Consider the following 57,671-nt stretch of genomic DNA (forward strand, 5'->3'; position numbering starts at 1 on the left):
CTGTCTATTGGCTCGAATTGAGGGAGGTAGTTTGGCTTGCTTGCGATTCTCAAACCGCTTTTGACGATGACACCGCTCAGAGTAGGGTAACTTTCGGTTAATCCGTCTCCCTCTCCTTGACCTACGCATAACCCGCCGTAACTCCATCCGTTCTTTGACCGTTTTGAACGGCAAGACTAGATGCCCCATCCAGAGAGTAAAACGGCTTGATTGAACCCCAATACCTGAATAGCCTTTGCCAGGATCTATACCTATGGCTATCGGCTGAGTATCCTCCTCTGTTTCAACACCTCGGCTTCGCTCGGTGTTGACCCTGAATTTCGACAGGCTCAATTGCCGCGAAGCCGAAGGGTCAAAGGTTAGCTGAATAGCAAAGCAGTCTAAGTCGTTGTGTACGATTTTGGCTTTACTTTCTTTTAACCAACGTCTAGCACGGCTAGGCTTGGTTGGTATTAAGGGCTTGCCTGACTTTGATAAAACTGGTACTCGTAACATGGAGATAATCCTCACGAGTGAGTGTATAGTCCCTTCCCGCATCTAAACCAAGATGTCCTAACTGAATAGCGACTCGACAAAAAGTCTTAAAGATAACTTGGACTAGGGAAGTATCCAAGAGTTTGTACTAGGTTTAGACTCTGTGCGGTATTCAACGGTTTAAATTGCCGTTTGTCCGGCAATCCCTACGCTCTACGTCAGTAGCGTAGGGTTGTTGAACTAAAGATAGAATTTGGCGTAATCTTGACTTAATTTATTTTCAGAATCTGGGCAGAATACTTATCCTTAGACGTAAGACATTGATGTCACCCCCCATAAGATAGAAACTCTATTTTGGGAATCAAAGGGTCTTGTACAATCCCGACCCCATGAAATCCCCAGCGTTGGAGTAATCCTTTTAACTGGGTTCCGGAAACCGACTCAACGGCAAAGCGATCGCTCAGATCAGCCGCATGGCTATTCAGATAGCTGAGAGCTTCAAACCGTTCGCGAAACATCAATAAGTAACCTGCCCCCATCTCACGATCCCTAGCATTAGGCTGGGCGACGAGATAGCGACCATCAACTCTGGAAAGAATTAAGTAATAGATTTGGCTAAACATTGGTCATTGGTCATTGGTCATTGGTCATTGGTCATTGGTCATTGGTCATTGGTCATTGGTCATTGGTCATTGGTCATTGGTCATTGGTCATTGGTCATTGGTCATTGGTCATTGGTCATTCCTTCTGTAGAGGCGGGTTTCACGACTATCCTTTTTTTCTCCACCCAGATGGGGCTAAACCCGCCCCTAAACCTACCCCTAATTGATAGGTTTGACTTCCGATTCAATTATTTGAGATTTTCGAGGCGAATGCGCGGGTCAACAAATTTGAGTAGCAAATCAGCCAGTAAGTTACCGACAATCAGCATCACCGCCGCCATCATCAAGGCTGCCATCACCAGATAGGTATCTTTAGCCGTGACCGCTTGTAATGTCAATCGCCCTAAACCGGGCCAATTAAAGAAAAATTCAGCAATAAATGCACCACTTAACAAGCTAGCAAATTCAAAACCCAGGATAGTGATTAGGGGATTAATGGCATTCCGTAAGGCATGGACATAGATGACTCGATTTTCCGGAAGTCCCTTGGCACGGGCTGTTTGGATATAATCTTGCCGCAAAACATCCAACATTGCCCCGCGTGTAATCCGTTGAAGTCCAGCAAAACTGGTGATCGAGAGGGCAAGGGTGGGTAAAATCATGTGCCATCCAATATCCAGGACTTTACCAATGGGAGACAAATCGGCATGATTAATACTGGTCATGCCACCCACCGGAAACAGCGGTGAGGTGTATTGGGCGATAATCAGCAGCACCAAAGCAGTAATAAAGCTAGGAAAGCCTTGACCGGTATAGCTAATCACCTGTAAAGCGCGATCGCTAAAGCGGCTTTGCTTGACAGCGGCAATAATTCCTAGCGGAATCGCGATCGCCCAAGTGATGATAATCGAAGAAATAGCAAGCAATAATGTGGCAGGGATACGTTCCCAGAGTAGGGATGATACGGAACGATTAGGATAAAGAACACTTTCACCAAAGTCTCCTTTAGTAAATACTCTCCATAGCCAAAGCCCATACTGTACATGGGCAGGTTTATCCCAGCCAAATTGTACTCTGAGTTGCTCAATGCTTTCCGGCGTTCTTTTCGGATCTAACCGATAAGTGTCCAAAATATTTCCCGGAGTCAATTGCATAATGGCAAAACTGAGCGCTGATGCCAGCAATAAGGTCAATAAAGCTTGCAGGAGACGTTTGACGATGTAGAGAAACGTCTCACTGGTGACAATCCGTAGAAACCCCGTCCATGCCTCATCTAAGCCCTGACGAGTTGAAGAATCCTGTGTTGAAGAAGTCATGGGTGTTTTGTTTGAATTGAAGAACGGAACCAATCACCAATCACTACTGCCTAATACTCAACCAAGTTAACAATCGGTACATCAGGCAGCTTTTGACGCCCCTGTAAATCCCTTAGTTCGATGATAAAACTAAAGCCCACCAGTTCACAGCCAATCGTTTGCACCAGCTTGGCAGTCGCGGCAGCAGTGCCTCCAGTAGCGATTAAATCATCGGCAATCAGAATACGGCAACCGGAATCAAAGGCATCTTGATGAACTTCTAAGCGATCCATACCATATTCGAGTTCATACTCAATGGTATGGACAGCGGCGGGAAGTTTACCGGGTTTACGCACAGGGATAAACCCAGCGCCGAGTTGATAAGCGAGAGGAGGACCAAAAATAAAGCCACGGGATTCGATACCAACCACATAATCTGGTGTGAGTCCTGCCTGTTTACAGGTTTGAGCCAAGAGGTCAATCGTGTAGCGTAGTCCCTCTGGGTGGCGCAGCAGGGGGGTGATATCCCGAAATACGATTCCAGGTTTGGGAAAATCCGGGATATCCCGAATCAGCGACTTTAAATCCATAGGTAGATAAGCTTCTTGAGCAAAGGGTTTAACAATTGAATCAAGGCAGGAGACCGATTGTGAATTATTGTGCCATGATCGCATCGGAAAGGGTGGGTCAGTGAGTTGCCATTGGCTACCAGCCAAATCGTACACTAGAAGTTCAGAGGTTGAACGATGAGGAGATAAGCTATTCCGGACACTGTCTAGCCAATACCCATAATTCTGGGCGGCGATCCAATCCAGCCACCATTCAATGATGACAATTGCTCAATTTTGGTCAACGGCACAAATGCTGAGATAAAAAAGTCAGGTATTCCACATAATCTCTAATTTAATTGGAAATTATTTCTGTATAGAAGACAAGTTCAACTACAATCGCTACTTAGATTCAGTCAGGAACCCCACAGCTACAAGCTGGGGGCTTGGAATTTAGCCCATACCTGACCAGAAGACCAGAGTAATCTGGTAGCCGTTATGGGGAAGCGTTAAAGTTCCGACCTACGGGTGCGTGCCAGCCTGTAGCTCTCGAAATCCAGCATTAAACAGGTGTACAAGGGTTAAGCCAGTGTGTTGGATAAAGTACCGCCCAATAACCACTTCGAGGCAAACTTTACCCTGGAAACAGGAGATAATCAACTCATGTTTGTTCTAGTTGTAGACAAAAACAGAAAACCTCTCAACCCATGTCATCCGGCACGGGCAAGGAAGTTTCTCAAAGAAGGAAAAGCCGTCGTACTGCGACGCTATCCATTTACCATCATGCTCAAAAATGTGGAGGAGGATTGTGATAATCAACAAGAGTATCGACTCAAGTTAGATCCTGGTAGCAGGACAACGGGTATTTCTATCCTCAAGGACAACACAATAATTTGGGCAGCCGAATTAAATCATCGCGGCTACTCAATTAAACAGTCCCTAGAGTCTCGCCGCGCCCTACGGCGAGGGAGACGGAATCGACATACCCGTTATCGTAAGCCCCGATTCAACAATCGTAATCGCGCCTATGGTTGGCTGGCTCCTAGTCTCCAGCATCGAGTAGACACCACAGGTCATGGTACTCGGAAGGTGTGTCGCACTGACAAGTACGGCTTTCCTGTACGTTATGTCCCTAGGAGCAAATTTGTTCATGGTTTTCAGACTGGTGATATCGTCAAAGCGATTGTCACTAAAGGCAAAAAGATAGGAACTTACATGGGTCGTATTGCTGTACGAACTACAGGTAGTTTCAACATTGCAACACCCAATGGCTTAGTCCAAGGCATTAGCCACAAATATTGCAGTCGTGTACAAGGGAAGGATGGATACCAATACACTTTCTCTCGGAAGTCCTGTCGGACTGCTGTTTATGTAAGGGGACGAATTCCTCCCCATACATAAATGACAGGGGTTTCCATTCGTTCCCTTACCAACCCCAATTTTCAATGATTCTTTCTGTAAGCGTAATGCCGACAAACAGTCCTGATGCCCCATCTCATCCCGTTATTTTAGATAATTTACCCGATCCTGGTATCTCAGATCGGGGATGCCCGTCGCGAAGTCGGCAGCAGATTGACCTGATTTTACTTGCCATTGAAGCGCTGGAACTGGGGGGGTCTGAGGCGATGCTGCTCGTCGCTAAACAGCTAGAACTACAGGATATTATCAACAATCGTGTGGTTCTTTGGCGTCTACGCTGCACTAATCCCTTACGACGCTCTCACACGCGCCGCCCGCTGAACCTAGAAGAAGCGAAAGCCTTGGTAATTATCGCCAGTTATTTGGCTCGCCGGATGACGGTTGTAATTCGCCAACTGCTTCTGGCTTACGAACAACTGAGTCAAAAGCAGGTTCCCATCGAACAACATTTTCGCTTGTCCTCCTATCTAGAGCGGTTCCGGGCGCATTTCCGCAGCCGGATGAACCCACGACGGGCAAAAGTTTCTATCTACAATACCGATGAAAAGTTAAATGAGCTAGCATTGTCGCTGTTAGCGCAGTTGCTGTTTTGTACAGGAACCTCTGGTATGCAGCGATTTTGGATCAGTTTGTTTGATGGAGAAGTTGGATGAACGATCTGATGAAATGGTCGCTCCGTAGATGTCAACTATCGGCATTGGCTATAATATTGGGTTCCATAAGGAAAAAACGATGACAATTCGACGCCAGTACAGTTTGCCCAACTGTACGCTGATCCTAGAGGGATTAAGTGATACAACCACAGGGGGAGATCAGCTTGATACTCGCCCACTGATGACGATTCTGGTTAATGCAGAATGCCGTTTTATGGGTCAGCCGCAACCCATTAGCGGCGGACGAGATTTTTTTGAGAACCTAGTTCAGTCGGTCAGTCGGTATGCTCAAGAATTTTTGAGTCATGTCCCTCACCCCCAACTTGATGGCGCTAAACCGCCTTTAGTGCAGTTACAATCACTTCCGGATAAAAACTTGCACCGTTTAAAGGTGGGACAACCCGCCGAGGCACTTTCGGGTGTTCCTGCTGATGCCCATAGCGCATCTGGGACGGCTGGGGGAGGGATGGATGGTCAAAACCCTGTACAACTGGATTTAACCACGGTACAGTTATTTGATTTAGTTGAGGCGATCGATCAGTTCCAGGCGGATCAGCGCACGTTGCCCGAGCTAACTGTACCCTTACAAGCGATTTCCCGACGGTATCGCCAAGCTGACAAATCCGTCGCCCAAAGAAGCGCACCTGCTGCGATCGGGGTGACGAGTTTAGCGGTAGTGGGGTTGGCATTGTTCTTTGTACCCGTTCCAGAAGTGCGTCCGCCCAAGCCAGCTTCTGAGTCGGAGGTTTCGGAAACAACCTCCCCAACTCCAGATAGCCCCGATCAGGTGACGCCAACTCCCACCTCAAGTCCCCCTTCGGCGGCTGAACTGGAAGACGAATTAACCGACACTCAAGAGATTACGAATCCCACGGAGTTGAGTTATTTGAAGCGTTATCTGTACAGAGAACTTGATCAAGAATGGGATAACCGGGAAGGGTTAAGTCAGAATTTAGAGTATCAGGTTACGGTTGGCGGAGACGGAGATATTATTGGGTATAAGCCGATTGAGGATACGCCTATTGATAGTGCAGAAAACACGCCTTTACCGGAGTTGAGCTATATTCCTACAGAAGGCGGTACAGCAACTCGCGAAACCTTTGCTTTATTCCGGGTGGTATTTACCCCAGGTGGTGTGTTGCAAGTCAGCCCTTGGCAAGGCTATCAGGAAGAACCTGGTTTAGGACCAGAAATCACCGATCGCAGGTTACTCAGAGGATTAAATAATCAACTCTACAACACGTTAGACGAACGGTGGGAAGGAACATCGTTATCACGAAGACCATTAAATTACCGAGTGGCTGTCACCGAAGATGGCACGATCGCGGACTACGAACCGACCAATCAACCCGCTTGGGATTATGTAGCGGAAACACCGTTGGCAGAATTAGCTGACCCAGAAGCGGCTGGTATTGGCAGTGGGGAAACCGGATTTGTTCCCGACCAACCCTTAGCTCAGTTTCAGGTGGTGTTTAAGCCGAATGGTGTGCTGGAAGTTAGTCCCTTACGGGGATTCTGATGAGATGAGGGAGTAGTTCATAAGAATCAAGCTGGGCGGTTTAAACCGCAGCTACACAGACCAAACCCGCCTTCGCGGGTTATAACAATTATAATTTTCTACTATCTCCCATATCTCCATTTGACTTCCCATGATTGGAGACGTTCCAGCGGAACGTCTCTACTGCTAACGGCTATTACTACACTGATGCTCTAGTCTTATCCCGGTTTTCTGTTCCCTGGTTCTTTTTCCCTGTTCTTACCCTGGCTCCTTTTTTACGATTCTTATCCCCAAAACTATCATGAAGCAACGTATAGAAACAGGGAATAATAAATAACGTTAATCCCGTTGCTAGTGATAATCCCGAAAACACAACCACACCTAACGGTTGTAAAAACTCTGACCCTTTGCCAATGCCTAATGCTAAAGGAAACAAGCCTAAAACTGTGGTAATTGTGGTCATCAAAATTGGTCGCAAACGTTGCGGTGCGGCTTGCAAAATGGCGGTTTTGCGGTCAACTTTTTCCCGGTAATAAATTTGATTGGCAAACTCCACCATCACGATCGCGTTATTCACCACAATCCCTACCAGCAGTACCGCCCCCACCAGAACCGTTGCGCCCATGGCGGTTTGGGTGACATAGAGTCCCAAAATTCCCCCGGCTAAGGCGAGGGGTACAGTCAGCATAATCACCAAGGGGTCAATTAGGGAATTATACTGCACCGCCATCACCACAAACACCATAAACGCGGCTAATCCTCCCAGCATTTTCAGGGAATTTTGGAGTTGCTGATTGGTTTCACTGGCGGAACTGGGTAAAATAGAAACCCCCTCCGGTAAATCTAATTCAGCTAATACCGCATTGGTTTCCGCTAACGCCTCACTCAGCGTTGCACCTTCATTTAGTGTCCCTGCAATTAAGAACACCTGGCGCTGATTAATCCGCTGAATTTCACCTGGCGCTTGTCCTTGATCAATTGCGGCGACATCCCCCAATTTTATTTGGCGATTATTATTGGTAAATAGGGGTAACTCTTTGATCTGAGACACACGCTGAATCGCCGCTTGATCAAGCTGTACCCGCACATCCACCAAGCGATCGCCCCGTTGTAACTGTGTCGATACCGAACCTGCGATCGCGGTTTGGATGGTATCCCCAATTTCCTGTGCAGTTAAACCCAATTGGGCGACTCGTTCCCAGTCGGGACGAATCTGAATTTCGGGTTGGCGATCATCTGCATCGGGGCGAAATCGGGCTAAGGTTGCGCGTTCATCTAACGCTTTTAAGACTTGACGCCCACCTGCTTCTAATTGCTGTGTATTGGTTCCTTGTAAGCCAATATCTAAATCCGCCCCACGAACGGGTGAATTACTTAAAATAATCCCCCGCACTTCACCCGGGCTGAGGCGCAGACGAGTTTGGACTAAATTTAATGTCTGCAATTCCTGATTGACTCGTCCAATAAATGTCTCGACATTACTATCTGATTTCAGCGCAATTGTACTCGTCCCTCGTAACAGGTTTTCTGAGGTATTTCCACCAAACAAAAACCCGCCGGATGTAGTAAACGCATACTCAGTTTCTGGCTGCGCCAAGAGAATATCATCCACCGCCATCATCACTTGGCGATTTTGTTCTAGAGTAGTTCCTGGTGGAAATTGGGCAAACATCCGGGCTTGTCCGGTATCAATTCGGGGCAGAATTTCTTGGGGAATTTGACTGGCTAAGGCTAAACTTCCGCCGCCTAGAATTAAAACAGCCAGGGCGATGACTAAAATACGATACCGCAGCACCCGCGCTAGAAACCCTTGGTAACTCCGAGTTGCGGCTGCAAAGCGACGATTAAAGGCTTGCAATAGCCAAAATCGATTTAAACCACTGGATCGAGGAATGGCTAATAGGCGAGAAGACAGCATGGGGACGACTGTCAACGCCACAACTAACGACGCAGCGACAGCAAAACTAATCGTTAAAATTAATTCACTAAACAGGAGGGAGAAAAAGCCACCAATGAGTAAAAAAGGTAGAACAGCGACTAAGTTGGTACTGGTGGAGGCTATCAGCGCTGATTCGACATCTTGAGAACATTGTTCAGCTTGAGAAATGATGGATTGAGACGGGGTGGGTTGAGTTCCGTTATCGGTTTTCTCCGCAACCTTATCGGTTAAAGCTGTTCCTACACCTGGATTATCAGACACACCCACCGCGATCGTTTCTAGCATAACGATCGCATTATCCACGACAATCCCTACACCTAACGCCAATCCCCCTAAACTAAACACATTTAGGGATAAGCCAAATAATTTCATTAAAATCACAGCGGCTAGGGTGGCGAGAGGAATGGCGATGACAATAATTAAAGTTTGCCGCAATGAACCCAAGAACAACAAAACGGCAAACGCGGCTAATGTTGCTCCCACTAACCCCGCACTGGTTACATTGGCAATAGAATTTTGGATAAAAATAGATTCATCCAACGTCGCTACTAATTCAATATCCTCTGTAATTAAACCGGATTGCCGTAGCTGTTCAATGCGTTTTTTCACTCCATTGACCACTTCAATCGTATTCGCATCCGGTTGTTTCTGAATACTAACTTTAACTGCTGGTTCTCCATTCAGAAAGACAAATACCCGTCTATCTTCCGTCCCATCAATTACCTCAGCAAAATCGCGCAGATAGACCCGACGAGACAGATTGGTGGCGTCGGTATCGTCTATTTCAAAGGACAAATTCCGCAGTTCTGCCGCATCCTGGAAACGTCCCATCGTTCGCGTCAAAGGTTCCGACTCTTCCCCCCGTAGTCGTCCCCCGGCTACATCTTGATTCCGTTCATCTAGGGCATCAAGGACATCGGTTAATCCTAATCCTAATCGCTGTAAACGATTCGGATCAATCAGCACTCGAACCTCTTCGCTCACTCCGCCAGACACATCCACCGAGGCGACGCCAGGAACCACACTTAGTTCACGGCTAAGTTCTTCATCGGCAAAAACGCGCAAATCTACGTCTTTTAGGGATGAAGATTTTAGGGCTAATTCATAAACGGGTAATTGAGACGGGTCAAACTTAAATAAACGCGGTTCTTCGATAATTTCGGGTAAATTTGATTGAGCGCGATTATACGCCGCTGTTGCATCATTTAGCGCCTGGTCAATATCACCGCCGGGTCGAAAAAACAGGTCTAAACTAATTCGTCCCTCGCGAGTTTGGGAGAAGACTTGGATAACGCCCTCCGTCGCACTTAATCCTTGTTCCAAGGGTTTAGTAATTTCCTCAACCGCCACCTCTGGGGAGATACCGGGCGCTCCTAAACGTAAGCCAATCCGGGGATAGGTAATCGAGGGTAATAAATCGACCTGAATCTGGAGAATAAAGAATATCCCCAGCACAATAACGGCTAGGGTTAAGACGAGGGTACCGATATGGCGGCGAATCGCGATCGCACTAATACTGAGTTTGTCATTTGTCATTTGTCAAAACACTGATTTCACGGATTTATTTGAGAGATTGGGGTGGGGAGGTGAGAGGGGAATGACACTGATTTCACGGATTTATTTGAGAGGTTGGGGGTGGAAAGGTGAGAGGGTGTTGACAGGGATTTTACTCAAAGGATGGTTTTCTTTCATTTATTATTAATCGTATCTGGTTAAGTTATGACTCCCTGCTTTCGATACTTAGTCAGCACAAGTTGTTGATAGTTACTGGTTGGTTGATGAGGAGAAACCTCTAGGTGATCGACCGACTCAAACCATTGTCGCCATGCTTTTTTTACATCACTGTTGGGTTTATCTGTAGCCGTGCTGTGTTGTTGCTTGTACCTCAAAAAGTCAATAAAGTCGCTGACTTCCTGTAAAAGTGGCTCCGGCAATTGTTGCAATTTGGCAATGGTGGTTTCGCGAATCGTCATCAGAATTCCCTCGTCCAAAAATTCCCCGTGCTAGTCTTTGACCATTACATTATAGGAGTAGCAACCGTTATTCTGGAGGCGTCAAGCAGCAGCCGTCGGTCAGAATTGGAGGACTTATGGCAGGATTTCAAGGAAATGGGCGAGAGGTTGCCTAGGGTCATCCTATGCCCCTACTGCTACAATCAAAGCAATCTTGAACAATCTTGGTTGTCAGGAACCCCACGCCTAAAGGCGGGGGCTTGATTCAAGCCCATACCTGACCAGCCTAAGTTCTTAGCGAACTACGTTAACGGCAAGTGCCAAACGTCCTACCTTGGGGTGCGTGCCAGCCCTGAGCTGCTAGAATCTCAGCATTAAACAGGTGTATAGGGTTAAGCCAGTGTGTTGAGAAAGTGCCGACCGTTAACATTGGCGAGGCAAACATTACCCCGGAAACGGGAGGGGCATAAGCCCAATCAAGCAACCCTTATGCGTACAGATTAAAAGCACGAGTCTGTAATTGCCCAGACTTTCATGTGAACGCAATACATCGAACGTCAGCAAGTCAATCCAAGGCGGTAGGGGTTTCCATTCAAATATGCAGTCGTGTACACAAGGGAAATGGATACCAACAGCTTCTCAAAGGAAGTCCTGTCGGACTGCTGTTTATGTAAGAGGGCGAATTCCTGCCCATACATAAATGACAGGGGTTTCCATTCGCCCCCTTACCAACCCCAATTTCCGATGATAGCCACTCCCCAACAATCACCCAAAATGAGCTTTGAGGACTATCTCGAATGGGAATCTCAGCAAGAGATTCGCTATGAATATGTCAAGGGTGAAGTCTTTGCCATGACAGGTGGTACGATTCCTCATAACGATATTGCTCTCAATCTCTACAGAGCCTTGTATCCTCATCTGCGTTCCAGAGGTTGTCGGGTCAATGTCTCAGACGTGAAGGTGCAAGTGAGTCCGAAGAGCATTTACTACTATCCTGATGTTATCGTCAGTTGCGACCCTGAAGACCTTAACGCTCGCAAGTTTATTCAAAACCCTAAACTTATTGTAGAAGTTCTCTCGCCTGGTACAAGTGCTAAGGATAGAGGGGAAAAATTCGCTTACTATTTGACAATTGCCAGTTTGCAAGAGTATATCTTGATTGACTCGGAAACAATCTCTGTCGAACGTTACTCTCGCGGAGAGGGAAGAATGTGGCTTTACTATCCTTATCAAGCGGGAGATACTATCACTCTATCCAGCATTGAATTTGAATTTCCGATTGAATTGCTTTATGAAGGTGTCGTCTTTGAAATAGACGAATAAACGCACACCTGATGGATGATGCTAGCTGTAACAACTAAATCTTGCCCTGAAACAGAATAGAACAATCCTCTTGCCGTATGAGTAGTAACTGTGACAGTTCAGCTATCTCAGCCAGACTTCCTACAACTCACCCGCATTGTTCAGAATTTACCTGACTTTGCCAATGTGCGCGAATTCTACTCAAGATGTGAGGCATAACCAGTTTGTTACAATCAAGGTAATTCCCATCCTCACATTACCGCCAATGCAAATTATCCTAGAAGTCCCCCTTTTTTAATCCCCGTCTCCAGCATCACCTCTAGGCGGAGTTGTCTCATCGATAGGTAAAAATAACTCGTCTTCGATGCGCGATCGCACTTCTTCCATGGTATTGGCATTTATACTAATATTGTAGCTATGAAAATAATTACGCCATGCCGCTTCTTTTAAACCTTCAAGTGGATAAGTTTGAAAAGCATTAATAGTCAAGTCAGGTTCATGCAGTAACTCACGACTTTTGAACAATAAGATTTACCCAATAGAGCTAATCCCAGCTTGCCATCCGGCATTTACCTAGAACTCTTTCTAATACTTCTGGTCAGCTCAATTTGTTTAGTCTTCTTAGGTAAAAATAAGTAAATACTTTCACTATGCAATAATCAGACTATTTCAGCTAAGGTGGGCAAGAATCCAAAAACCTTAAAAGCGGCTATCTAAAACTTGATACCTCTTGCCCACCCTACAGCTCTTTTCACGGGAAGCGAAGGGTCAATTCGGGGCGGGTTTAGTCACATCTGGGTGTCACCAAAAAGATAGTAGTGAAACCCGCCCCTACAGGATAAACCCAGGTGATATATTCTCAATTAAATACACTTCAATCCATACTTATTCCGCTTGCGGATTCAGTCGAATCATTGCCCAAGTCGTGTAGGTTCCAATCGGACTCCAAATAATATAAGGCAACAGTAAAACCGATGCCCAAACTGAGATAGAATAAACTAAAAGTGCCAAAATAATACTCAATATAGCCCCTGTCCCCCCAATCATCGTACCCACCTTGAGACTGCGAAGTCGGCACATTACTGGCGTATAGGCAATTGTTACTATTTCCAATAGCAAATATAACCCCAAAACCAGCCAGGTTTGAGAACTCCCAGGATTACGTTCCCATACCATATAAGCTGACCATCCTCCACAAATAAAAACCACCGTCCAGATGAAAGGAATCGCCGGCTCAAATGTCAACCATCGGGGACGGCGCAGGCGGTTGAACCATCGGACATCATCGGACGTTAACCAGTTACCCGCAAACGCTACGACTAAGGTTACAGCCCCAATTACCATCCAGGATTTAATCATTTCTTCCCCGGTTACAATCCCACGATATTAGGTGATTATGCCTAGTTTGATAGATTTAGCTAATCACCTCTATAAAACAAGCTTATCGTTTTAGGTCAGGTTTTGGAGTCAGCAGGAAATCACACGGTAGTTATGGGTGAACCGACATGGTAGAGTATTAGTCTGAGTCGGTTCTAATGGGGAGCAGCCATTAGAGGTAACGGGGAAAGTTCGGTGTAAATCCGGCGCTGTCCCGCAACTGTAATGAAATTCGTTAGGATTTCTGAGTCAGAATGCCCGCCGATGTGGACGAAACGTTAACATTTATCTGCGAGGTACGGATGGTGCATAGTCTCAATTTGTCACAATTAGAATGGCTGAAGCGATCGCTACAGAACGCCCTGATGCCAGAGGAACGATTCGATAAACTGAGGTGACTCGAATTTGAACGCATGACTAATAGGTTGAGATCGGATGTTCCTTTCCGTCTAATTAGAACTCCATCGCTAGAGAGTTACAGATTCAGAGTTATCTCATCTCAAGCTATTCATAACCTGTAAATCAACGACTAGGGACGGTATACTTGGGCGGATTTTTGTCAAAAATGCTGTTTGGGGAATTGCCCTCGGTTTGATACACAGTGTTCTCACCTGGAATGCGATCAAATTATCAGAAAAATACCGAGGTGCGTTACGCTACGCTAACACACGATGGCGTCGTGGCACAGCTAAAATGGTTGATTAGCATCTTCTGGGGCGCAAGGCTTGCGCCCATTCTAACAGTAAAATCTATCCCACAATTTTAGCTTTGTCAGTCCACTACGAATAGAGGTAATTTTGTCAATGAAGCGAAAAAAACGGACAATCAATCTAGTCTTAATTGCTGGATTAAGTTTGGGCTTAATCGTCTTTACCCCGCAACCCGCCTTTGCTATGCATATCATGGAAGGTTTCTTACCCGCAGGTTGGGCAATTTTTTGGTGGGTTGTCTTTCTACCCTTTTTTATTCTCGGACTACGTTCAATCACACAAATCTCCCAGCAAAACCCAGAATTGAAATTGCTGCTAGCGCTATCCGGTGCCTTTGCTTTTGTCTTATCCGCCTTAAAAATACCGTCGGTAACCGGAAGTTCCTCCCATCCCACAGGAACAGGATTGGGCGCGGTGTTGTTTGGTCCATTAACGATGAGTGTATTGGGGAGTTTAGTTCTCCTGTTTCAAGCCCTATTGTTGGCACATGGCGGTTTAACAACCTTGGGGGCAAATGCATTTTCTATGGCAGTTGTCGGACCCTTTATCGCCTATGGCACTTATCGTTTAATTATGCAAGTGAGTGGGGCGCATAAAGTCGCTATTTTTTTCGCCGCTGCTTTGGCGAATTTGATGACTTATATCGTTACATCTGTTCAGTTAGCGCTGGCATTTCCCGCCGCAACTGGGGGAATTATGGCTTCATTTCTCAAGTTTGCCGGAATTTTCGCGGTAACTCAAATTCCCCTGGCAATTAGTGAAGGATTGTTAACTGTGTTGGTGTGGAACTGGCTAATGTCCTACAGTCGTGAAGAATTAGCTGTATTGAATTTAGTTAAAGGAGAGTCTTAAACGGTGAAAATGGAAAAAACAGGGTGGAATAATTGGGTATTGGTATTGGGAGTCGTTGTTCTCGCCATTGTACCACTGTTACTCATTCGGGACTCGGAATTTGGTGGGGCTGATGGTGAAGCCGAAGCTGTAATTGGTGAAGTGAAACCTGACTATGAACCTTGGTTTGACCCATTAATCGAACCGCCTGGTGGTGAAACGGAATCTCTGTTATTTGTTTCCCAGGGGGCAATTGGTGCAGGAATTGTCGGCTTTGTTATTGGACGATACAAAGGGCGATCAGAACGGAATTAACAGTCTGACTAAATCAACAAACATGACTCTGGAAATTGATGCGATCGCGTACCGGAATCGTCTGCGTTATCTTCCCCCCGCCCAGAAATTGGGCTTTGCATTAATGGTGTTGTTTATTGCTCTTTTGAGCCATGCACCGACGCAATTTCTGATTATTCTATGGATGGGGATATGGACAATCGGTTATGCCGGAATTCGCTGGCAAGTTTACTTGCGATTAATCGCCCTAGCGTCTCTCTTCTTACTCATGAGTTTACCCACTTTAATCGTGAATATCGCCCCCACAACTCACATTGAGGTTACCACAATGGATCAATGGGGTGGCATTAATCTGGGTTCCTGGTATCTTTATATCAGTCGCAGCGGGAGTCAACAAGCTGGCGTGGTGTTCATGCGATCGCTGGCTTGTGTGTCTTGTCTGTTTTTTATTCTTTGTACTGTCCCTTTTATCGAAATTGTGCAGACGATGCAATGGCTAAATGTACCAGTTATTCTCACGGATATCCTGCTACTAATGTATCGCTTTGTCTTTATCCTGCTTAAAACGGCAAAGGAGTTAAAATTGGCACAACAGGCGCGAAATGGCTATCGCACTTGGCGTTTAACCCTGCATAGTTTAGGACTCCTGGTGGGACAATTATTTTTGCGGACATTACAATGCTATCATCAATTTTCCCTGGGATTGGCAGCACGAGGCTTTACTGGGGAATTTCCGGTTGGCTTACTCCATCACTATCGCTATTCTAAGCGCTATGCAGTGGAAGCCGTTTTAGGTTGTGGGGGATTATTAGGCGTTGAATTTGTCATTCGTCATTCGTTGTTTGTCATTCGTCATTCGTCATTTGTTGTTTATTCCCTGTTGCCTATTCTCTATTCCATTGATTCATCTATATATTTAAAACTAAAATAGGATTGCTATATGGGCGAAAAAATGTTAGAGTTTCAAGATATAAATTATACCTATCCGGGTGGACAGAAACCAGCGCTGAATGGACTAAACTCATCCATTCCGGCTACAAAAAAAAATGCTTTGCTGGGTCAAAATGGGTCGGGTAAATCAACCCTATTATTCTTAGCCGATGGACTCCTAAAACCCCAGCAGGGACAAATCCGCTGGGCAAGGGAACGATTAAACTATGACCGCCATTCCCTGAATCAGTGGCGACAAAAAATCGGACTAGCGTTTCAAGATCCAGAACAACAATTAGTCGCCGGAACGGTAGCCGAGGATATTGCTTATGGGTTGTATACTCTAAAGTTATCTCAGGCAGAAATAAAGCAGCGGCTTGGACAAACCTTAGCCGAATTTGGCTTGCAAGATTTAGCCAACCACCCCTTACATCACCTCAGTTTAGGACAAAAACGACGAGTTGCGCTAGCAGGGGTAATGGCACGACAACCTGAACTATTATTATTAGATGAGCCAACAGCTTATTTAGATAGCGTGCAAACGGGCAATCTCCTGGAGGAGTTAGAACGGATTCACGCCGCTGGAACCACTCTAGTGATTGCTACCCATGATTTAAGCTTTGCCTATCAATGGGCAGATTGGATTGTGATTTTACATGAAGGACAACTGATTATGTCAGGAGAAGCACAAGATATTTTTAGCCAAGGCAATAGGTTAGCTGAATTACACCTGGCTGTCCCCATTTTATGGGAGGTTTGGCAGGTATTAGTGTCAAATCTATCCTTACCCAATACGATGCCGTTCCCGAAAACAATTCGTCACCTGGAAGAACAGTTACGCGATTGGAATAAACCCTCTCAACCCTAACTACAACCTCTAATGAAAATGCTAAGTAGTCGGACAAAAGAAAACGTCACTGTACTAAGTTTTGTAAACAAAGCTCAAACCCTTACAAATGACGAATGACGAATGACGATCTTCACCGTTCACTTTAAGTATGTCCACCTACTTATATGACTGAATCAACATGAATCAACACACGTTATTTGTTTGTACAACCTGCGCCAGCACTTGGCAAGATGGCAAGCGAGTTGGTCAAAGTGGTGGAGAAAAACTGCTAGAACCCTTGCAGGAACTCCACCAAAACTGGTCACTCCGGGATGAATTTAAACTTCAACCTGTTGAGTGTATGAGTGCTTGTAGTCGCCCTTGTGCGGTTTCTTTAGCTGCACCCTCTAAATACACGTATCTGTTTGGGGATTTACCCATAGATATAGAGACATTACCCGAAACAGCAGCAGCTATCCTAGACTGTGCCAGTCTGTACCATAGCCAACCCGATGGTTTATTGCCTTGGTCAAAACGACCTGAACCCCTAAAAAAAGGCATCTTAGCACGAATTCCACCCTTATCCTGAGGTTAAATAATCATGCATAAAATTCCCGTAACTGTAATTACTGGTTTTCTCGGTTCTGGCAAAACCACGTTGATGCGCCATTTACTACAAAACAACCAAGGACGTAAAATAGCGGTTCTGGTGAATGAGTTTGGCGAAGTGGGTATTGATGGCGAGTTATTGCGTTCCTGCCAAATTTGCGATGAGGAGGACAATCCCAACGATAATATTGTCGAACTGACCAATGGCTGCCTGTGCTGCACCGTTCAGGAAGAATTCTACCCCACCATGCAGCAACTCTTGCAACGGCGCGATCGCATCGATTGTATGCTAATTGAAACCTCTGGATTAGCCTTACCCAAACCCTTAGTTCAAGCCTTCCGTTGGACTCCCATTCGCAACGGTGCTACCGTGGATGGAGTAATTACGGTGGTCGATTGTCAGGCGTTAGCCGCCGGAACCTTAGTCGGTGACATTAATGCCTTAGAAGCCCAACGCCAAGCTGACCCCAATTTAGACCATGAAACCCCGATAGAGGAACTCTTTGAAGACCAATTGGCTTGTGCGGATTTAGTCTTGCTGACGAAAATTGATTTAGTCGATCAGGCGACGCTGACTCGGATCAAAGACTGGTTACAGGATCAATTACCCACGGGAGTTAAGGTTGTCCCTTGTGATCAGGGACAGATTCAGCCGGAACTCTTACTCGGTTTTAACGCCGCCGTTGAGGATAATTTAGATAGCCGTCCCAGTCATCATGATACCGAGGACGACCACGACCATGATGATGAGATTAATTCCGTCCAATTTATATCCGATCAACCCTTTGAACCCAAAACCCTAATCGCCAAACTGCAACAACTCGTGCAACAGCAGGAGATTTACCGGATCAAAGGCTTTGTGTCTGTACCCAATAAACCCATGCGTCTAGTCTTGCAAGGAGTCGGCAATCGCTTCGATTCATTCTATGATCGACTGTGGCACAACGGCGAATCTCGCCAAACTCGATTAGTGCTAATTGGACGTAAACTAGACCAGGCTGACATTGAGCAAGCAATTGGCAGTTAAACGATTAATCGTGAGGGTAGGGGAATGAGGAAAATTCAGTGGCTACTGCTACTTATTAGCTTCTGGAGTACGTTTCTGGTTTCATTACCCGCAGAAGCCGCCAGACTTCTGCTGTGGCGATTTGATGCGAGTCAAAATCAACTGGAATTTACCACAGATGGTAGCGTTCAACCCACAGCCCAACTGATTCCTAATCCCCTACGCCTGGTTATCGATTTACCCGGTACGACGTTGGGACGCCCCAGCGTCAGCCAGCCTGTAGGGGGAGGGATTCGCGAAATTAGGGTGGGACAGTTTGACCGCCAGACGACGCGGATTGTGGTAGAAATTGCACCGGGTTATACTATAGACCCGCAACAGATTCAGTTTCGTGGGGCGTCACCGAGACAGTGGTTTGTACAACTTCCTGAACCGCAGCGGATCAACGCACCCGCACCTCGTCCCCTACCGCCGACAACTCCTCCCCCCCAACCCGTACCTCGTCCCACACCACCGGAACCCTCTCCTGAGACAACCGAGTCAAGTGTGCAACTTGATCCGATTCAGGTGACACGGGATGGGTTTTTCATTCGCACCAATGACGGGGAAGCCAAAGAGATTCAGGTGGAACGAAGTCGCGATCGCGAAACCATTGAGTTTGAGGTGGACGGAATTACCCTACCCCCAGACTTACTGAATCAAACGGTGTCGGTGAATCGCTATGGGGTTAGCCAAATTCAATTGTCCCAATCGTCGGGTTCATCCCCAACTCGGATCACGTTAAACGTGAATCGCGAGAGTCCCGACTGGCAGATGAATTATAGCTCCGTTGGCGGTTTGGTATTATTACCCAGAGGAGTTTCGGCGTCGCAGCTTGATGGCTTATCGCCGCGACGATCTGATCGGGAACCGACGGCGGCTACATCTCTCGCCACCATTGAATCAGTGCAAATCGCCCAAAATGGCACTCAATTATTAATCCGGGCGAATGGACGGATTCGGGCGCGGGGAAATTGGAATCCCAGCGCCAACCAGTTCCAAATTACCATCCCAGATGCTCAACTGGCTGACCGAATTCAAGGACCTCAGCTAGGCGTGAATAGTCCGTTATCCCAGGTGAGACTACGCCAGCCTGATTCGCGTACTGTGGTGATTGTAGTTCAACCGGATCGAAATACCCAGATTGGCGAACTCAATCAACCCAGCGATCAACTCTTAGCCCTATCCCTGCGACAGAGGAGAGTCACTTCACCGCCAACAGGTTCGCTTCCCGTACCGCCACCGGAACGATTACCGCCAGAGATTTCACCGCCTCCGACTGTATTTCCTGGAGTTCGCAATAGTCGCGTTGTGGTGATGCTTGATCCGGGACATGGGGGCAAAGATCCCGGCGCTGTGGGGATTGGTGGCTTGCAGGAGAAGAACGTAATTTTGCCCATTTCTCTCCAAGTTGCGGCACTTTTAGAACAACAGGGTGTGCAAACGATATTAACGCGATCGGATGACCGATTTATTAGCCTGAGAGGGCGAGTTCAACTGGCGGAACAAACGAATGTTGACCTATTTGTCAGTATTCACGCCAATGCAATTAGCCTGAGTCGTCCCGATGTGAATGGCGTGGAAACCTATTATTACAGAAATGGACGAGGACTAGCTGAAGCCATCCAAAACAGTCTATTACAGAGTACCGGAATGCGGAATCGCGGCGTGAAACGAGGCAGATTTTTTGTCATCCGACGCACCTCTATGCCTTCTGCATTAGTGGAAGTGGGGTTTGTCACCGGGGCTGAGGATGCGCCAAGACTTGCCACACCAGAATTTCGCAGCCAAATTGCCCAGGCGATCGCACGGGGTATTTTACTCTACATTCAGCAAACCCAGTAGGGTGGTGGCTGGGGGAGCTTGTAGAGACGTAGCATGCTACGTCTTTTCCCAGGGGAAGCAGGGGAAGCAGGGGAAGCAATGTTCCAGACGAGCCATGGAACGTCTGTGTGTAGGGGCGGGTTTAGGGACTAATATTGATTGTTATCCCTAGCTTGGCTGCAAAACCCGCCCCGACTAAATGACAAATGACGAATGACGAATGACGAATGACGAATGACAAATGACGAAAATAGGAGGATATCACGGGAATGGGTGTCAATCGCATCCGGATTGCCAAGGATCAAGCCGATTTAGTCAAAGCGTTAACCGCATCAACCGATACAACCGGACCCTTTCAAACGTATGCCGACGTTATCGCATTTGCGGCGGCGTTGGGAGTCAAGCGCAAGAAGCGATCGCCTCTGGGAACAATTGCCAAGAAAGAACCCGCACCGATTGGCTTAGAGATATTTGTGTCGAGGGGATATGACGCACTAATTAAACTCTTGGCGCTTGTCGAAACCAAAGATGCTAAAATTCTCTCCTCCTTTGACGCCAAAGCCGAGGAGGAAAGGATTCATATTTTTGAAGAATATGCTAATGGCGGCTTACAAATATTACGGGACGAGTTGCGGGGGGCGGTGGATTATTCGGAGCGATTATTATTAGTTTTGAATGCACAACGGTTTAAACAAGAGGTTCCTGACGACGATTTTGATTTGACCAGATTTCTATAACGGTTCCTAAATGCGTAGGGTTAACCCATACAAAGAGTGATGTAGGGGCGCAAGGCTTGCGCCTAAATAAAAAATGAGAAACGCTATAAAGTGGATTGAATTAGAAATTTAAGGATTCAGTATAACCGTTAAATCGAGGACAAATCCCGGTAACACATCTTCGCCTGAAAGTGTGGGTGGTGCATCAATAGAGAAATTGATTTGTTCTACATCAACGAATGGTCGATAAATTTCCACTAGGGGAGTTTTGGGATCAATTAGCCAACCTAAACGGGCACCATTCTCCCGGTACTCTAACATTTTGGCACGTAAACTTTGAAGCGAATCGCTTTCAGAACGAAGTTCGATGACAAAATCTGGACATAAGGGCGGAAAGCGTCGCCGTTGTTCGGGGGATAAGGCTTCCCATCGTTCCAGAATTACCCAGGATACATCGGGACAACGTTTGGCATTATTGGGTAATCGAAATTCAGTGGAAGAGTCAAAAACTTTTCCCAGTCGGGTTTGCTCGTTCCAATTGTAAACTTTAGCCGTCAAACCTGCATTACTAATGCCACTTTCTCCACCTGTTGGGGGCATAATCATTAATTCTCCATCAGCGGTAAGTTCTAAGCGCCATTGTTCATTTGCCACACAAAGTTGATAAAATTGTTCGTCGGTTAAGCCGACGGTAGGGGGTATGTTCAGGGTTAGAGTGTCCATTTTTGTTCCAGCCAACTGAATTAATACTATTATCAGCGATGTCCAGGGTAAAGTTATGCCTAATTCTGATCACTTTAAGGATTCAGTATTACCGTTAAATCGAGAACAAAACCCGGTAATACATCTTCCCCTGAAAGGGTAGGGGGTTCGTCAATAGAGAAATTGATCAGTTCGACATCAACGCCTGGTCGATAAATTTCCACTAGGGGAGTTTGAGGATCAATTAACCAACCTAAGCGGGCACCATTCTCCCGGTACTCTAACATTTTGGCACGTAAACTTTGAAGCGAATCGCTTTCAGAACGAAGTTCAATTACAAAGTCTGGACATAAGGGCGGAAAGCGTCGCCGTTGTTCGGGGGATAATGCTTCCCATCGTTCCAGAATTACCCAAGATACATCGGGACAACGTTTGGCATTATTGGGTAATCGAAACTCCGTGGACGAGTCAAAAACTTTTCCCAGCCGGGTTCGACGATTCCACAGATTCAAATCTGTGGTCAAATCGGCATTTCTGATGCCACTTTCTCCACCTGTTGGGGGCATAATCATTAATTCTCCATCAGCGGTAAGTTCTAAACGCCATTGTTCATTCGCCACACAAAGTTGATAAAATTGCTCGTCGGTTAAGCCGACGGTGGGAGGTACATTAAGAGTTAAAGTGTCCATTGCTGTGCTAGTCAACTGAATTAATTCTATTATCAGCGATGTCTAGGGCAAAGCACCATTTTATCCTTTTTACGGTGGATAATCGTCTCAGTTATACCACGCGATCGCTTTACGCAAATTTGCTGATGACAGAAAGAGACTTTATCGGTTAACAAAATGCATCAAACGACTATATGAAAGGCTTTTGTAAAGTGTGAGTAAAGACTTCGCGATCGCTAAATTCTTTGGGTGTCGAATGGGTAAACTAGGTAAAGACGTGTAAAAAATTGGATTGAACAATGACACAAAACTCTGGAAAAGGTGCAGCTTTCATTGGTGGAGGTGCAGCTATAGGTACAGGTGTTTCCGCCACTGTGGGTGGTATGGGATTAGTCGGAGGATTTGGCGGAGTGGCAATTGGGATGGCTCCTGTTGCGGCGGCTGGCGCTGTTGTGGGAACGGCGGTTGCTACAATATTCACAGCAACAATTGTGAAATGTTTGCCTGGTATGTCATGATCGGAAGGCGTTATTCCGGTCAAACTCAAGTCAATTCCCATAAAAAAATAGGAGCCAATGTTATTTCTCTAGTCCAACCTGTCTTAACGGTTCGCGGGATGAAGTACGTTCAGCTAGAACAAGCGATTATCAAAAAATTAAATGAAGACTTAGAGGCGGCTACAACAGCTAAATTAGAGGCAGAACAAGCCATGCGAGATGAGTTTTGGGAAAAGCGCGATTGCAAAAATATGAAAAGGTCTACATAGGTGCTTGTTTGAGGGCGTGATTGCTAAAATAATCATAGAATAAGACTGTCTAATTATGTAGAGTATATCTGTACATGGAGGACTTTAGATTAACGATTGAGACGGGGAGCATGTTTAAGCCGCTCAATCGTTTGCTTCGGTTCAAAAGCAATGGGATCAATACCAATAACAAACTTTGCCTCTTTTCTTTCAAAGGGACATAACCCACGACCTGTATCAAAAATGTGTGTATCTGATAGACCAATACCATAGTGCCAAAACGGATCAAACGGGTTTTGCCAGTTAAGAAGATAACCATATCGCTTGCTTGATGGATCAGCAATGCAATCAATCTCATTGATTACATTTTCAATCACTTCCGAGGATAGTGGCATATTTTAAGGCATACATTGAAGATGTTGTGTTTAATAGTATAGCGAGTAAATATAGCGGTCACTAGGTAGACTGATTGATTCTTAGGCTACATGGGTACAGTTGACTTTAGCCCTTTGCTTAAAACTGGCAAAATCTACAATTGGTGACGTTGCTGCGGCTTGCCATATCTCATTCACAATTTCCGACAAAGTAGGGATAACTAACAAAATATATTGACCCACATCTTTACCGTTATTTCCCGCTACTTTAATCGCCGATGGCATTTTTTCCGGAAAGTCTTGCCAATCCTGCTGAACCCAGAAAACCTGATCATCAATGACAATTAACTTTTTGTCCCTCAAACTATCGTCAAATCCACTGTCATCCAAGAAATTGATAATCTTTCTCACAGTCTGAAGCGAGATTTCCTTTCTCAGATGTTTGATTGCCCGAATCTCTAAAACCTGTTCCCAAGTGTAAATGACAGTAGGTTTTCGAGACTTGCCAATTCTGGTGGGGATTACCAGCCCAGACCTTTCCAGGTATTGCAGGCGATTAGAAGTCGTGCCTGTCAATTCTAGTGTTTCGCGTCTTGTGAACCCTTGGATAACACTCATTCCATCCACATCACCCTAAATGTATTACTTTAACTTAAAATTAAAATACGTTGAATTTACATTTGCTGCTATTGTAAGTCTATTAAGGAGGATAATGTAGCTGAGTAGCAAATAACCAGCCTTTGGGCGGCAAACACTGCCTCAAAGGTTAAACCGTTCGCAGCGTAACCTGTAGTATGTCGCAGTCTGGACTCCTAGAACTGGCTCACGAAAAGCTTTACTGGACTCATCCCAGCCAAATTTGGCAACCCACGGGAGCTGGAGCCAGTGTCTATGCACGGCTGGCTCAGGAAAAACTGGGTAGGACAATCAGGAATCTTCCAGATGGGGCGGGTGTACAAGTAGGAGTATTGGCGGCAAATCCCCATGGAGACGACACAGAAGCCCCCATTGCCATTGTCTGTGATTTCCCCAGACCCATATCAGAATCGACGCTTCGGGAAACCTACAAACTGGCATGGAGTTTCTCTCGCTCTCCATCTTTAATTACTACAGAACCTGACCGTTTACGAGTTTGGACGTGCTACGAAGAACCCCCAACTGAGTCTGAACTCTTGGCTCCAGTTGATGAAATGTCTAGGAGAGAGTTAGAAGCATCTCTCTCACAACAAGCGGCTGAAACGTTACGTCTCCATTGGGCTGAGTTGGTGTCGGGTCAGTTTTTCCAAGACCATCAAAAGCGGTTTCAACGCAGCAAATCGGCTGACCAATTGCTACTGAACAATCTCAAAAGTGTTCGTCAGCAACTCAAAAAACGGCGACTTGATTACAATACGATTCATGACTTACTAGCCCGGATTATTTTTATTCAGTTCCTTTTTGACCGGAAAGATTCCCAAGGAAATCCGGCTCTGAATCCAGAATTCCTAGATTATTTGCATGAAATTGGGGAGTTGTCAGCTCGATATAGTGGTTTACCTGAACTATTAGGTAACCATAGAGACACGTATCGGTTTTTCCGCTGGCTTAACGCTAGATTTAATGGAGATTTATTTCCGGGGAAAGGAGCCACCGAAGCAGAACGGGAAGCAGAATGGCGAACAGAGGAACACAAGGTAACTCAGCGACACCTTAATCTTCTCGCGGAGTTTGTTAGTGGTGAGCTAGAAATGGAAACTGGACAGAGATGTCTGTGGAAGCAGTATTCCTTTGATGCCATACCCCTAGATTTTATCAGCAGTATCTATGAAGAATTTATTCGAGAAAATACGACTGATAAAGGTGTTCATTACACACCAGGACACATCGTTGATTTTATTCTGGATGGTGTTCTGCCTTGGGATAGTGAAGTTTGGGATATCAAGATTCTTGATCCGGCTTGTGGCTCAGGGATTTTTCTGGTCAAAGCATTTCAGCGACTCATTCACCGATGGAAGAAAGCTCATTGGGGTGAGGAAATAACATCAAGCATCTTGAAATCTCTACTTGAGCGTAATTTATTTGGTATTGATATTAATCCTCAAGCTGTAAGAGTTGCCTCGTTCAGTCTCTACTTAACGATGTGTGACGAGATTGACCCTCGACGTTATTGGCAAGAGGTACGCTTTCCCCGATTGAGAGATAGACAATTAATCTGTGCAGATTTATTCCGAGAAGATAGAGAAGGGTTTCGCACACAATTAGATTCGGAGCAGTATGATTTAGTTATAGGTAATGCTCCTTGGGGAAAGAATAGTATGACCCCACTGGCAAAGTCTTGGGCAGAAGACAACCAATGGGAAACTTCTTACGGAGATATTGGTCTGCTCTTTTTGCCAAAAGCTGCTGCTTTGACTAAACCGGGTGGGCAAATTGCCATGATGCAACCTGCTCTTGCCTTAATCTTTAATCAAGTTGGTACGGCTAAAAAATTTAGAGGAAAACTGTTTTCACAATTCAAAATTGAAGAGATTGTCAATTTAGCTGCATTGCGTTTCGGACTTTTCAAAGATGCCATCTCTCCAACGTGCATCATTACAATGTCTGTAATGTCACCAGATGGTGAACCATTGATATACATCTGTCCCAAACCCGTTCTCACTAATCAAGATGACTATTACATAATTATAGAACCCCAAGATATTAATATAATCTATCCACAGGAAGCCATTCAAGATCCCTTAGTCTGGACAGCTTTAATGTGGGGAGGAAGACGTGATCTAACTCTGGTTCGGAGATTAAGTAAACTCAATAGTCTTGGTGAGATGGAAAAAAATGAGATGGTTGTGTCTACCCAAGGCATTATTAGAGGTAATCGCCAAAAGCGGGATGAAACGCTTATAGGAAAACGGATCTTAAAACAATTTCCCGATGAAACCTTTCTTTTCCTGAAAACTGAACAACTTGATATCAACAATGATCCTTACGCCGAACGACCAAGGACAAGGAAATCTATGGCTTTTCAATCACCTCAGTTGATGATAAAACAAAGTTGGCAGACTGAAACAAAAAGATTTCGTGCGGCAATAGCTAGATTGGATCAACAGACTCAAGAAGGTATTATTTGCACTGAAAGTTATGTCAGCGTTCATGTTGATGAAACTGATCTGTCAGTTTTAGAAGCGGCTTGCGTAAGTTACAATAGTAAGTTAGCCGTCTATTACCTACTTCTTTCAAGTGGACGCTTTGCCTCTTATATTCCGGAAGTGAAGCCAAAAAAATTATTGCGCGTACCAATCCCTAAGTATAGAGCAGTATTATTCAATAATATCGAAACGATTGAGGATGTAGATTTGTACATTCGTGAAGCATTTTCATTTAAAGATAGTGAGTGGGTATTAATTGAAGATCTCTTTGATTACACACTACCTGACTTTAAAGGAGATAATTCTTCGCCCGGTCGTCAAACAACCCGCCGTAGCTCTAAAAATAACTCAGAGTCAGTTTTGACGGAGTATTGCGAGTATTTCTTGCAAGTATTAAAAGCCGGATTTGGTCAAGATAAAAATGTATGTGCTACTATCTTCCAGGAACATAACACAGCTCACTTACCTATTCGTTTAGTTGCCATCCATCTTAAAGGAGCGGGTACTGAAGGGGTACAGATAGAACCTATCGACTCTTCTACTCTGTTGGAACAACTAAAGAGGTTGGATAAGTTATTTTTGGATAAAGCCAATCAAGACGACGGTGGAATTTTTTATCAACGTGTTGCCTGGATATATGATTCCGTTCAATTGAATGGTCAAACCGTTCCCACTATTTATTTAATTAAACCTGATAAAATTCGCTACTGGACTCGCTCTATGGCATTACGAGATGCTGATGAAGTCGCCGCCGATATTATGATGTGGCGTTCAGAATTAGACAAAACATCAGAAGTCATGGAGGAATCATCGCGTGGCTAAGAGAGGTCGAACCATTCCAGAGTTGAGATGGCGAGATACCCCTGATTTTGTTGCCGTTGCTAATAGTTGGGGTGGAGATGCCATGACGAATCTGGTAAGACTTATCTGGCAAGGATACGATTTACTTCAAAAAGACGTTTTATCAGAAATTGACTGCACTCAAGCTGAGGCGCAATTGGAAAGAAGTATCACTCAACTTCTTGAACGCAGAATTCGTAGATCTATGACAGGATACGAACCGTATGATGTTCAACACGAAGTCTATGAATTGGAGACGATGCACTCAGCACAATCTCAACCGCCTCAGTATGATATTGCTTTTGTTTTGACAGCTAACGAAAGAATTATATTTCCTTTAGAAGCTAAGGTTTTGAGGTCAGACAAAGCAGTTGCTCCATATTGTCAGGATATTCAAAATGAATTTCTGACTTGCCGATATGCACCCTTCTCTAGCGCCGGAGGAATGCTGGGTTATCTTTTTTCGGGTCAGTCAAGCCAAGCATTTAAGAATATTGCCAATACAGTCCCCTGTACATTGTCTCATCATCCCGATTTTTCAAACCGCGACCATAAAACTTCTGAGCATCAGCGCCAAGTTCCGGTGGGTAAAAATTACCCCAGGGATTTTTGTTGTCACCATCTGATTTTTCAGATTTTTGGAAACGTCAATTCAGCAAATCAGGCGTTGCTAGATACATGAATTATTGAACTTGCATGATATAGAAAACATAGCCATACCAATCGGAATACTGCTGATAGATTTCTATCTCTTGGAACTCATTATCGATATCCTGATTCGCTTGCGAATCATCGCTGTATTTCTGGCGTAAATCATCGAGTCTTTCCTTTAAGGGAGTATAATAATTGTCCCACCAGGATGATTCGGGAAGGACAAAATGACAGATTTGGCGATACCCTGACGCTTTTATATAGCATTACGCACTGGGGTTAGGACAAATGAAGAAAATTTAAAATCGCTCAATCCCTTGATGATCAAGCTTTTTTCTTCCCTATTCCCTATTCCCTATTCCCTATTCCCTGGCGCGTAGCGCTATATCATAAATGATCACGCGATCGCACTCCGCCAACCGATACCCTGTCCATACTATACCAGCGAGTCAGATACCCACATTTTCTCCTCAGCTAGAGTTTACTTCTGCTTGTGTCTGAGGACTGAACCTGCACCAATGGTACTAATCACCAGTAGCCCTAATCCTGTTGCTGGTTCGGGAACGGTAGTCGGTTCTTCTAGAGTAACCAATTCGTACCTGAGATTATCAAAAGCAAATTCTTCGTATCCCTCGTTAAACGTTATCTCAGCACGCAAAAACGGTGTGTTACTTTCGATACCAAAGAAACCACCCAAAAATTCAGGATCGGGTTGAGCATCACCCGAAAGCGTTCCCAGAAGGTTATCTGCAGCATCGAATAATTTCACCGTCACAGCATTTGCCAAAACCTCTTCATCAATAGGAACATCAAGGGGAAACCCTTCGTATTCACTTAAAGCAAAGCCAAATCCCAAGCGATTTTGGAGTTCGGGAAATATGACCGAGAGTAGCTCACCATCGAGATAAGGCTTGACGTTAGTACCATCAGGATAAGGGGGAGAGGTGATGGCTTCACAGCTTCCGGCAAGATTCAATGTAATGCTGGGTTGAGTGATGTTGTTGGTTTGAGGAATATTCGTGCTGTCGTAGAGACGACCTAAATGGATAACGTCGTCGATTATAAAATGAGGCGGTATGGTGAGCCCATTCCAGAATTCACAACCCTCAAAATGTCCAAGTCCATCAGCATAGTCAACCAAGATTTCCTGTCCGGAAAAATCATCGATTCCGATGGATTGAACCGTTGCCGGAATCGGCTTGGTGACCGTTCCTCCCCAGTCAAGGACAACGCCATCATCTCCTGGCTCAGCGCGGAAAATACCACTCGAACCGTCAGCTAGTTTTGCCAAAAATGCGACTTCACCTGCATCATTAAATCCTTTATTGGAGAAGGCTAAGCTAGTCACCGTAGAGCCAAAAAGTGGATCACCAATAGCAATCACCTTATCCGCAACGGGGTCAGAGCCGGTAAAAATCCCGTACTCTCCAGTGTCGAGTTGAGCGCCAAACGCTACAGTACCATTATTGTTGATGGCAGGACCATCAAGTAATACAAAAGTCCCGTCATCTCTGACCCTGCTAGAGGAAAAGGAACTGAATAGACCTCCAGTATCGGCGATGGTAGATAAAGAACCGTTGCTGCTGGTGAAGATGCCAGCGCTGCCATCATCTAGGGAAGCCCTGAAAGCCAGAGTCTCCTCATCGTTAAGTGAAAGGGTATGAAAGTCTTTGAATAAACTGTTGGTATCGGCTATTGGGGTAATTGAACTACTAGTAAAAATACCACTGCCCCCGCCCTCTAATAACGCTTCAAAAGCAACAGTTCCATTGTTATTTAGCGCCAACCGACCACTGTCGTCAGCCATGATTGTACGTCTGGCACCATCGCCAGTAACGATGGAAATGACATAATCATTGATATAATCATCATATTCTCTGAAAGCGACACTACCCTGGTTGTTAATCGCAACATCTCCGAACAGGATTCCGTCTCCAAAAAAACTTGTGGAATCTGTAGCAATAGTAGTAAAAGCGCCGCCGTTGCCAGTTGAGAGATTAAAAATAGGAGAACTGGGAGAACTGCCTTGTTCCACAAAAGCGACAGTATTGCTGTCGTTAATATCCTCAATCTGAAATTCCCCCATATTAGGGGTAATGCGGTTGAGTGATGCGCCATCGCCTGTAAAGATGAACTCCCGATTATAGTGGGTACGGTAAAAAGCGGAGGGTACAGGCCATTGGTCTAAGTCCAGTTTAGCCTGAAAGGCTACAGTTCCCTGATTGTTAATGGCGGGAGTGTTGTAAATATAAGTGTAATCATTAAAGTTATAGGGGCCGCTATCATCAAAAATGCGACTAAAGGTATAGGCATCAGCGTTTCCCGTCGCTAATAAGCTGAAGGTTAGACCCACGGCTGTTGCCATGGATAAGTGATTAATCATTGGGTGTTTCATCAGGATACCTCAAAGCAAGAAGTTGACTATAGAAGTTGGAGGGGTAGAGGGTTCGCCTATTATGAACCTTCTGTGCTTTCCAGGTACTTCCCTGCTTTTAGGATATTCTACCTCAGGTTGGGCAACAGGTTAATCATGTTGAGCTAGGAGAGGCGAGAAGGAAATACCTGCGGTTAAGCTGTCTTAAGCTGTCTGTTTTCAACAGGCTGGAAATATTTAGATGAGGTCGAGTCACCTACCATGCGTACTATTGTTGCCAGCCAAAAACACAAAACTAGAAGTCTTACTCTTTATTATTCTCCCAATACGATTGAAAGGCTGTGAAGATTTGATGAAGACTTGGCAATTAGATGAAGCTTTTGTAAAGATGGGGTAGGGTTGATGAAGCTGGGTTAAGGCAAATAACGCTCATTGGTCTCAACTTAAGGGACTGCCCCTACATCGATCGTGGAGAAGGCAGAAGCTGAAAGTCTTGCCTAGCTGCTATGTTCTGCTCTGCAAGGAGATTCTCACCGCACAGCGAGCCAGATGCCCACAGGACACAAGGTACTATGACATGTTTCAATGGGTGACAATACCGCTAAAAAGGAGACAGGGTGTAGGGTGTAGGGTATTGGGTATTGGGTGTGGGGAAATTTCACTCCTGTTTATAATCTCAAGGAGAGACTTGGGGAGCATCTTGATCCTCATTTTTTTATCCCGAACCGCCAGAACCGACCCGAAAAATCCCATCTAATCCTTGATCTTCCCGAAACCCTACCCCCTACACCCCACACCCCACACCCTGCCTACCCTTCACGTCCTTTGTCACCCCTTCAGATGAAATTTTTTCTCCTCAGCTAGAGTTTACTTCTGCTTGTGTCTGAGGACTGAACCTGCACCAATGGTACTAATCACCAGTAGCCCTAATCCTGTTGCTGGTTCGGGAACGGTAGCTGGTTCTGTAAGATCAACCAATTCGTACCTGAGATTATCAAAAGCAAATTCTTCGTATCCCTCGTTAAACGTTATCTCAGCACGCAAAAAAGGTGTGGTACTTTCGATACCAAAGAAACCACCCAAAAATTCAGGATCGGGTTGAGCCTCACCGGAAAACGTTCCCAAAAGGTTATAGGCCTCATCAAATAATTTAACCGTAACAGCATTTGCCAAAACCTCTTCATCAATAGGAACATCAAGGGGAAACCCTTCGTATTCACTTAAAGCAAAGCCAAATCCCAAGCGATTTTGGAGTTCGGGAAAGATCAGCGACAGTTGCTTACCCTCAAGCCCAAATGTAATGTTCGGTGAGGTAACGTTATTGGTATTGAGAACAGCCTCGCTGTCGTAGAGATGGCCGAGATGGAAAACATCGTCGATGATAAAATGAGGTGGCATGGTATAGTAATGACCAAAAGGCTGAATACCATCAGGATAATCAAGCCAAGTTTCCTGTCCGGAAAAATCATCGATTCCAATCAGGTTAAACGTTCCCGGAATTGGCTTAGCAACGGTTCCTCCCCAGTCAAGAACAACGCCATCGTCTCCGGGATCAGCGCGGAAAACACCACTAGAACCATCCGCTAGTTTCGCCCAGAATGCGACTTGACCTGCATCATTAAATCCTTTATTGGAGAAGCCTAAGCTGGTCACGGTAGAGCCAAAGAGTGGATCACCAATAGCAATCACCTTATCCGCAACGGGGTCAGCCCCGGTAAAAATTCCGGACTCTCCGGTTTCAAGTTGAGCGCCAAATGCTACAGCACCATTATTGTTGATAGCCGGACCATCAATTGATACAAAACTCCCGTCACCTCTGAATGTATTAAAGAAAAAGGAATTAAATGCTCCGCTAGTATCGGCAAGGGTTGTGAAGGAACCGTTACTACTGGTGAAGATACCTGCACTTCCATCATCTAGCCAAGCCGAGAAAGCCAGAGTATCTCCATCGTTAAGTGAAAGGTTGCCAAAGGATTTGAATGACCCATTAGTGTCGGCTATGGGGGTAATTGAATCTTCATTACCAGTAAAGATCCCGCGATCCCCGCCATCTAATAACGCTTTAAAGGCTACAGTTCCCTTATTATTCAGGTCAAATTGATCAGAGAGAGACTTAAAGGAGCCACTGGTATCAGCAATGGTTGTACGTGTTACACCATCGCTGATCATTAAGCCAAACATCACACTATCACTAGGTACAAAATCTTTGAAGGCGACATGGCCATCGTTGTTAATAGCGACATCTCCGAATAGGTCATCGAATATACCATAGGTAGTTGAATCGGTGGCAATATGAGTAGAGGTGCTACCATTGCTAGTTGAGAGAACCCATCCAGGAGCGCGAGGAGAACCGACTTTTGCCACAAAAGCGACAGTATTGCTATCATTAATATCCTGGATCTGAAATTCCCCCCTATGAGGGGTAATGGGGGTAAGTGATGTACCATCACCGGTAAAAATGAATTCCCGATTATAGTTAGTAAAATAGTAATAATTACCTAGAGGCAATTGGTCTATGTCCAGTCTAGCGGTAAAGGCTACAGTTCCCTGATTATTTATGGCGGAATTTCCTATTCCTATACTGTTATAGGGACCGCTATCATCAAAAATGCGACTAAAGGTATAGGCGTTAGCGTCTCCCATCGCTAATAAGCTGAGGGTCATACCCATTGCTGTTGCCATGGATAAGCGATAAATGGTTGGGTGTTTCATTGGGATACCTCAAAGCAAAACGTTAACTGTAGAAGTTGGAGAGGTGCAGGGTTAGTCTATCATGAACCTTCTGTGCTTTCTAGGTACTTCCCTGCTTTTGGGATTTTCCACCTCAAGTGGGACAACAGGTTAGTGATGTTGATTTAGGCAAGGCGATGGGGAAATACCTGCGGTTAAGCTGACTTTTTATACAGGCTGGAAATATTTAGATGAGGTCTACTCACCTTAAAGGTTTACTTTTTTGCCAGCTAAAAACGCTAAAATAGAATATCTACTCTCTATTATTCTCCCAACCGGGTTAAAAGGTTGTGAAGATTTGATGAAGACTTAGCCGTTAGATGAAGCTTGTGTGAAGATTGGGGGCGGTGGGCGAGTCAATAAAAGTGATCGGTTGTCCGATTAACTCGGATACAGAGACTCACCCCTACAGCCCTGACATTGGATATATATTTATTTAAAACTGTCGCACACCATAGGGGTAAGATAGATCGGGTTAACCTGTATCAATTCATCGCGCGATCGCATCCTGCAAGCCAATACTCTATCTCTGCTATTTCGGCGGGTAAAGGGCGACCCGATAAAATTGAGTGGACACCGTTTTTACTTGGTGCAAGCGGGTCGCCCCTACCGTTACAATTACCCTTCAATTCCACACAATCTATCAGCATTCACAACACAGGTGGAAGTCCCACGTCTCTGGGCTTGACAAACTTACCATTAAACCCAACGGCTTTCCCTTCAATTGTTCTGGCTTCGGCTAATTCTCGCCGCAGTTCTGCCTTTTCCATTCCATCCTCTGTCCCCGCAATAATATAAATCAGTAATCGGGCGGCTAAGTCCCGTCCTGATACCATGATCCGCTTCTTATTCGGGTCAAATAACACCCCATACCACAGGGATTGGGGCGTCTCCATCTGACTAAATCCTCCTTCGGTATCGTATTTACAGAGTTTCTTAAATACCGTTTTTAGCGATAACTTTTTCTGAAATACTACAATTCCTAACGCTTGGGTAAAGGCAATTTGCCCCACGGGACGGAAGAGGATATTCCCCTCACCGCCATTGTTCTCAAAGCTGAAGCGGCGTAACTGGGGGGTTTCTTCTCCTTGTTCTAACCGTTGATAACTGGGTAAGCTGGCTAAGTGGTCAAAAAACTGATTAAAGGTGTCAATTCCCGCTTCTAATTCCTCATCATCGGGACGCATCGGGATTAACCCTTTCTTCTCCGGCGGTTTCCAGTGGGGAAATTGATGGTCTAGATACCGTTGAGACATTTCATTTAACGCCTGGAGGGTGGTTAATACAGTGGATTTGGCGGCGACGGTGGCGCTATCCCAATTAACACGGGGATTGCGTCCAGGGACTTCTTTTAATAAGGGATGGTTGACGGCAATTTTGCGGGCGACGATGGAAAAGCCGTCATTTTCATTTAATAGCGCCAGTTGTCCTTTACTTAAGCGTAATGCCATTAAGTTGACGTGGACAAAAATAGACCGGACGCGCCGTCTTGCGGCTTCTCGGGTTTCGCCTTTGGCGACGGCGGGGATAAATTCGATGCCGATTTTTTCCTGGGCGAGACTTTGTAAGTAGGCGGGCTTGAGTTGGTATTCGTCGATGAGGTCGTCTATGGTGATTACACTGCCCACGGGTTTCTTGTTTTTGTTGTAACGTTGCAATCTTCCGGTTTTGAGTAAGGTCATTAGTCCCTGAACACCCATGAGTCGGTGTTGACCATCTAGGGCGAAGATGGACACGGAAGGGGATATATCTAGGAGTCCCACGGTTTGGTTTTGGTCGAGGGGAATGAAATCTGCGGCGGATTGGCGGGCGCGTCCTTGTTTATCCCATTCCTTAGCTTTGGGATTGTCTACCCAGGTGGGGCTGTGAACGACGAGAACGGCGGGGAATTTGTGGGCTTGGCGGGCGGCGAGGTATTGGGTGAGGGGGGCTTGACGGGACCAGTCGAGGGGTCGTTGCAGGATTTCATCGACGGTTTCTTCATCCCGGATGACGTTATCGGTTTGGGGGTCGAATTTTTGCCGGAATAAGGGAAGTTGGGAGGCGAAGCGGACGCGGCTATCTAACCATTCGAGGGTGACAGACCCGATAAAGGCTTCGGTACTCCCCATCTGGGTTTTCTGGACGAGAAGGCGATCGCTTCTGGCTAAATGGCGATCCAATAGCAGGGCTAGCGCCTGTCGATCCTGGCTGTCTTGTTCCAGGATTTGGCTGGCGATGTCTGCTTTTGGCTTGTCAGGGCTACTCATCGGTTTTATACTATTTTAGTCCGTTTTTAAAAATAACTGATTTAATATTTTTATGTCAAACAGGTTTTTAAAAACCAAAATTGTGCCATACTGAGGTTAGGGGAGTATTGCCGAGTCATCTTTGGATCACCAGAGGGCTTCCCTAATGCATCAACGAAATACCTGTGAGGGCGTGTAGGGGCGGGTTTAGGAACTAGGGCTAGCTTGTGACCGATAAATGAACAACAAAACCCGCCCTGACCCAAAATTGGAGTGATTAAAATGAATGATTCAGTAAAGGTTTTAGACCCGAATTCTATCGAGGCGTATCGGACACGAGTGCAGTTACTAGCAGGTGAGTTGAACGCTGCAAAAAATCAGGTTGCGCGTGTGAATATTGCCTTAATGTTAGCGGATGCAGCAACAACATTAGCACGGCTGGAACACGATGAGTTACAAAATCAAAATTCCTAATCGGTAAATCAATGTAAATCAACCCAACTTTATTACTAAACCTATGACCAAGGACAAAGGACAAATGACCAAGGACCAAGGACTAATTCCTTCCTTCGAGTACGTTTTACCCGCCATCCGAGGGATTCAAGCGGGACGGGAATATTATGTGTCGATGTGTCCAGTGCGATTTATTCCTAAGCTGTTTGCGAGGGAGGATGAAGAGAATCCGCCGGATCAGAGAGTGGCGCGATCGCTAAATTCTAAACGAGTCCCAGATATTGCCAACTATATATTGAATAATCCGGATAATTATACCGTTTCCGCGATTACCGCCGCCATTGACGCTGATATTAATTTTGAACCGATTGGTACAGAGAAAGCAGGGCGAAAAATGGGGCGCTTACGAGTTCCCATGGATGCGCGATTTCAGATTACCGATGGACAACATCGCTGCGCGGCGTTTGAATGGGCGCTGAAGCAGAATCCGGCGTTGGGGTATGAGACGGTGGCGGTTATTTTAGTGTTGGATATTGGCTTGCGCTATTCCCAGCAGATGTTTTTGGATCTCAACCGTTATGGGGTTCATCCAGATGCGTCATTGGCGATTCTCTACGATCATCGCCATCCCCAGGCGACTGTGGTCAAAGCAGTGATTAGAAATATTAATGTGTTCCGAACCCTAACAGATAGGGAACATCGGACATTACCCGTGCGATCGGGGAAGCTATTTACGCTGCATACCCTCTATAATGCTACCTCTATGCTGTTGGCGGATTGGCAGACGGCTGACTTGGAACAGCAGATTGATTTGGCAATCCGGTATTGGCAAGCAGTGAGTTATTGTATTCCAGATTGGGAGGCGGTGAGACAACGGACTGTAAGCGCCAGGGAGATGCGCCAGGATTATGTTCATAGTCACGCGATCGCACTTTTGGCATTGGGGGCGGTAGGGTCAGTGTTACTCTCCGTTTATCCCCATAGCTGGGAGGAACGGTTGCAGGAATTGCGACGGGTTGACTGGTCCCGTTCTAATCCCGATTGGGAGGGGCGAATTATGGTCAAGGGTCAGATTTCGCGATCGCGAACCAGTGTCGGGCGCATGGTGGCTTATTTGAAAGGATATTTGGGTTTACCGTTAACAAAATGATCACCACTATTTACATCCAAGCTAATTTTGCCTTAGCTACACTCACCGCTATTCTGATCGGGCTGGCACTGGCTGAGATTTTGTAAGGTTTAGATGGGTTTTTGGGATTGGGGTCTTTTTTGATAATATTTCCCTGCCAAAGCTCACTGGCTGTTGACCAATCCAGTTGGGCAAGTTGGGAGACTTTTTCAGTGTCAAATGTATAAATACCTCGGTTCAATGTTAAGTAGAGCAAGCGTCCAAGAATGTCTAGTCCAACACTCCTACCTAAAATACAGTCTTCTTTGAATGTAGCAATGTCTTCAACAGTCAAGTCATCAGCATTAGTTTCACAAATGTATTGTGTTTGACTGCATTCTGAGAAAAACTGATTTAGGCAACTCGCTAAGGCGTCAGAGGCTTGATCAACGTTGTGTTCTTTCAGAGCATGATTTGGATCATTACTAAAGGCACAACTTACTAATTTAGCTATATAATTCGTTGTGTAAATCAATTTCCTTTTTGTAGATGGAGAATTTTTAATGCGTTCTGTCTTATCTTCAAACATGGAAACTTGCTCGATTAAATTCTTGGTAATGCCAACTGTACCTTCAAATTCACCAAAGGACAAAAGTAGAGATTTATCCAATGCTTTAGTTTGAGCCATATCTCTAAAATCAGTCTGGCATTGTCTAAAATCACCCTCTAAAACCAGCGTTATGGGAAAATCATTATCCGCAACTGACTCGCCATCAGGACTTTCTATGAGTTCGTGAATTGCACGCTTGCGATGCTGTCCATCCGTAACATCTAACTTAACACCACGAGGAATAATGACTAGACAAATTCCCCTGCCCAATTCGATTACCTCAATCTTCTCTGGATCAACATTGGCGGTTAGGGTTCCGACAATCCAGGGTTTGTCTTTACCAATACGATTGAGGATATAGTGTTTAATTTCATCCGTATGTCCTTTTACCTCTGGACGATTTTTACCCGAATCAGGATTGTTATCCGTGGAGGGTTTAGCTTGAAGAAGAGTAGGCAAATCATCGGCAGGAACGTTAATCTGGATCATTTGACGCTTGCCCTGCCGGAAAATCAGCCCAGGATAGCACTTTTGACGGTGATGCTTGGCAAAGTACGGCTCAAGCACTTCATCAAGCCGCTGATTGGATTCAGACTCGAGGAGGTTGTAATCAGACATATAAACCAATAAAATCAGTGAAACCTTATATATCTATTCTAATTATGTCTCGCTGGAAACGGAAACCGGGAAAATACGGACTTTGAACTATGACACAAGCCCATCAGACTTCTCTCTTCCCACCACGTACTGTGGCTGAGTTAGTGGAAGATATACAGAAGCTAACAGCAGAAATTCAAGATTTATACTGTCAAGATGAAATACCCTTCGTTATTGGCTGGAGTGGCGGGAAAGATAGCACAACTGTATTACAGTTAATCTGGAATGCGATCGCCGCATTGCCACCGGAAAAACGGAGGAAAAAGATTTACGTGATCACAACAGATACGCGGGTAGAAAATCCGATTGTCTCTACCTGGGTTCGTAAATCCTTGGAACGAATGAAGCAGGCGGCAAAAGAGCAAGAAATGCCGATAGAACCCCATTTGCTCTATCCGAAAACTGAACAAACATTTTGGGTAAACTTAATTGGCAAAGGATATCCAGCACCACGCAACCAATTTCGTTGGTGTACCGAACGTCTGAAAATTCATCCGGCTAACCATTTTATCCGTGAAGTCGTTCGCATGAATGGTGAAACAATTCTGGTTTTGGGTACTCGTAAAGCAGAAAGTGCTAAACGTGCTGCCACAATGGAAAAGTATCAAGCAGGTAGACTTCGCGATCGCCTCAGCCCTAATGGGAGTTTACCCAACTCTCTGATTTACTCTCCGATTGAAGATTGGCGCAACGATGAAGTGTGGCTTTATTTGATGCAGTGGCAAAATCCTTGGGGTAATAATAATAAAGACTTATTCTCCATGTATCAGGGCGCAACAGCCGATAATGAATGTCCTTTAGTGGTTGATACCTCAACTCCTAGCTGTGGGGATTCCCGGTTTGGTTGTTGGGTTTGCACCATGGTTAATAAAGATAAGTCCATGGAGGCGATGATCCAAAATGATGAGGAGAAAGAGTGGATGCAGCCTCTGCTGGATATTCGCAACGATTTGGATATTAAAGACGATCACGATAAGAGAGACTTCCGCCGTATTTACGGTAAAGTCGAACTCTTTGAACGCAATGTTGATGGTGAAATCTCAGTTAAACCGATTCATGGTCCCTATACGAAATACTGGCGGGAACATTGGTTAAGACGAGTTTTAGAAGCCCAAACCCATGTCCGGAATACTGCGCCCCCAGAGATGCGCGACATCACTCTGATTACCTCAGAGGAACTTAGTGAAATTCGCCGTATCTGGTTAGAAGAAAAGCATGAATTTGACGACAGCTTACCTCGCATCTATGAAGAGGTTACAGGCGAACCCTTCCAAGATTCCCGCCCTAGCGCCGAACGCAAACTTTTAGGGAGTGATGAATGGACAGTCTTAGAAGAAATCTGTGATGCGGATGAAATGCATCTGGAACTTATGGCAAAACTTCTAGACACTGAACGCCAATATCATACTAAATCCCGACGGGGTATTTATGAAAGCCTGGAAAAATGCTTTAATAGCAGTTCTCGTTCTAGAGAAGACGCAATTGACCACGCCCATTATCAGCGACACCTGAAAAATACGGTTCAAGATATCAAACAGGATTTATCGGACGTTCACGAATTGAGACAGGCTTGGGATAAGCCGAAGCAAGAGACATCTAAACAGCTATCCTGGGCGAGTTTGAAATTCCCTGAACCCGATTCTAAGGATACTGAAGATGTAGACGAATAGCCAAAACATTGTAGAGGCGTTGCATGAACGTCTCTACAACCGATATTCATATTCTATTTTGGGTTATGGTGCAAACAATTCCAGCAAGAACGATTACTTTACATGACCTGGAAACTAAATTTGGTCTTACATTCATTGAAGATGATCAGTTTTTCCGGGAATGGCAAGATGATTTACCCGATATTACCGACTCAGACAAGCAACGCCTTGACCGAGTAAAAGCTAGCTATATTCATTTACTCAAATATCCACCTCTGCTAGAAAACACGGTCAAAATGGTCATCCTGTCTCCTCTTCTGGATTTGGCGGGATTTTATTTACCGCCATTCCATATAAAATCCGAAAAATCGGTCGAAGTTTTGGCTGATGACGGTGACATTAAAGTTAGAGGAGAGATTGATGTCTTAGCTTTAGGGGAACCGATGTGGATTGCAGTGATTGAATCTAAACAAGCCGCATTCTCACTAGAGGTAGGTATGCCACAAATCCTAGCCTATATGCTAGCTAATCCCACAGCAGACACGCCAACTTATGGACTGATCACGAATGGCAGTAATTTCATTTTCCTGAAACTGGCGAACCAAGAAACAGAACAGTACGCTTTGTCTCGATTATTTTATATCCTTAATCCGGGAAATGACTTGTATAATGTGTTGCGAATTTTAAAACATCTCGCTTCGTTCGTAGTAGGCACTTTAGTGCCATAAGCGCTAAAGCGCTTACTACAAACTTACGACAAATACTTAAGTTAGTGACATTTATATTAGATTGAAGATTATCCCTGATTTTATACCCCCGTCCACATTAACCCCTGACTATGATATTCCTGGAACTCGCCCTGCAAAACTTTGGTCCCTATCAAGGGCGACAAGTCATCAACCTCCGTCCCAAAACCACTAATTCTACCCATCCGATTATTCTATTTGGCGGGATGAATGGGGGTGGAAAAACCACCCTGATGGACGCCATTCGCCTCACTCTCTACGGTTCCCGCGCCCAATGTTCCACTAGGGGGAATTTAAGCTATAACGACTTTCTCAATCAATGCGTTAACCGTAACACTCCCCCCACAGAAAAAACCCGTATTGAATTAGCCTTTGAAGTCGTAGAAGAGGATAAACCTAGGATTCTCAGAATTGTTCGCTATTGGACAAAAGACCCCAAAGATGGGAAAGACACTTTGGGTATTTTAGTCGATGAAGAGTGGCCCGATAAAGCCCTGGCAAATACCTGGGATGACTATATCGAAAATCTGCTTCCCTTGGGTATCTCCAACCTGTTTCTCTTTGATGGGGAACAAGTCAAAGAACTCGCGGAACTGGAAACCCCACCTCCTCTAGTGGTAAGTGCGATTCAATCCCTGCTGGGGTTAGAATTGGCTGAACGCTTGTCCACAGATTTAGATATTCTGGCTAGTCGCAAGCGCCGGGATATTGCCAATCAGAAAGAACTGGAAACCTTAGATAATATTGAAGCCAAACTTATTGACCAAAAAGAAAAACAGGAGGCGGCGACACAAGACTTAAGCGCCCTAAAATCTAAACTGGACTATGCCGCAAAAGAACAGCAGTTAGCCTCGGATAAATTTGTCTCCGAAGGCGGTAAACTTGCCAGCGAACGCAGTCAACTGGAAGCCCAATCGGAAATACTGATTGAACAAGCAAATCAGGTGCGTCAAGAAATGCGAGACTTGGCGGCGGGTGTACTTCCCTTGTCTCTGATTTCTCCGCTATTGAAACAAGCGAAAGCCCAAGCCGAACAGGAACAAAAACAGCACCAAGTTAAACTGACGCGGGATGTGTTAAAAGAACGGGATACTCGGTTAATTCAGTATATTAAAAAGATTTCCTTGACACCTAAGCGAGTCAATCAGATTCAATCGTTTCTAGAGACTGACAACCAAGAACTGGATCAAGAAATTGCCGCCCAAGATGAACCGTGGTTATTGGCAGATGAAGCCGCTATCACTCGCCTAGAAACCCTGCTGAACTATGAACTTTCAACCGCCCAAACCAACGCCCAAAGCCAACGAGAACGTCTGCAAACCCTAGAAACTGAAATCGATGCTTTAGAACGGCAAATTGCTACGGCTGCATCGCCTGAAGCCTACAACACCCTGAAACAGGCATTTACTGACGCCCAAAATCAAGTGGTTAAGGTTAAAGCGGCTTACGAAAATGCTTCTCGCCGTTGTGAGGAAATCAAGAACCAAATTGCCAAAACGAAAAAAGAGTTAGAAACCTATGCGGATGAAACGATTAAACTGAAAAATAATCAGCATATTATTAATTCTATTGCCAAGGTGCAAACCACGTTAGAATTATTTCGGGAGAAATTAACTCTGAAAAAACTCAACAAACTGGAAATCGAAGTTACCGAATGCTTCCGTTATCTGCTGCATAAATCAGACTTAGTTCACCGCGTCGCTATTGACACCCAAAGCTTTAGCCTGTCTCTCTATGATCCGGAAGGACAACCGATTCCCAAACATCGTCTCTCTGCGGGGGAAAAACAATTGTTAGCGATTTCCTTTCTGTGGGGACTCGCCCGTGTTTCTGGACGCCAGCTTCCGGTGGCGATTGATACACCGTTAGGACGGTTAGATTCCTCTCACCGGAGTAATTTAGTGGAACGGTATTTTCCCACGGCGTCTCATCAAGTTATCCTGTTATCCACGGATACTGAGATTGGACAAACTGAGGTAAAACGCCTGCGCGAATTAGACGCCATTGCCCAAGAGTATTGCCTGAATTATGACCCGAAAGAACGGCAAACGATTGTGGAACCGGGTTATTTTTGGTAAGAATTGGGGGAGAATGGGTTGGGGTGGTTTCGCGATACGTTCTGTCGAACAGGCTTCGCCAACGCCTTTTCCCGGCTGATTCCTATCGGGGCTAACGACAAGGTAGAGGGCGGAATGCATAAGGCATAAGGGATATATAGCGCTACGCATTGAGGTTAGGACAATAAAATTGGGTAAAAAGGGAATAGGCAATAGGCAATAGGCAATAGGGGAATGTCCTCACGTATACCCGTAGTGCTATAACGATAAAGTACCCCAGCACCAACCTTTCTGGGCGCAAGCCTTGCGCCCCTACACCCTACACCCCTACACCCCACACCCCACACCCTACACCCCTACACCCCTACACCCCCACACCCTACACCCCTACACCCGCCCTTATTTGGCATCTCCGGGTTTTTTTAATGTCGCCAAATATTTACTCAGCGCTTCTGCTAACTCTTGTTCTGGGGATTGCTTTTTCGCTGGAGGTTTTTTCTTCGGTGCAAAGCCACCAAAGAACCACATCCAAAACAAGGCATACATTGCAATTATTACAAAACCAGACATCATAACAATAAATCCTAAAAGACACTCGTGAAACAAGTCTGCTGAAATTCTTCGCGATAGAATAAATTCTATCCGGATAAAATTCAGCTAGTTAGCACCCTCTTTTAGCGATTTCAATACAATTTTATCCTCTATTATTTCAATAGTCTGGTTTTCTACCTGAATTTGGGGATTGAATCCAGTTCTTAAAACCTCAACCTCAGGCGCTGTCCCGGATTGAACCGTCATCACCACAATAAAGCGATCGCGCCCTGTAGCTTGAATCATTCCCCCTGTCTCACTAGGGATAAATTCCAGGTTCACGTCAGAGGGTGTAATAAAAATCCCCTGCATCGTCGCCCCGGATTCCGCCTCTAGGGTAAACTGTTGATCCTGAATCGTTACATTTTCCTGGGTATGCATAATCCAGGTTTGATCTTGTCCTTCGGCGTCAACCACCTGATCCACGAGGACAAACAACCCCGGTACACCGGATGCACCACTATAATCTACTGCGAGCGATCGCAACCAATTCTGGTGTTGTAAACTAACCATACCTGACCCATCGGCACTTGCCTGAAATCCTGTCAGTTTCGCCGTCTTCCCTGCCTGTTTTTCCGGTAACAACACCACATTTTCGTCTCTCTGTGTCCCATCAGAGGCAGATCCCGCCGTCGCCCAGCGCCCTCCTAAGCCCCAAATCCGGAAACTTCCCGCATCGGGAAATGACCAATGTCCGCCTTTGGGTTTCTCTCGCTTGACAAAAATACTGGTAACAAAATCATTTTCATCTCGCCACTGATTGCGGAACGTAAAGAAGCCTTTTTGGGCATCCACCACTACCCGCCCCCATACCTCTGCGGGGTTCTGGGGGGTTACGTCTTGGGGATATTCAGCGAAAACATACGCGGCTTCATGGGGTAACTCAATGCCAAAACTATTATCCCCATTCCTCCCCCAATGGCGGTTAAAAAACCACATTACCCCCGGTAGCAGCCGTTCCGGGACTATCCCCAATCCTACTGCAAACAGAGAACCCGTGGGGCTTAAGCGATGACGCCCATAGCTGGGAATCGCCACTTCCCCGTCTTCACCTACCATCCGGGTTACATACTGAGGTAGAAACCAAGCCCCATGCGATCGCGTGACCAAATCTTCCCCTAACACCGTCTGATACGCTTGTAAAAAGGGCATCACCGTGAGAAACCAGGGTTCGGTACTGTAATGATCACCCTCAGACCCAAAACCGCGATCGCCAATGCCAATGGTAAGATAGCGTTTAATATTCCGTTCCGCCACTTTCAGCCAACGCCGAGTCTCTACATCCCCCTCCTCCAGTAGCGCCAACGCCGCTAACCCAGCCGCCCCTCGCGCCCTCGCATTCCAGTTACTCGCCGGGTTAGGATTCCAGCCATCACCTGCCGTTCCTTTCACCAGCAGGGCGGTTTGAGTCGCTAACCAATCGGCTACCTGTTGTACCTGTTCCTCATCCCAAGCCGAGTGACACAAATCATACGCCAACGCCACACCTGCAACTACTGTAGAATGTTCCAGTAAACGGTGTCCGGGTTGGTTCATGGAATTAACCGTAATCTGCCAAGCGGTTGCAGCAGCAGCTTGATCCTGCTGGATTAGGGAGAGGAAACAATACCCAGCCGCGTGATAGCCCCCGGTTGGCACATAGCCATCGTAATAGATGGGTTGATCAAGACTCCGTTGCAACTGTGCCAGAATTGCCTCACCCTTGGGCGTCTTAGCCTGTTGACGCAATTGGGGAAGTTGATCTGGGCGAAAAATTAACCGAGGATGTTCTTGGGGGCGCAGAGGACGATGATTTGCCACAGGTTTTGACCAATGGGGGCGAATAATTCCCTGGACTTCTCCCTTGACAGGTTGGTCATTTAGGGTTCCAGAATAAGTGCCAATTAGTTGATTATCATCATGCAAGCGCACTTGGATATCATACTCTGCTTGTCCGTCCAAAGATTGCCAAGGATCAGGATAAATTTGCATCTGCACATCCAGATTCCATAACCGTCCCCGTTGACTCCTCTGGAGAATTCCCTGATGATCCGCCTGATTGAACTTTGGCGCAAATCCCCACACCTCGCGATCGCACTTATTCGCATCACAGACTAAATCGAGGATAATATCCTGATAAACGGGTTCCCCTTCCCAGGTTTTCCATACCCCACGTTTCAGGGTTAAACGGATATCCCCGGATAACATAGCTGGATCAATCATTTCTGCTGGGGAAGGATGAGAACCGCCTAGCCAGAAGAGAAATGACGCAGCTATAAAATAGAGGATTTTGTTATTCGTCATTTGTCATTGGTCATTGGTCATTGGTCATTTGTCATTGGTCATTTGTCATTTGTCATTCGTCATTCGTCATTCGTCATTCGTCATTGGTCATTGGTCATTTGTCATTGGTCATTTGTCATTGGTAAGGCGTCTGTAGGGGCGACCCGCTTGCATAAATTAACAACTCTCATCCACTCAATTGGATCGGGTCGCCCTCTCCTCAAACTGATGCTACACAAACGAGTTTCTCCTTTGGTCTCCCCCATGGAACAAAAAGCAAAGCATCCTTTGGTCTCCCCCTTTTGAAGGGGGACGGGAGGGGGATCTAAAAGGAAAGAGGGGGATCTAAAAAGTGGAATACCAATGCTTGATAAAACCAGATAACCCTCTATCGTTGAGCATGAATATAGTCTACAAAATAGAATCGGGGTTCTAGCCAAACTTTCAACCAAGTGAATCCAGCCAAACCCAAAAATGCCATAACCATTAACGGTAAACCCAGACGCAATCGCAACACATCGGGAAGTAAAGCAACGCCAGAAACTGTTAACACAAAGCCCCCCAAAAGTACAACTTGTAAACGCTGCACCGTTTTCAAAGCGGTGCTACAGCTACGACAATGCTGAGTATGTTGTCGATAACGATCCAGCACTTCCTGGCGGTTATCGTTGATAGAAATTGTATCTGAAGAATTTAGCCCCACCTGCTTCCAAGGTAAAGTTCCTTGGCAGTATTTATCAAACCATTTACGAAACTCAATCACAAAGCGATCGGCACTGGTTAGCAATTTATAAGCCGTTTTCCAACTTTCCTCTGATTGGCGTTGTTGGAAAAAACGTTCTTGTTGATGCAACAAAATCATATCCCCATCCAGTACCAGATTGCGGACAGTGATATGATTCCACCAGCGAGGGGTTAACCGCGATAATGTTTTGGCAAAATTACGCGGAAACTGAGCTACTATCCGTGATTTACCGGGAGCAACTGGGATACAGTAGGTTACCAATCCTACCTGCTTACCTTGATCGCCAAAACTGATAGCATATTCCAAATAACAAGGCGGTTCAAATGTCATTTTTGTGTTAAAACGTCCGACAGTATTCCCCTCAATTCGATTGGCATTTGATTGGACAATTTCAATAGCAATGGGCTGGGCTTGATCGCGATTTCCCTGAACACCGTGATGGGCAAAGGGAACATGGCTAGGATCAGCAATATTTTCCACTAAGGTTTGCCAATCATAGTCTAAGTCACGCACCATCGAAGACCAAACAAACCCTTTACTGGCATCAACTTGAGGCGACAAGGGGCGAGGAGTAGCCGCCGCTAGTTCTGGGGAATCGGCATGGGGCCACACCCAAAGTAAATCATTTTCCTGGCAACAGGGAAGGGTTTGTATACAGATATTATCTTGATTCTTGGTCACGAGTTGGGGATTTTCGGCTTGAGGAATCTGAGTACAGATGCCTTGAGAATTAAATTGCCAACCATGATAACTACATACCAACTTTCCTGTCTTTTCATCAACACGCCCTTCGCTTAAGGGTGCTAACCGATGAGGACATTGATCGAGAAAAACACGATAGGTTGGTGAAGAAGGCGGTTTCCAAATCACCAAGCGCAACCCCAAAAGGGTGACGGGAGTGGGTTGTTTGGGGTCGAGATCTTCAACCGGCGAGAGGGGATACCAATGTTGAAAGAAGTTAAATTCGCTTGACATAAGTGGGTTATCCTATAAAAAGGTAAAAAACGGAAGGCTTTAAGGTTTATGATACCTGCTTTTTACCCCATGTTAATAGGTCTGACTTGTCACGGCATGTGGCGCAACGCGAGTGTTGAATTGTGTAGGGGCGGGTTTCACTACTATCTTTTCGGTGACACCCGGATGTGACTAAACCCGCCCCGACTCAGGTTTCTTGCATTAATTAACAACCCTAGAAACAGGGCGAGTTTACATAAGTTACCCGTTTTGGCTGACAGGTTATCGGTAAAACCCGCCCCTACAGACGGTCGGATTGCCCTCTCCTCAATTTTTACTTGACACTATAGCACGTCAGTGATATTACTTATGCCCGCCAATAGTTCTGCTATTCATAACCGATACCACTCTTATCCAAGGAACGTTTAGACGTAAATTAAAATTAACTAAGTCTAAATTATCTATCATTTCCTATAATTTTATAACTTCCAGGAAAAAAATACTGGCACAAGCGAAAAAATTGAGCTAGATCCTTCCTTAACTCTTACTCCCATGAAATCTGCTCAATGGTGCTTTAACTGGTTGTTTCTGCTTGCGGGTTTAATGTTGGTGGCGAAGACAGCGCCGACTACGAACGCTGAACCAATTACCGCCGCCCCTGATGGTACGGGGACAATTGTCACACCGAATGGTAATCAGTTTGATATTTCGGGAGGGAGTTTGGATGCAGATGAGGTGAATCTCTTCCACAGTTTTCAGGAATTTGGCTTAGATGCAGGACAAATTGCTAATTTTTTGGCGAATCCGAATCTGAGGAATATTTTGGGGCGAGTGGTTGGAGAGAATCCCTCGCTGATTAATGGGTTGATTCAGGTGACGGGGGGAACACCGAATTTATATTTGATGAATCCAGCCGGGATTGTGTTTGGGGAAAATGCTCAATTAAATGTTCCCGCCGATTTTATCGCCACAACCGCGACAGGTATTGGGTTTGGCGATAATCTTTGGTTCAATGCATTGGGGGATAATAATTATTTGCAATTGGTAGGAAATCCCAATCAATTTGCCTTTGATTTATCCCAATCGGGGACAATTGTCAATGCTGGAAATTTAGCCGTTTCTCCAGGACAGAATTTAACTCTATTAGGGGGAACCGTGATTAACACCGGGGAACTAACTGCACCAGGGGGACAGATTACGATTGCGGCGGTTGAAGGGTCAAATCGGGTCAGGATTTCTCAATCGGGACAGTTACTATCATTAGAGATTACTGCGCCTCGGAATCAAGACGGGGTATTATTGCCAATCACGCCGTTAGATGTAGCCGAGTTATTAACGGGTTCAGCAGAAAAAGTCGAGACAGGGGTTGATGTTACCGCATCGGGAGAAGTGCAACTGGCTGATTCTCCGATAACGCTGCCAAACGAAACAGGAGTCGCGATTATATCTGGCACAATCGATGTTTCCACGATTGACGAAACCGTTGGCGAAACCGTTGACGACACCGTAGGGGCGCACCGACGTGCGCCCTCCTCCTCCTCACCCTCAATTGGCAATGAAATCAATATTATTGGTAAAAAGGTTGGCTTACTTTCCGCCAATCTTGACGCATCTGGTATCAATGGTGGCGGTACAGTAAGAATTGGGGGAGATTATCAAGGGGAAGGTACAATTCCCAATGCTGATATCACGTTTGTTAGCGAAGATTCAACCATTAATGCAGATGCTTTAACCGATGGGAATGGGGGACGGATTATTGTTTGGGCAGATGAATCCAGCCGATTTTATGGAACACTTACAGCACGAGGCGGTAGCGAAAGTGGTAATGGTGGTTTTGCTGAAATATCGGGCAAAAACTATCTTGATTATGCTGGCACAGTTAACTTGTCAGCGATGCAAGGTGAATTTGGAATATTACTCTTAGATCCAGAAAATATAACAGTTATGGCAGGTGGAAATAATCCCAATCAACTAGCTGCAAATGATGCATTTAATGATCCTGGAGAAGATAACCAGATTAACAATGGCACGATTAATGCTGCCGTGGCAAATGTAATTCTGCAAGCGACTGACACTATTACTTTTAATGCACCGATTAATATTAGTGAAAGCGGGGTCGGGCTTACTGCCCAAGCTAATAACGAGATTGCCGTTAATCAGAACATCAGAACGAATGGGGGTAATGTTACCCTTAATGCTGATTTCGATAACATCAATGGTGGTCTTCTCGCCATCACCAATGCCACGATTGATACGGGAGGTGGAAATTTTATCGGCAGTGGCAAGGGTAATGCTGCCTCTACTGCTGGCGTTACTATTAATAATAACAGTACCATTACCACTGGAGACGGCAGTATTGATATTACAGGTACGGGAGGTGACGGTGGTGACAACAATTTCGGTATTGTTGTGAACGATAGTAGTGTAATAGAAACAACTGGAACAGGGACGATTACTCTAACAGGTACAGGTGGAAATGGGATAGATAATAATGACGGAATTAGTATTAGTAATTTAAACTCCCGTATTTCTTCAGTGAATGGAACGATTAGCTTAACAGGTAATGGTGGTGCGGGAACGGGAGAATTCAACGATGGTATTTCTATTGTCGAGGGTAGTGCAGTGACATCCACCGAAAATGGAAATATCACCTTGATAGGTACAGGGGGAAGCGGAACGAATGGTAATGATGGCATAAAAATGCAAGATGCGGGTTCGATTGTTTCTTCAGTGAATGGAACGATTAGTTTGACCGGTAATGGCGGCGGTACGGGAACGGGAGAATTCAACGATGGTATTTCTATTGTCGAAGGTAGTACAGTGACATCCTCCGGAAATGGAAATATCACCTTGATAGGTACAGGGGGAAGCGGAACGAATGGTAATGATGGCATAAAAATGCAAGATGAGGGTTCGGGTGTCTTTTCAGTGAATGGAACGATTAACTTGACAGGTAATGGTGGTGAGGGAACGGGAGAATTCAATGATGGTATTTCTATTGTTGATGGTAGTGTGGTGACATCCTCCGAGAATGGAAATATCACCTTGATAGGTACAGGCGGAAGCGGAACGAATGGTAATGATGGCATAAAAATGCAAGATGTGAATTCGATTGTTTCTTCAGTTAATGGAACGATTAGTTTGATCGGTAATGGCGGCGGTACGGGAACGGGAGAATTCAATGATGGTATTTCTATTGTCGATGGTAGTGTGGTGACATCCTCCGCAACCGGAAATATAACCCTGACAGGTACAGGTGGAACCGGAACGGATAATAATGATGGGATAAGAATGGGAGATGCAGGTTCGACTGTTTCTTCAGTTAATGGAACGATTAACTTGACAGGTAATGGCGGTGCGGGAACGGGAGAATTTAACGATGGTATTTCTATTGTTGATGGTAGTGTGGTGACATCCTCCGGAACCGGAAATATAACCCTGACAGGTATAGGTGGAAATGGGACAAATAATAATAGTGGAATAAGACTAGGAGATGCGGGTTCGAGTGTCTCTTCTGTCGATGGAGATATCAGTATAACAGGTACAGGCGGTAATGGTACTGGAGACGAAAATCATGGTGTTTCGATTCGAGAGAGTGCTTTAGTACAATCAACGGGGACAGGTGCGATTGAAATTACAGGTACAACTAACGCAACCAGTAATGGAGTATTCGGTAACGATGGTATTTCTATTGTTTCTGGCGGCGGCGTAGAATCCACCGGAACTGGAAACATTACTCTCGTGGGAACAGGTGGACAAGGAATGATGAGTAATGAGGGTATTGTCGTTATTGAAGAAAACTCCAGAGTTACTTCAATCAATGGCGATATTTTTCTCCAGGGAACCAGTCAGGGAACCGGAACAAATCATTATGGAATTTGGGTTGGTGGGTTTAGTGTTTTAGGGTTTGGTGGCGGTGTTGTCCAAACAACGGGAACAGGTAATATTAGCTTAGAAGGAATTGTTAATGGTTCAGACAACACCAGCCAGGGAATTTTAGTTGGAGATGATGGTGGAATTGCCGCTATCGGATTGGGTAATATCAGTCTCACCGCTAATGAAATCAGATTGGGGACAATTCAAGGAAATAATCTACTTCAAGTACAACCCCTTGACCCCAATTTAGGCATGACGATTGGCAACACGATTAATGATACTCGCTTGAATCTCGATACCAATGAACTCAATAGTATCCAAAACGGGTTTGCTCAAATTGTTATCGGACGCGACAATAACACGGGTACAATAACCTTGGTGGGTGATGCGACATTTAATGACCCCGTTACCTTACAAGCCAACTCGATTAACCACACAGGCGGGACGTTATTCGGAAACGACAACGCCACACTGACATTACTCGCCAACCAAGATATCCGCACAGGCGATATTTTCAACCCCAGTCGCGAGATTCGTTTAACCAGCGATAACGGAACCGTTACTACAGGAAACCTGAATAGTTCAGGAAACAGCGGCGGTGATATTATAATTCAAGCAGAACAGGCGATTACAACAGGCGAAATTAATACAAGTGGGAGTATTGGCGATGGTGGTAATGTTATTTTAGACCCCAGGGGCGATATTCAAGTCAGTTCTATTAATGCACAAGGCGGGAGTAGTGGAAACGGCGGTGAGGTTGATATTACCACACAACAATTTTTCCGCGCTACGAACGATTTTAGTGACCAAAATGGGATTATTACCAGTATCTCTACAGCAGGCGGAATCGAAGGTGGCGATATTACAATTCGTCACGGCGGCGGTTTACGGGGAACTCCTTTTGATGTGGGAGATGGCACAACCAATGGGACAAGTGCAGCAATTAGCAGTGGTGAGTTTACTATCTTCCCATTTGAATCATTTCCAGGGAGTTTTACGTTGGGGAATATTCAGATTATTACCCCGACGATTACGGGAACTTGTCCACCCTATTGTTCCCAGACTGATGAAACTGAGGATATCACAAAAGAGAGTGAGATAATCGCGAGTTCCCCAGTTTTCAATCCAATAGCTGAAGCTGAAGCGGCGTTTACGAGTCAATATGAGGAGTATTTGGGGTTAGGGGATACGCCAATTATTACCTTGGCACAAGCCCAAGCGACGTTACAACGAATTGAACGGGTGGCTGGGGTGAAACCTGCGCTGGTTTATGCGATGTTTGTGCCAACTAATGCATCAGTTAAGGGTGGGGATGTGAAGGGTTTAGGGAAACGCAGAGGAACGCAGAGGTTGGCGCAGAGGTTCGCAGAGGAGGATGGTGGTTTTGTGGCGATGTCTGAGGAGGATTTGTTGTCTCTGGAGGGGGAGGAGTTGGTGTTGATTTTGGTGACGGCTTCAGGGGAACCGATGCGATTTGCTGTACCGGGGGCGACGCGGGAGAAGGTTTTGAAGATGAGTCAACAATTGCGTCGCGCTGTGACGGATGTGCGGATTCCTCGTCCTTATCTTCCGGTGTCACAACAGCTTTATCAGTGGTTAATTGCGCCTTTGGAAGCGGAGTTGGCGAGTCGAGAGATTAATAATTTGGCGTTTGTTGTGGATGTGGGGTTGCGTTCGTTACCGATGGCGGTTTTGCATGATGGAAATGGGTTTATTTTGGAACGCTATAGTATTGGGTTGATGCCCAGTTTATCGCTGACAGATACGCGCTATGTGGATGTGAGAAATCTGGAGGTGTTGGCGATGGGGGCGTCTGAATTTACTGACCAAAATCCGTTACCGGCTGTCCCGGTTGAGTTAGCGACGATTGCTGATGAATTATGGCAGGGTGCATCCTTTCTTAATTCTACGTTTACTCCCCAAAGGCTAAAAAGTATTCGCAATCGAACGCCATTTGGTATCCTTCACTTAGCCACCCATGGTGAGTTTAAATCCGGTAAACCAGAAAACTCGTATATCCAGTTTTGGGATACTAAGCTATCCCTTGACAAAATTCGAGAATTGGGGTTAAGTAATCCACCTGTGGAACTGATGGTATTAAGCGCCTGTCGTACAGCTTTAGGGGATGAGGAGGCGGAGTTAGGATTTACTGGGTTAGCTGTACAAGCGGGAGTAAAATCAGCCTTGGGAAGTCTCTGGTATGTTAGCGATGACGCGACGTTGGGATTAATGACTACCTTTTATTCCCAGTTAAAAGAAGTCCCGATTAAAGCTGAAGCATTGCGACAGGCACAATTAGCGATGATTCGGGGTGAGGTGCGAATAGAAAAGGGTCAATTGGTGACTCCGAATCAGACTATTCCTTTACCGCCAAAGTTAGCTGATTTACCGGATAGAGAATTGACCCATCCTTATTATTGGAGTGCGTTTACATTAGTGGGAAGTCCGTGGTAAAAATTAGGATAAGGCAGAGGGCAGAAGGAAGGTTGCAAGGTTAAAGGAAATGATATTACCGATGACGGAGGGCGGGTTTTGTTGATAGGTTATCAGTGGGTATCAATATGAAACGGCTAAACCCGCCCCTACAATTGACTATTCACGATATGACGGAGGGCGGGTTTTGTTGATAGGTTATCAGTGGGTATCAATATGAAACGGCTAAACCCGCCCCTACAATTAACCTTTCACGACATGACGGAGGGCGGGTTTTGTTGAGAGGTTATCGGTAGGTATCACAATTAAACGGCTAAACCCGCCCCTACAATTGACTATTCAACAAGCCTGACTTCTTACTTTTTCTTTTTCAATGCTTGCGCGATCGCACCTTCTAATTCTCGCTTACTCAACTCAGTAACAATGAACACTTCTTGAAACGTTTTACCAGAGCGAGCTATAATTTTATATCCGCCGCGAATGGGTACAGACACTTTTAACTCTAAGCGAGGACGATGACTTCTCGCCCGTCCAATGACAGCCGGCGTAATCGTTTGAATCCCAGTATAGCTAGTGAGACGTTCTAGAACCGGAATCAACCCGGCTAAGTGAGTTGAGTGATTCCAAACCAGTCTACCGCCATTGGACTTACCCATGATATGTTTTTGTCTATCTAAATTGCATATTGATCAGTTTTGTGCAAAATCATTACCCCGTCTCCCAGACCTAGCATACTACGTCTCTACATTTATGCCTCCTCTAGGGGAGCCATCGTTAATCCAGCCCGACTTAGCTGTTGGTGATAGAGTTCAGCTTGTTCCTGAGGACCAACCCAAACAATGGCTTGACCTTCAAAGTGAACCTGATTCGTCAGTTTCCAAGCGTAATCGCTGTTCATTCCGGGAATATACTTCACCAAGCAGTCATGGACATGCTGAAAGGTGTTGAAATCATCATCGAGAACAATCACCTTATAGTTGGGATAAGGCTTGCGGGTAACTTGACGCGATTTTTCAGGAGCTTGAGTTGGTGCAGCAGATGTCGCTGAACGAGCTGCTGAAATTACCACAGTCATAGGGCTTGTAACAAAATTCTGCTAAAAAATTCAAAAACGTATTATTCTAGTTTACCGCAGTTTGGCATCAGTTACTCATATTCATCACGGAAGTCCACCAAAGAAAGCCATCAACCAGATAAAATCCGCCGATTAGCAAAAGCACAATACTGCCAAACCGAATAATTGCGTCAGAGTAGCCCAACAAAAAGCGGGTTTGTTTGACCAAACTGGTGAAGAGACTGGCGAAAAAAATGATCGCCGTGTAACCCAAGGCATAACATACCATTGCCAAGGTACTCTGAATCGGGGAACCTGTGGCTGCACCCGCCGTGAGAACGGCAAACATGACGGGGCTGGTGCAGGGAGAACTCACCAAGGCAAAGGTTACGCCAACGCCATAGGGTCCTGCGATCGCAACGTTAAAAGCCGTCTGAGGTAAGGGTAGGCGTATTATCCCCAACAGCATCAACCCCATGAGGATAATCACGGCACCGACAACAATCTGTACATAGCCCCGGAATTGAATCAGTATAGCCCCTGCCCAGGAGGAAAATAAACCAAACAGACTCAGCATGGTTACCACTCCTAGGACAAATAACCCCGCTTTGACCAAAGCATCCCGGCGAGAGGTAATTTCACGGGTGCCAATGTAACTCAGATTTACGGGTAGTAGGGATAAAATGCAGGGAGAAATACTAGCGATTAATCCTCCAGCAAAGGACAAAGCCAGTAAAATTAAGGGATTATCAGTACGTTGTAGCTCAAACCATTGTCGATAGTTATTGCCAACCTCGAAGGCAAAATTCGTCAGTGTTTCCCCCAAAGGACTTTGCCAAGATTGGCTAACCGCTAAAATCAGAATCACCGTTGCGCCAAAGACTAATCCGGGTAAGAGAAATTTAGAACGGTGGCGTTGGGCAGAGTATGCCGTTAACGGTTTAGAATCTTTCATAAGTCGGTGGACACAAGGAAAGTTAAAGATTGTCAATGCGGGTTTAGGGACAATTGTAGGGGCGGGTTTAGGGAATCAATTGTAGGGGCGGGTTTAGGGAATCAATTGTAGGGGCGGGTTTAGGGAATCAATTCAGCTAGTCACCGATAACTGAACAACAAAACCCGCCCTCCCCACCGATAACTGAACAACAAAACCCGCCCTTATTTAGACACAGCCACCGTTATTTAAAGTCACGGGAACCTGAATATCCTGACAAATTAGCCAGTTGTTCTAGCTGCATCCCTCCCTCATGAAGTTGACCATTAATTTCCCACGTCGGAAAGGCTCGAATTTTGGCTTGACGACAAAGTTCAGGTTGAGCATTTTTGCCACGGGGATCGCACTCAATCGTTGCAACGTAAGAATAAGCTTCGGGTCCAAACTGTTTTTCTTGCCAGCGACAAACAGAACACCAGTAGGCTTCATACATTTTGGCATCACTTTGTTGCAGATGTTGGGCTAGAGCGACGTTTGCCGAAATAGCTGGAGATTGGCTGGGTTGAGGGGATTGAGCCTGAGGTTGAGAGGATGGAGTCGTTGCAGGCGGCTGAGGGGATTGAGTTTCAGGTTGAGAGGAGGAAGTGGTTACGGATGGCTGGGATGCAACGATAATTTTGGGAGATGGTTTAGGTTGAGAACTTTTGACCGATTGTTCTTTGGCGTAAGCTAAGTTACGCTGATACTGGTCTATTTTTTGGCTTGCCAGTTGCTTTTTCGGATGAGATGATGGCGTTTTTTCCAAAAGTGCGATCGCTTCTTGCCAGCGATTAACGACTAGATTCCAGTCATCCGGGGATACAGCCGATTGTGTAATTGTCGCTGCACTCATCGCGGTATCCAGGGCTTGGGAGAAGGGATCAGGTTCCGGCGAAGTGGCTGGGGATGAAACAGATGTAGGAGACGCGGGAATCGGTGTTGCTGGTGTGTTCGGTTGTGCTGTGAGTGGAGGCGATTCAACTTTAGAACACCATCTAACAAGCGGGAGCGTGGTAGCTCCCGTTTTCCAAACGGGGGCGGAAACGCGACACGGCTTTCTTTATTTGCCGTTTAATTTTTAGAATGATGAGGGTCGTTGATGTACGCCAAAATCACTGCTGTCGAAACTTTACCTGTGGTGTCATGAAAGTATCCTCTTGTCCACATAGAGGGCATTCTTTTTAAATGAGGATACCTTCCTCTGAGTTCATGAGACGAACGTCCTTTAAAGGCTTTGACTACTTGTGCTATTGAGTGGCCAGTATCGTATTCTACAAGTAAATGAACATGGTCAGGTGCTATCTCTAGTGCTTTAATGAACCAACCTTTTTCTATAGCAACATCATTGAGTATTTTACCAAGGTCGTTTTTAACGTCTCCTATTAGTACAGCGCGTCTACGCTTAGGTATCCAACAAAGATGCACGGTTGCACAACCTACGCTGTGAGGATATCTGCGATATTGCCTATCGGCTAAATTAACGGTCATGTTGGTTGCTGATGGTTATTGACATTCTTTTAAATTTAGGTTATCTTGATGAAGAAGTCGATGTCAATCAATCTGATTAACTAACATTTTGACAGGGTTTTCGCTATGGGTAAAAGCACTACCCCTTCATTCATTACAACCATTCCTCTTGTTGTAAACAGTCAATCAGAGTCAGAGTTGCTTTCTCGGTTCCAAGCGGGTCGGCAACTCTATAATGCTTGTTTGGACGAGGCAATGGTTCGGATGCGGTTAGTGCAGAAATCCTCCCATTACCAATCAGCCAAAAAGCTGCCAAAAGGGAAAGCCAGAACAAAGGCATTTAGTGAAGCAAGGAAGCAATATCGGTATTCCGAATACGACATCCAAGCTTATGCAACAGTAGTCGCCAATGCCTCTAAGTGGATTGCACAAAAAGTCGATTCCAATACTCAGCAAAAGTTAGCGACTCGTGCCTTCCAAGCTTCCGAAAAGGTAATGTTTGGTCATGCTAAGAAAGTACGATTCAAGGTTCCTTCTCGGTTCCGCAGCATGGAGGGCAAGACCAACAAGCAGGGTATCCGTTGGACTGGGGAGCACCTTCTTTGGGGAAAGCTCAAACTTAACGCCATGATTCGCCCCAATAACCCTGTAATGATGCATGGCATCAACAGCGAGATCAAATACGTCCGGATTATCTGGAAAGAGATTAACGGTAAACGTCGCTGGTATGCTCAGTTAATCAACAAAGGGGAGCC

General features: G+C 45.5%; 50 protein-coding genes and 1 riboswitch (1 of these 51 running past the window's edge). Of the genes, 26 read left to right on the forward strand and 24 right to left on the reverse strand.

The window, feature by feature from the left end; all coding sequences use genetic code 11:
* Together RIC07_RS12010 and RIC07_RS12015 are read right to left on the reverse strand one after the other, a co-directional pair.
* Positions 1-495, reverse strand: a 495-nt coding sequence (locus tag RIC07_RS12010; protein WP_446394738.1) for an RRXRR domain-containing protein, incomplete at its 3' end; no start/stop codon positions are given.
* A 305-nt stretch (positions 496-800) separates the two neighbouring features.
* Positions 801-1,097 (reverse strand): hypothetical protein, encoded by a 297-nt coding sequence (locus tag RIC07_RS12015; protein WP_006103659.1) that lies wholly within the window; start codon positions 1,095-1,097, stop codon positions 801-803.
* Here RIC07_RS12015 and RIC07_RS12020 point away from each other — a divergent pair.
* Positions 1,097-1,303 carry a hypothetical protein gene (locus RIC07_RS12020; protein ID WP_446394739.1) on the forward strand — a complete coding sequence of 69 codons (207 nt, stop codon included), beginning with the start codon at positions 1,097-1,099 and terminating at the stop codon, positions 1,301-1,303. The two genes, RIC07_RS12015 and RIC07_RS12020, sit on opposite strands and share 1 nt — an antisense overlap.
* A gap of 21 nt (positions 1,304-1,324) precedes the next feature.
* Here the strand turns inward: RIC07_RS12020 and RIC07_RS12025 are convergent, their stop codons facing one another.
* Both RIC07_RS12025 and RIC07_RS12030 read right to left on the reverse strand, forming a co-directional pair.
* On the reverse strand, positions 1,325-2,392 hold the full coding sequence (locus RIC07_RS12025; protein ID WP_446394740.1) for an ABC transporter permease: 1,068 nt from the start codon (positions 2,390-2,392) through the stop codon (positions 1,325-1,327).
* A 50-nt stretch (positions 2,393-2,442) separates the two neighbouring features.
* On the reverse strand, positions 2,443-2,961 hold the full coding sequence (locus RIC07_RS12030) for an adenine phosphoribosyltransferase (RefSeq protein WP_446394780.1): 519 nt from the start codon (positions 2,959-2,961) through the stop codon (positions 2,443-2,445).
* Positions 2,962-3,582: 621 nt separating this feature from the next.
* On the opposite strand from RIC07_RS12030, the gene iscB reads away from it, so the two are divergent.
* The 3 genes from iscB to RIC07_RS12045 all read left to right on the forward strand — a co-directional run bounded on the left by iscB (position 3,583) and on the right by RIC07_RS12045 (position 6,510).
* On the forward strand, positions 3,583-4,320 hold the full coding sequence (gene iscB / locus RIC07_RS12035; RefSeq protein ID WP_446394781.1) for an RNA-guided endonuclease IscB: 738 nt from the start codon (positions 3,583-3,585) through the stop codon (positions 4,318-4,320).
* Positions 4,321-4,364: 44 nt separating this feature from the next.
* Positions 4,365-4,991 (forward strand): DUF3038 domain-containing protein, encoded by a 627-nt coding sequence (locus RIC07_RS12040; RefSeq protein ID WP_446394741.1) that lies wholly within the window; start codon positions 4,365-4,367, stop codon positions 4,989-4,991.
* Between the two features lie 79 nt (positions 4,992-5,070).
* Entirely contained in the window at positions 5,071-6,510 is a 1,440-nt protein-coding gene (locus RIC07_RS12045; protein WP_446394742.1) for a DUF4335 domain-containing protein, read from the forward strand.
* 178 nt (positions 6,511-6,688) lie between these two features.
* Here the strand turns inward: RIC07_RS12045 and RIC07_RS12050 are convergent, their stop codons facing one another.
* Both RIC07_RS12050 and RIC07_RS12055 read right to left on the reverse strand, forming a co-directional pair.
* Positions 6,689-9,964 carry an efflux RND transporter permease subunit gene (locus RIC07_RS12050; protein ID WP_446394743.1) on the reverse strand — a complete coding sequence of 1,092 codons (3,276 nt, stop codon included), beginning with the start codon at positions 9,962-9,964 and terminating at the stop codon, positions 6,689-6,691.
* Positions 9,965-10,140: 176 nt separating this feature from the next.
* The gene (locus tag RIC07_RS12055) at positions 10,141-10,401 is read right to left on the reverse strand and encodes a DUF2281 domain-containing protein (protein ID WP_446394744.1); all 261 of its coding nucleotides are present in this window, start codon (positions 10,399-10,401) and stop codon (positions 10,141-10,143) included.
* 723 nt (positions 10,402-11,124) lie between these two features.
* Here RIC07_RS12055 and RIC07_RS12060 point away from each other — a divergent pair.
* Positions 11,125-11,703, forward strand: a complete 579-nt coding sequence (locus RIC07_RS12060; RefSeq protein ID WP_446394745.1) for a Uma2 family endonuclease — start codon at positions 11,125-11,127, stop codon at positions 11,701-11,703.
* A gap of 273 nt (positions 11,704-11,976) precedes the next feature.
* Here the strand turns inward: RIC07_RS12060 and RIC07_RS12065 are convergent, their stop codons facing one another.
* Together RIC07_RS12065 and RIC07_RS12070 are read right to left on the reverse strand one after the other, a co-directional pair.
* On the reverse strand, positions 11,977-12,207 hold the full coding sequence (locus tag RIC07_RS12065; protein ID WP_446394746.1) for a hypothetical protein: 231 nt from the start codon (positions 12,205-12,207) through the stop codon (positions 11,977-11,979).
* Between the two features lie 360 nt (positions 12,208-12,567).
* Positions 12,568-13,041: a TspO/MBR family protein gene (locus RIC07_RS12070; protein ID WP_446394747.1), complete on the reverse strand. Its 474-nt coding sequence runs from the start codon at positions 13,039-13,041 to the stop codon at positions 12,568-12,570.
* Positions 13,042-13,192: 151 nt separating this feature from the next.
* Positions 13,193-13,339: riboswitch (cobalamin riboswitch) on the forward strand.
* On the opposite strand from RIC07_RS12070, the gene RIC07_RS12075 reads away from it, so the two are divergent.
* The 9 genes from RIC07_RS12075 (at position 13,314) to RIC07_RS12115 (ending at position 20,868) form a co-directional block, all read left to right on the forward strand.
* Positions 13,314-13,457 carry a hypothetical protein gene (locus tag RIC07_RS12075; RefSeq protein WP_446394748.1) on the forward strand — a complete coding sequence of 48 codons (144 nt, stop codon included), beginning with the start codon at positions 13,314-13,316 and terminating at the stop codon, positions 13,455-13,457. Its footprint overlaps the riboswitch before it by 26 nt.
* Before the next feature lie 405 nt (positions 13,458-13,862).
* Positions 13,863-14,621, forward strand: a complete 759-nt coding sequence (locus RIC07_RS12080) for an energy-coupling factor ABC transporter permease (RefSeq protein WP_446394749.1) — start codon at positions 13,863-13,865, stop codon at positions 14,619-14,621.
* A 9-nt stretch (positions 14,622-14,630) separates the two neighbouring features.
* A complete protein-coding gene (locus RIC07_RS12085) occupies positions 14,631-14,915 on the forward strand; it encodes an energy-coupling factor ABC transporter substrate-binding protein (RefSeq protein ID WP_446394782.1) in 285 nt (94 codons plus the stop codon).
* Between the two features lie 22 nt (positions 14,916-14,937).
* Positions 14,938-15,825, forward strand: coding sequence for a cobalt ECF transporter T component CbiQ (cbiQ, locus tag RIC07_RS12090; RefSeq protein ID WP_446394750.1), 888 nt, complete (start codon positions 14,938-14,940; stop codon positions 15,823-15,825).
* Positions 15,826-15,834: 9 nt separating this feature from the next.
* A complete protein-coding gene (locus RIC07_RS12095) occupies positions 15,835-16,692 on the forward strand; it encodes an energy-coupling factor ABC transporter ATP-binding protein (RefSeq protein ID WP_446394751.1) in 858 nt (285 codons plus the stop codon).
* Positions 16,693-16,852: 160 nt separating this feature from the next.
* Positions 16,853-17,242 (forward strand): DUF1636 family protein, encoded by a 390-nt coding sequence (locus RIC07_RS12100; RefSeq protein ID WP_446394752.1) that lies wholly within the window; start codon positions 16,853-16,855, stop codon positions 17,240-17,242.
* Between the two features lie 12 nt (positions 17,243-17,254).
* Complete coding sequence (cobW, locus tag RIC07_RS12105; RefSeq protein WP_446394753.1) at positions 17,255-18,289, forward strand: cobalamin biosynthesis protein CobW; 1,035 nt, start codon at positions 17,255-17,257, stop codon at positions 18,287-18,289.
* Between the two features lie 24 nt (positions 18,290-18,313).
* Positions 18,314-20,152 carry an N-acetylmuramoyl-L-alanine amidase gene (locus RIC07_RS12110; protein WP_446394754.1) on the forward strand — a complete coding sequence of 613 codons (1,839 nt, stop codon included), beginning with the start codon at positions 18,314-18,316 and terminating at the stop codon, positions 20,150-20,152.
* Positions 20,153-20,400: 248 nt separating this feature from the next.
* Positions 20,401-20,868 carry a DNA phosphorothioation-associated protein 4 gene (locus tag RIC07_RS12115; protein ID WP_446343089.1) on the forward strand — a complete coding sequence of 156 codons (468 nt, stop codon included), beginning with the start codon at positions 20,401-20,403 and terminating at the stop codon, positions 20,866-20,868.
* A gap of 108 nt (positions 20,869-20,976) precedes the next feature.
* On the opposite strand, the gene RIC07_RS12120 is transcribed toward RIC07_RS12115, so the two are convergent.
* Positions 20,977-21,570: a Uma2 family endonuclease gene (locus RIC07_RS12120; RefSeq protein WP_446394755.1), complete on the reverse strand. Its 594-nt coding sequence runs from the start codon at positions 21,568-21,570 to the stop codon at positions 20,977-20,979.
* 74 nt (positions 21,571-21,644) lie between these two features.
* Positions 21,645-22,238, reverse strand: coding sequence for a Uma2 family endonuclease (locus RIC07_RS12125; protein WP_446394756.1), 594 nt, complete (start codon positions 22,236-22,238; stop codon positions 21,645-21,647).
* 278 nt (positions 22,239-22,516) lie between these two features.
* On the opposite strand from RIC07_RS12125, the gene RIC07_RS12130 reads away from it, so the two are divergent.
* Positions 22,517-22,735: a hypothetical protein gene (locus RIC07_RS12130; RefSeq protein ID WP_446394784.1), complete on the forward strand. Its 219-nt coding sequence runs from the start codon at positions 22,517-22,519 to the stop codon at positions 22,733-22,735.
* Positions 22,714-22,983 carry a hypothetical protein gene (locus RIC07_RS12135; protein ID WP_446394757.1) on the forward strand — a complete coding sequence of 90 codons (270 nt, stop codon included), beginning with the start codon at positions 22,714-22,716 and terminating at the stop codon, positions 22,981-22,983. Before RIC07_RS12130 ends, RIC07_RS12135 begins: the two co-directional genes overlap by 22 nt.
* Positions 22,984-23,072: 89 nt before the next feature.
* Here RIC07_RS12135 and RIC07_RS12140 read toward each other — a convergent pair whose 3' ends face one another.
* Positions 23,073-23,357, reverse strand: coding sequence for a hypothetical protein (locus RIC07_RS12140; RefSeq protein WP_446394758.1), 285 nt, complete (start codon positions 23,355-23,357; stop codon positions 23,073-23,075).
* Positions 23,358-23,438: 81 nt separating this feature from the next.
* Complete coding sequence (locus tag RIC07_RS12145) at positions 23,439-23,954, reverse strand: MerR family transcriptional regulator (protein ID WP_446367585.1); 516 nt, start codon at positions 23,952-23,954, stop codon at positions 23,439-23,441.
* 176 nt (positions 23,955-24,130) lie between these two features.
* On the opposite strand from RIC07_RS12145, the gene RIC07_RS12150 reads away from it, so the two are divergent.
* Together RIC07_RS12150 and RIC07_RS12155 are read left to right on the forward strand one after the other, a co-directional pair.
* A complete protein-coding gene (locus tag RIC07_RS12150; RefSeq protein ID WP_446394759.1) occupies positions 24,131-27,280 on the forward strand; it encodes an HsdM family class I SAM-dependent methyltransferase in 3,150 nt (1,049 codons plus the stop codon).
* Entirely contained in the window at positions 27,273-27,980 is a 708-nt protein-coding gene (locus RIC07_RS12155) for a hypothetical protein (protein ID WP_446394760.1), read from the forward strand. Before RIC07_RS12150 ends, RIC07_RS12155 begins: the two co-directional genes overlap by 8 nt.
* Before the next feature lie 450 nt (positions 27,981-28,430).
* Here the strand turns inward: RIC07_RS12155 and RIC07_RS12160 are convergent, their stop codons facing one another.
* From RIC07_RS12160 to RIC07_RS12170, 3 genes are all read right to left on the reverse strand, one after another.
* Positions 28,431-30,344, reverse strand: a complete 1,914-nt coding sequence (locus RIC07_RS12160; protein ID WP_446394761.1) for a DUF7453 family protein — start codon at positions 30,342-30,344, stop codon at positions 28,431-28,433.
* An 846-nt stretch (positions 30,345-31,190) separates the two neighbouring features.
* Positions 31,191-33,035: a DUF7453 family protein gene (locus tag RIC07_RS12165; RefSeq protein ID WP_446394762.1), complete on the reverse strand. Its 1,845-nt coding sequence runs from the start codon at positions 33,033-33,035 to the stop codon at positions 31,191-31,193.
* Between the two features lie 668 nt (positions 33,036-33,703).
* Positions 33,704-35,302 (reverse strand): DGQHR domain-containing protein, encoded by a 1,599-nt coding sequence (locus tag RIC07_RS12170; protein ID WP_446394763.1) that lies wholly within the window; start codon positions 35,300-35,302, stop codon positions 33,704-33,706.
* A 261-nt stretch (positions 35,303-35,563) separates the two neighbouring features.
* Here RIC07_RS12170 and RIC07_RS12175 point away from each other — a divergent pair, with 261 nt between their 5' ends.
* Together RIC07_RS12175 and dndB are read left to right on the forward strand one after the other, a co-directional pair.
* Positions 35,564-35,755 carry a hypothetical protein gene (locus tag RIC07_RS12175; protein WP_446394764.1) on the forward strand — a complete coding sequence of 64 codons (192 nt, stop codon included), beginning with the start codon at positions 35,564-35,566 and terminating at the stop codon, positions 35,753-35,755.
* Positions 35,756-35,819: 64 nt separating this feature from the next.
* Positions 35,820-36,884, forward strand: a complete 1,065-nt coding sequence (gene dndB, locus RIC07_RS12180; RefSeq protein ID WP_446394765.1) for a DNA sulfur modification protein DndB — start codon at positions 35,820-35,822, stop codon at positions 36,882-36,884.
* A 10-nt stretch (positions 36,885-36,894) separates the two neighbouring features.
* Here dndB and RIC07_RS12185 read toward each other — a convergent pair whose 3' ends face one another.
* The gene (locus tag RIC07_RS12185; protein WP_446394766.1) at positions 36,895-38,070 is read right to left on the reverse strand and encodes a DNA sulfur modification protein DndB; all 1,176 of its coding nucleotides are present in this window, start codon (positions 38,068-38,070) and stop codon (positions 36,895-36,897) included.
* Positions 38,071-38,159: 89 nt separating this feature from the next.
* On the opposite strand from RIC07_RS12185, the gene dndC reads away from it, so the two are divergent.
* The 3 genes from dndC (at position 38,160) to dndD (ending at position 42,582) form a co-directional block, all read left to right on the forward strand.
* The gene (dndC, locus tag RIC07_RS12190) at positions 38,160-39,779 is read left to right on the forward strand and encodes a DNA phosphorothioation system sulfurtransferase DndC (protein ID WP_446394767.1); all 1,620 of its coding nucleotides are present in this window, start codon (positions 38,160-38,162) and stop codon (positions 39,777-39,779) included.
* 65 nt (positions 39,780-39,844) lie between these two features.
* Positions 39,845-40,486, forward strand: a complete 642-nt coding sequence (locus RIC07_RS12195) for a restriction endonuclease subunit R (RefSeq protein WP_446394783.1) — start codon at positions 39,845-39,847, stop codon at positions 40,484-40,486.
* Positions 40,487-40,596: 110 nt separating this feature from the next.
* Positions 40,597-42,582, forward strand: coding sequence for a DNA sulfur modification protein DndD (dndD, locus tag RIC07_RS12200; RefSeq protein WP_446394768.1), 1,986 nt, complete (start codon positions 40,597-40,599; stop codon positions 42,580-42,582).
* A gap of 378 nt (positions 42,583-42,960) precedes the next feature.
* On the opposite strand, the gene RIC07_RS12205 is transcribed toward dndD, so the two are convergent.
* Positions 42,961-43,134 carry a hypothetical protein gene (locus RIC07_RS12205; RefSeq protein WP_446378980.1) on the reverse strand — a complete coding sequence of 58 codons (174 nt, stop codon included), beginning with the start codon at positions 43,132-43,134 and terminating at the stop codon, positions 42,961-42,963.
* 84 nt (positions 43,135-43,218) lie between these two features.
* Positions 43,219-45,435 (reverse strand): hypothetical protein, encoded by a 2,217-nt coding sequence (locus RIC07_RS12210; RefSeq protein WP_446394769.1) that lies wholly within the window; start codon positions 45,433-45,435, stop codon positions 43,219-43,221.
* Here RIC07_RS12210 and RIC07_RS12215 point away from each other — a divergent pair.
* Positions 45,422-45,571: a hypothetical protein gene (locus RIC07_RS12215; protein WP_446394770.1), complete on the forward strand. Its 150-nt coding sequence runs from the start codon at positions 45,422-45,424 to the stop codon at positions 45,569-45,571. The two genes, RIC07_RS12210 and RIC07_RS12215, sit on opposite strands and share 14 nt — an antisense overlap.
* Positions 45,572-45,802: 231 nt before the next feature.
* On the opposite strand, the gene RIC07_RS12220 is transcribed toward RIC07_RS12215, so the two are convergent.
* A complete protein-coding gene (locus tag RIC07_RS12220) occupies positions 45,803-47,134 on the reverse strand; it encodes an aromatic ring-hydroxylating dioxygenase subunit alpha (RefSeq protein ID WP_446394771.1) in 1,332 nt (443 codons plus the stop codon).
* A 531-nt stretch (positions 47,135-47,665) separates the two neighbouring features.
* Here RIC07_RS12220 and RIC07_RS12225 point away from each other — a divergent pair.
* Positions 47,666-53,443, forward strand: coding sequence for a CHAT domain-containing protein (locus RIC07_RS12225; RefSeq protein WP_446394772.1), 5,778 nt, complete (start codon positions 47,666-47,668; stop codon positions 53,441-53,443).
* Between the two features lie 335 nt (positions 53,444-53,778).
* On the opposite strand, the gene RIC07_RS12230 is transcribed toward RIC07_RS12225, so the two are convergent.
* The 5 genes from RIC07_RS12230 to tnpA all read right to left on the reverse strand — a co-directional run bounded on the left by RIC07_RS12230 (position 53,779) and on the right by tnpA (position 56,937).
* A complete protein-coding gene (locus RIC07_RS12230) occupies positions 53,779-54,078 on the reverse strand; it encodes a DUF2103 domain-containing protein (protein WP_446384631.1) in 300 nt (99 codons plus the stop codon).
* Positions 54,079-54,170: 92 nt separating this feature from the next.
* On the reverse strand, positions 54,171-54,497 hold the full coding sequence (gene clpS, locus RIC07_RS12235) for an ATP-dependent Clp protease adapter ClpS (protein WP_446394773.1): 327 nt from the start codon (positions 54,495-54,497) through the stop codon (positions 54,171-54,173).
* 67 nt (positions 54,498-54,564) lie between these two features.
* A complete protein-coding gene (locus tag RIC07_RS12240) occupies positions 54,565-55,431 on the reverse strand; it encodes a cytochrome c biogenesis CcdA family protein (protein WP_446394774.1) in 867 nt (288 codons plus the stop codon).
* Positions 55,432-55,654: 223 nt separating this feature from the next.
* Positions 55,655-56,302 (reverse strand): hypothetical protein, encoded by a 648-nt coding sequence (locus RIC07_RS12245; protein WP_446394775.1) that lies wholly within the window; start codon positions 56,300-56,302, stop codon positions 55,655-55,657.
* A 218-nt stretch (positions 56,303-56,520) separates the two neighbouring features.
* On the reverse strand, positions 56,521-56,937 hold the full coding sequence (tnpA, locus tag RIC07_RS12250; RefSeq protein ID WP_446394776.1) for an IS200/IS605 family transposase: 417 nt from the start codon (positions 56,935-56,937) through the stop codon (positions 56,521-56,523).
* Positions 56,938-57,042: 105 nt separating this feature from the next.
* Between tnpA and RIC07_RS12255 the strand changes: the two genes are divergently transcribed.
* Positions 57,043-57,671 carry the 5' portion of an RNA-guided endonuclease TnpB family protein gene (locus RIC07_RS12255; RefSeq protein WP_446394777.1) on the forward strand. 895 nt of this gene lie beyond the right edge of the window, so 629 of the gene's 1,524 nt are visible here — the first part of the coding sequence; it begins with the start codon at positions 57,043-57,045; the stop codon falls past the right edge of the window.

This window comes from Coleofasciculus sp. E1-EBD-02 (genome assembly GCF_040218245.1).
GTDB lineage: Bacteria > Cyanobacteriota > Cyanobacteriia > Cyanobacteriales > Coleofasciculaceae > Coleofasciculus.

Coding starts and splice junctions, on each gene's coding strand:
- RIC07_RS12185 (WP_446394766.1), bottom strand. CDS start 38,070: ATGTCTGATTACAACCTCCTCGAGTCTGAATCCAATCAGCGGCTTGAT.
- RIC07_RS12135 (WP_446394757.1), top strand. CDS start 22,714: ATGTTTGCCTGGTATGTCATGATCGGAAGGCGTTATTCCGGTCAAACT.
- RIC07_RS12205 (WP_446378980.1), bottom strand. CDS start 43,134: ATGATGTCTGGTTTTGTAATAATTGCAATGTATGCCTTGTTTTGGATG.
- RIC07_RS12025 (WP_446394740.1), bottom strand. CDS start 2,392: ATGACTTCTTCAACACAGGATTCTTCAACTCGTCAGGGCTTAGATGAG.
- RIC07_RS12100 (WP_446394752.1), top strand. CDS start 16,853: ATGAATCAACACACGTTATTTGTTTGTACAACCTGCGCCAGCACTTGG.
- RIC07_RS12015 (WP_006103659.1), bottom strand. CDS start 1,097: ATGTTTAGCCAAATCTATTACTTAATTCTTTCCAGAGTTGATGGTCGC.
- dndC (WP_446394767.1), top strand. CDS start 38,160: ATGACACAAGCCCATCAGACTTCTCTCTTCCCACCACGTACTGTGGCT.
- RIC07_RS12220 (WP_446394771.1), bottom strand. CDS start 47,134: ATGTCAAGCGAATTTAACTTCTTTCAACATTGGTATCCCCTCTCGCCG.
- RIC07_RS12170 (WP_446394763.1), bottom strand. CDS start 35,302: ATGAGTAGCCCTGACAAGCCAAAAGCAGACATCGCCAGCCAAATCCTG.
- RIC07_RS12055 (WP_446394744.1), bottom strand. CDS start 10,401: ATGACGATTCGCGAAACCACCATTGCCAAATTGCAACAATTGCCGGAG.
- RIC07_RS12175 (WP_446394764.1), top strand. CDS start 35,564: ATGAATGATTCAGTAAAGGTTTTAGACCCGAATTCTATCGAGGCGTAT.
- RIC07_RS12140 (WP_446394758.1), bottom strand. CDS start 23,357: ATGCCACTATCCTCGGAAGTGATTGAAAATGTAATCAATGAGATTGAT.
- RIC07_RS12095 (WP_446394751.1), top strand. CDS start 15,835: ATGGGCGAAAAAATGTTAGAGTTTCAAGATATAAATTATACCTATCCG.
- RIC07_RS12085 (WP_446394782.1), top strand. CDS start 14,631: ATGGAAAAAACAGGGTGGAATAATTGGGTATTGGTATTGGGAGTCGTT.
- RIC07_RS12040 (WP_446394741.1), top strand. CDS start 4,365: ATGATTCTTTCTGTAAGCGTAATGCCGACAAACAGTCCTGATGCCCCA.
- RIC07_RS12060 (WP_446394745.1), top strand. CDS start 11,125: ATGATAGCCACTCCCCAACAATCACCCAAAATGAGCTTTGAGGACTAT.
- RIC07_RS12050 (WP_446394743.1), bottom strand. CDS start 9,964: ATGACAAATGACAAACTCAGTATTAGTGCGATCGCGATTCGCCGCCAT.
- RIC07_RS12115 (WP_446343089.1), top strand. CDS start 20,401: ATGGGTGTCAATCGCATCCGGATTGCCAAGGATCAAGCCGATTTAGTC.
- RIC07_RS12195 (WP_446394783.1), top strand. CDS start 39,845: ATGGTGCAAACAATTCCAGCAAGAACGATTACTTTACATGACCTGGAA.
- iscB (WP_446394781.1), top strand. CDS start 3,583: ATGTTTGTTCTAGTTGTAGACAAAAACAGAAAACCTCTCAACCCATGT.
- tnpA (WP_446394776.1), bottom strand. CDS start 56,937: ATGACCGTTAATTTAGCCGATAGGCAATATCGCAGATATCCTCACAGC.
- dndD (WP_446394768.1), top strand. CDS start 40,597: ATGATATTCCTGGAACTCGCCCTGCAAAACTTTGGTCCCTATCAAGGG.
- RIC07_RS12075 (WP_446394748.1), top strand. CDS start 13,314: ATGCCCGCCGATGTGGACGAAACGTTAACATTTATCTGCGAGGTACGG.
- RIC07_RS12125 (WP_446394756.1), bottom strand. CDS start 22,238: ATGGACACTTTAACTCTTAATGTACCTCCCACCGTCGGCTTAACCGAC.
- RIC07_RS12145 (WP_446367585.1), bottom strand. CDS start 23,954: ATGAGTGTTATCCAAGGGTTCACAAGACGCGAAACACTAGAATTGACA.
- RIC07_RS12210 (WP_446394769.1), bottom strand. CDS start 45,435: ATGACGAATAACAAAATCCTCTATTTTATAGCTGCGTCATTTCTCTTC.
- clpS (WP_446394773.1), bottom strand. CDS start 54,497: ATGACTGTGGTAATTTCAGCAGCTCGTTCAGCGACATCTGCTGCACCA.
- RIC07_RS12160 (WP_446394761.1), bottom strand. CDS start 30,344: ATGAAACACCCAATGATTAATCACTTATCCATGGCAACAGCCGTGGGT.
- RIC07_RS12120 (WP_446394755.1), bottom strand. CDS start 21,570: ATGGACACTCTAACCCTGAACATACCCCCTACCGTCGGCTTAACCGAC.
- RIC07_RS12045 (WP_446394742.1), top strand. CDS start 5,071: ATGACAATTCGACGCCAGTACAGTTTGCCCAACTGTACGCTGATCCTA.
- RIC07_RS12245 (WP_446394775.1), bottom strand. CDS start 56,302: ATGAGTGCAGCGACAATTACACAATCGGCTGTATCCCCGGATGACTGG.
- RIC07_RS12230 (WP_446384631.1), bottom strand. CDS start 54,078: ATGGGTAAGTCCAATGGCGGTAGACTGGTTTGGAATCACTCAACTCAC.
- cbiQ (WP_446394750.1), top strand. CDS start 14,938: ATGACTCTGGAAATTGATGCGATCGCGTACCGGAATCGTCTGCGTTAT.
- cobW (WP_446394753.1), top strand. CDS start 17,255: ATGCATAAAATTCCCGTAACTGTAATTACTGGTTTTCTCGGTTCTGGC.
- RIC07_RS12130 (WP_446394784.1), top strand. CDS start 22,517: ATGACACAAAACTCTGGAAAAGGTGCAGCTTTCATTGGTGGAGGTGCA.
- RIC07_RS12240 (WP_446394774.1), bottom strand. CDS start 55,431: ATGAAAGATTCTAAACCGTTAACGGCATACTCTGCCCAACGCCACCGT.
- RIC07_RS12225 (WP_446394772.1), top strand. CDS start 47,666: ATGAAATCTGCTCAATGGTGCTTTAACTGGTTGTTTCTGCTTGCGGGT.
- RIC07_RS12080 (WP_446394749.1), top strand. CDS start 13,863: ATGAAGCGAAAAAAACGGACAATCAATCTAGTCTTAATTGCTGGATTA.
- RIC07_RS12030 (WP_446394780.1), bottom strand. CDS start 2,961: ATGGATTTAAAGTCGCTGATTCGGGATATCCCGGATTTTCCCAAACCT.
- RIC07_RS12165 (WP_446394762.1), bottom strand. CDS start 33,035: ATGAAACACCCAACCATTTATCGCTTATCCATGGCAACAGCAATGGGT.
- RIC07_RS12110 (WP_446394754.1), top strand. CDS start 18,314: ATGAGGAAAATTCAGTGGCTACTGCTACTTATTAGCTTCTGGAGTACG.
- RIC07_RS12150 (WP_446394759.1), top strand. CDS start 24,131: ATGTCGCAGTCTGGACTCCTAGAACTGGCTCACGAAAAGCTTTACTGG.
- dndB (WP_446394765.1), top strand. CDS start 35,820: ATGACCAAGGACCAAGGACTAATTCCTTCCTTCGAGTACGTTTTACCC.
- RIC07_RS12070 (WP_446394747.1), bottom strand. CDS start 13,041: ATGATTAAATCCTGGATGGTAATTGGGGCTGTAACCTTAGTCGTAGCG.